The sequence below is a fragment of the Streptomyces sp. NPDC021622 genome (assembly GCF_040640795.1).
In the GTDB taxonomy this organism is placed as follows: Bacteria; Actinomycetota; Actinomycetes; order Streptomycetales; family Streptomycetaceae; genus Streptomyces.
This window is the reverse complement of sequence record NZ_JBFACK010000001.1, coordinates 285,941-340,146: the sequence shown is the minus strand read 5'-3', so window position 1 is coordinate 340,146 and position 54,206 is coordinate 285,941. Positions and strand designations below refer to the sequence as shown.

The following is a 54,206-nucleotide window of genomic DNA, read 5'->3' as shown; positions in this document are numbered from 1 at the left end:
CCCCGGTGTCACCACCGACGAGCTGGACCGTGTCGCGCACGAGTACATGTGCGACCACGGCGCCTACCCCTCCACGCTCGGCTACCGCGGCTTCCAGAAGTCGCTGTGCACCTCGGTCAACGAGGTCATCTGTCACGGCATCCCGGACTCCACCGTCCTCAAGGACGGCGACATCATCAACCTCGACGTGACGGCCTACATCGGCGGCGTGCACGGCGACAACAACGCCACGTACCTGGTCGGCGACGTCGACGAGGAGTCCACGCTGCTCGTGGAGCGGACCCGCGAGTCCCTCAACCGCGCCATCAAGGCGGTCAAGCCCGGCCGCCAGATCAACATCATCGGCCGTGTCATCGAGTCGTACGCCAAGCGCTTCGGCTACGGCGTCGTCCGCGACTTCACCGGCCACGGCATCAACACGTCCTTCCACTCCGGCCTGATCGTCCCGCACTACGACAGCCCGCACGCCACGACCGTGATCCAGCCCGGCATGACGTTCACCATCGAGCCGATGCTGACCCTTGGCACGCACGACTACGACATGTGGGACGACGGCTGGACCGTCGTGACGAAGGACCGCAAGCGGACCGCGCAGTTCGAGCACACGCTCGTGGTGACGGACAGCGGGACGGAGATCCTTACGCTTCCCTGAACACGCATCCCCGGGCTCTGAGCGGGTAGCGTTTTTACCGACAGGACGTCGGGAACCAGTTGACTTAGGTAAGCCTAACCTGAATCATCGGTAGCGGTCGCACTGGTTCCCGTCATTCTTCGGCTTCGGAGGTCCCTCATGGATACGCCGTCCACGCCCTTCTCCACGGTGATCCGCACCGCCTCGCACGAGCAGCACACGGAGGCGGAGACCTCGACGTTCATGAGCGACCTGCTCGGCGGCAAACTGGGCGTCGACGCGTACGCGCGCTACACCGAGCAGCTGTGGTTCGTGTACCGCGCCCTGGAGGACGCCGCGCAGGCCCTGCGGGACGACCCGGTCGCGGGCCCGTTCATACAGCCCGAGCTGCTGCGCGTGACCGAGCTGGAGCGGGACCTCGCGCATCTGCGGGGCGCGGACTGGCGGGAGGGCCTCACGCCGCTGCCCGCCACGGCGGCGTACGCGGCGCGGGTGGCCGAATGCGCGCGGACCTGGCCCGGCGGTTACGTGGCCCACCACTACACCCGCTATCTCGGCGATCTCTCCGGGGGCCAGATCATCCGCGGCAAGGCGGAGCAGGCGTGGGGCTTCGACCGCAAGGGTGACGGCGTCCGGTTCTACGTCTTCGAGGACATCTCCAACCCGGCGGCGTTCAAGCGGGGTTACCGGGAGCTGCTTGATGCGCTCGGGGAAGTCGTGCCTGATGAGTTGGAGCGGCAGCGGATCGTTGACGAATGCAAGCGCGCTTTCGCCTTGAATACGGCGGTCTTCCGCGAACTGGGCCAGGAGTTCCCGCTCTCGGCGTAGGCGGCACCGCCCTGGGGCACCGCGCAAGCCCACCGCTCCGCGGCGGATCTTTCCCGCCCACCCACCCGATTACCCGGCAGCGCTTCCAGCCTGCCGACGCGCCGTTGTCGTCCGTACCGCCGCTTCGCGGCGATCTCTCCCACCCACCCGCCCGATTACCCCGCAGCGGCCCCAGCCCACCGACGCGCCGTCGTCGACCGCGCCGCCCTACCGCCGCGGCCTTCCCACCCACCCGCCCGATTGCCCGGCAGCCGGCTGGCTTCAGGCCGTCCGGCGCGCTCGCCGTCGTCGGCCGCGCGCCCGCTTCGCGGCGCATCTTTCCCGCCCACCCGCCCGAAACTCCGCAGCTGCCCACCCACCCCCATCAGCGTGGTTCTTCAGCCCGTCCGGCGTTTGAGGACGAACTCGGCGGAGCCGGTGATTGGCGGTCACCCCGGCCGGCGGAGCCGGAAAGTTCGGGAAGGGGCGGGGTTGGGGAAAGAACCGCCGGAGGCAGGCCTCAGCCCGAGACGAGCCGCACCCGACCTCCCACCTCGATCAGACCCCCCGGCCCCGGTGCAGTCAGAAGTTGCGAGCCACGCCCCTGCGTGATGTTCAGCGCCCGGCCCAGTTGATGGGTCAGCAGCAACGCCGCCGCGCCTGTGGCCTCGTCCTCGTCGATTCCGTCGTCCCTGCCGGGAAAGGCGCGGGCGCGGACCCGCCCCGCCGCCTCGTCCTCCCACGCCCACGCATAGATCCACTCCCCCGGCGGCGGCACCCGCAGCGCCGCCACCTCCGCCACGCTCCCGTAAGAACGCAGCGTCCGCCCCGGCGCCCATTCCGCCCGCGCAGCGATCCAGCTGAACTCCCCGTCCTGGCGGGCCTCCACCACCCCCGCGGGCGTGACCAGTTCGGGGATGTCCAACAGCCAGGACGTACCGACGCAGGGATGGCCGGCGAACGGCAGCCGCAGCGTGGGCGTGTAGATGTCGATGACCCCGCGCTCGGGGTCATCGACGAACACCGTCTCGCTGAAGCCCAGCTTCGCGGCCACCGCCTGCCGGTCACCGCGAGCGGCCACGCGGGCCCCGTCGCGCACGACACCCAGTTCATTGCCGTGCCGACCGTCGGGCCCGCAGAAGACCCTCAGCACATCAAGCCCGTCAGGAAGTTGCGTCATCCGGGCATTCAAGCACCCTCAGTCGAAGCATTCTCAGGAGACGCGGCGCCGCGCCACGTACACCGCGCCCGCGCCCGCCACGACGACCGCCCCGGCCACGCCGATCAGCGCACCGGTCGGCGTCGACGAACCGGTGGACGCCAGCGAGCCCCCCGTACCCCCGCCGACCGAACCGCCGCCGCCCAGCGAAGCCGAACCCCCGCCGGTGGAACCGGAGTCGGCCGAGCCGCCACCACCCGTGGAGCCGCTGCCGCCGCTGCCGCCCGGCAGCTCGGCACCGTCGGCGACCGAGAGCGCCACCGTGACCGGGTCGATCGCGTCGCCCTCCTTGTACATGGAGCCCGTCGTCTCGTTGGCGAACTGCTCCGCGCCCGCCGCCGTGAACGCCGCCGGGATCTTGTCGAGCAGCACGACGTCGTCCTTCGCCTCGTACGAGGCCTTGGAGAGGTCCAGCGTCGCGAACTTCACGTTGTCGTTGGTGCCCTTGGGCGTGGTGACGTCCACGGTCAGCGTGCCCTTGGCGCCGTCCGCCGCGACCTTGATGTCGCTGAACTTCATGTCGATGCCGTGTGCCTTGTACGCGAAGCGGACGGCGCCGCCGAAGGACGCGGTCAGCTTCTTGGCGTCGGCGTCCAAGTCGGCCTTGGCGTAAGGGAAGTCGTAGCCGTTGTCGTTCTTCTCGGCGCCGCCGGAGAGCGTGGCGCCGCCGCCGGACTCGATGTAGCGGCGGAAGGACTCCTTGACGCCCCAGGCGAGCGAGCCGTCGTAGACCTTGCCCGCGGGCGCCTCGGCGTCGGACGTGGTGGTCGGCTTCGGGGTCGCGGTCGGCTTGTCCGTCGGCTTCGGGGTCTCGGAAGGCTTCTCCGTCGGCTTCGGCGTCTCCGTGGGCTTGTCAGTCGGCTTCGGGGTTTCCGTCGGCTTCTGCGTCGGGGCGCCGGCCGCCTTCACCGTCAGGGTGGCCGGGTCGAGCTTGTCGCCCTCCTTGTACATGCCGTTGAACGCCTTGGCTCCGTCCGCCGTCAGCGTCGCCGGGATGTCCTTGAACGTCATCGCGCCGCCCTCGCCCTGGCCGGGCTTGATGCCGGTCAGGTCGAGCTTGGCGAGGTCGATGTCGTTCTGGGCGGTGCCGTTGAGGCTGACGTCGGCCTGGATGGCGCCGCCCGTGCCCTCGGTGCGGACCTTCACGTCGGACATCTTGATGTCGAAGCCGTGCGCCGTGGAGGAGAAGCGGACCGCGCCCTTGAAGGCGGTGTCGGTGGCGTGCGTCCCCGTGTCGTACGTCCCCGTGCCGTCGGTGAAGGTGAACACCCCGTTGTCCGCCGCCTGCTTGGCGCCGTCCGTGGCCTCGATCTTGCCCAGGGCCATGCCCGTGACGTACTTGCGGAAGGACTCCTTGAAGCCCCAGTCCAGCGTGCCGTCCTTGAGCTCGACCTGCGGCGCCGCGGCGGCGCCGTCGGCGGCGAGCGCGGGAAGGGTGAGGGCGGTCGCGCCGAGCGTGACGGCGGTCGCGACGGCTGCGGCGAGGGTTATGGGACGACGAATGGCGGCCATGGTCGGTCTTCTCCTTGAGAGACGGGTGAGGAAGTGAGCTGGCGTGGGTGACCCGGAAGGGTCAGGAATCGGAGCCTGTGGTCTGCTCGGTCGTCGCGGTCGCCTCGGGCGTCGCGCGCTTCTTGCGTACGACGCCGAACGCGACCGCCGCGGCGAGCAGCAGTGCCACGCCCGCGCCCACGGCGATCGGCACGGCGGGCGACGAGGAGTCGGCCGAGTCGGCGGCGTTCTGCGTCTTCGGCCCGGTCGCCTTCTTCGGCTGCGGTGTCGGGCTCGCGGACGAGCCGATGTCCGGCAGCGCGGGCAGCTTCGCGTCGGCGTCGAGGGCGACGGCGAGCGAGAGCGGGTCCATCGCGGAGCCCGCCTTGTACATGGACCCGAAGGCCTTCGCGCCGTCGCCGGTGAGCTTCGTCGGCACCTCGGTGAGGGAGACGAGGCCGTCCTTCGGCTTCAGCTCCCCGGCCGCGAAGGTGACCAGCGGGGCCTTCTTCAGCGTGACGCCCTTGTCGCCCTTGCTTTCGACGTCCGCGAGGAGCGTGCCCTTGCCGTCCTTCACCTCGACGGCGACCTTGCTCAGCGCGAGGTCGAGGCCGTGTTCCCCGGTGAAGCGCACCGTCCCCGCGAAGTCCGCGTCGAGGGTCTGCTTCTTCTTGTCGTACGTTCCCTGGCCCTCGGGGAAGCGGAAGTACGCGCCGCCGTCCTGCGCCCCGGCGGACAGTTTCCACTCGCCCTTGGCGATGGATCCGGTGACGTACTCCCGGAAGGTGCGGCGCACGCCCCAGTCGACGGCGGCGTCCTCGACGCGGCCCGCCTTCGTCTTCTTCCCGGGCTCCGCCGGCTTCGGCGACGGCTTCTTCGACGGCTTGTCGGAGCCGGACTTCGCCGCGAGGTCCGTCGACAGGCTCACCCGGTCGAGCTCGGTGCCTGCCGTGTAGTACCCGGCGAAGGCCTTCGCCCCCTGTGAAGTGAGCGTCGCGGGAAGGTTGTTGAGGGCGATCGGGCCCGAGCCGCCCAACATGTCGATGCCGGACATGCCGAGGGTCGCGAGCGGCACCTGGGCGTTGGTCGTGACCTTGCCCGTGCCCTTCTCCTTGCTGACCATGTCGGCGTGGAGCGTGCCGGAGCCGCCGGAGATCTTGACGGTGGGGTTGCTGATGGTGAGGTCGAGCTCGTACGAGCCGCCCTTCTTGTGCCCCAGGAAGTGCACTCCGCCGGAGAACCCGGCGGTGAAGGCCCCGCTGTCCGGGTCGTACGACCCCTTGGCCGAATGGAAGCGGAACTGGCTGCCGCCGACCGTGGCCGCGCCGCCCTGCAGCGTCGAACTCCCCTGGGCGATGGGCCCGGTCACGTAACTCTGGAAGGAGGATTTGATGCCCCAGTCGAGCCGTCCGCCCTGGACCGTGCGGCTCTCCGCGTGCGCGATGGCCGCGGGAAGCAGCGCCGCGACGAGCGCGGTGAGCATCGCCACCGCTCCGGCGCGGGCGATGGCTCGCGTCTGTCTTGACGACGACATGGGAACCCTCCGAGTGTGGCTAATGAGGTAAGGCTAACCTAAACTACGATCACTCCGGCTGGAACCCCCAACCCCGGCCACCCGGATCTCGGCCGGCTCAACAACACGACAGGACGGTGGAATTCGGTGCTTCGCATGCCGCGCCCACTCCGTATCGCCGGTGCGTGGACCGCCGTTCTCGCCCTGGCCCTCACGGGCTGTGGATCATCGTCGGACGACGGTGGCGCCACGTCCCCGAAGGCGAAGACGGCGGCCTCCGCACCCGACCGGGTCGAGCCCTTGAAGTCCCGCCCCGACCCTGTGCTCCCCGCCACCGTCACTTCGGCCGACGACAAGTTGGTCACCGTCAAGGACACGAGCCGGATCGTGCCGCTCACCGGCAGCCTGAGCGAGATCGTGTTCACGCTCGGCCTCGGCGAGAACGTCGTGGCCCGCGACATCACCGCGACCTTCGAGCAGGCCAAGAAGCTGCCGGTGGTGACACGTGCGCACGACGTCTCGGCGGAGAGCGTGCTCTCCCTGAAGCCGACGGTCGTCCTCGCGGACACCTCCACGGGGCCGGCCGAGGCGATCGACCAGATCCGTGACGCGGGCGTCCCGCTGGTCGTCCTCGACCCGGCGAAGAGCCTCGACGACGTGGGGCCGCGGATCGACGCGGTGGCCAAGGCCCTGGGCGTGAAGAAGGCGGGCGACGAGCTGAAGTCCCGTACAGAGAAGCGGATCTCGGCGGTACGGGACTCTATCCCCGCGTCCGCCCGCACCGAGAAGCCGCGCGTGGCCTTCCTCTATCTGCGCGGGTCCGCCTCCGTCTATCTGCTCGGCGGGCGCGATTCGGGGGCGAGTTCGCTTCTGGAGGCGGCGGGCGCGGTCGATGCGGGCAAGGCGTCAGGGCTGAAGAAGGACTTCACCGCGATCACCAGCGAGGCGTTGGCCGATGCGGCGCCGGACGCGATTCTCGTGATGTCCAAGGGGCTTGAATCGGTGGACGGCGTGGACGGGCTGCTCAAGATCCCCGGCGTCGCCGAGACCCCCGCGGGGCTCGACCGCCGTGTCGTCTCGATCGACGACGGGGTGCTGTTGAACTACGGGCCGCGGACGGATGAGGTGCTGAAGTCTTTGGTGGGGCAGTTGTACGGGGGCGGGAAGTGACGGTCCTGACCAAGCCCGCGGACGCCGAGCCGGCCGCCGAAGAGCCGACGGCTCCCGAAGGCCGCCGCCGGGGCATGGCCGTCCCCCTGGCCTTCGGTCTCGTCGGCGTACTCGTTCCCCTCTGTCTCCTCTCCGCCGGAATCGGCGCGTACGACATCCCGCTCGGGGACGTCCTCGGTTCCGTCCGGCATCGGATGGGGCTCGGCGGGAGTGCGCTCGACCGGGTCGGGGAGAGCGTGCTGTGGAACGTGCGGCTGCCACGGGTGACGCTCGCCCTGCTGGTCGGGGGGTCGCTGGGGTGCGCCGGGGCGCTGATGCAGGGCGTCTTCGGGAATCCGCTCGCCGAGCCCGGGGTCATCGGGATCTCGGCGGGCGCGGCCGTCGGCGCGGTCGCGTCGATCGCGCTGGGACTGAGCTTCTTCGGGAACTGGACGGTGACGGTGTGCGCGTTCGTCGCCGGGCTCGCGACCGTCCTTCTCGTGTACGTGCTCTCGCGCGACGGCGGGCGTACGGAGGTCGTCACGCTCATCCTCACCGGGATCGCCGTGAACGCCTTCGCGGGGGCGCTGATCGGGCTCTGCATCTTCTTCGCGGACAACGCGCAGATCACCCAGATCACGTTCTGGCAGCTCGGCTCGCTCGCCGGTGCGACCTGGCCGAAGGTGCTCGCCGTGCTGCCGTGCGCGGTGGCCGGACTTGCCGTCGCGCCGCTGTACGCACGGAAGTTGGACCTCCTCGCGCTCGGCGAGCGGCCCGCGCGGCATCTGGGGGTCGACGTCGAGCGGCTGCGGCTCGTGCTGGTTCTCGTGGTGGCGCTGCTGACCGCGGCCGCGGTGGCCGTCGCCGGGATCATCACGTTCGTGGGGCTGCTCGTGCCGCATCTGCTGCGGATGGCGGCGGGCCCCGGGCATCGCTTCCTGGTGCCGGGCAGTGCGCTTGGCGGGGCGGTGGTCCTTGTCGGCGCGGACCTGGCGGCGCGTACGGTCGCGGCGCCGGCCGAGCTGCCGCTGGGGGTACTCACGGCGCTCTTCGGCAGCCCGTTCTTCTTCTGGCTGTTGCGCAGGACCCGTCGCAGGCAAGGGGGTTGGGCATGATCGGGCGGATCGCCCACCGGCTGTTCTCCTCCGGCGGCGGACGCGTCCTGCCGGGGCCGGTCTCCCCCGGTGATGCGCTCGCGGAGGTTTCCGACCTGCGGGTGCGGCTCGGGGGGCGGGAGGTGCTGGCCGGGGTGTCCCTCACCGCGCGGGCGGGTGAGGTGCTGGCCCTCGTCGGGCCCAACGGGGCGGGTAAATCAACCCTGTTGGCGGCGCTGGCCGCGGACATCGCGGCGGACGAGGGGAGCGTGCGCGTCTGCGGGCGCCCGGTCACCCAGTGGCCGGCCCGTGAACTCGCCCTGCGGCGTGCGGTGTTGCCGCAGGCGGCCGCGCTGTCCTTTCCGTTCGCGGTGGAGGACGTCGTCCGCATGGGGCGCGCACCCTGGGCGGGGACGGCCCTGGAGGACGACGACGACCGTGTCGTACATGAGGCGATGGCCGCGACGGAGGTCGGCGAGTTCGCCGCCCGTTCCTTCTCCGCGCTGAGCGGCGGCGAGCGGGCGCGGGTCGCGCTGGCCCGGGTCCTGGCCCAGCAGGCACCACTCCTTCTGCTCGACGAGCCGACGGCGGCGCTGGACCTTCGCCACCAGGAGCTGGTCCTGCGGATCTGCCGGGAGCGGGCCGCCGCGGGGGACGCGGTGGTGGTGGTCCTGCATGACCTGGGGCTTGCGGCGGCGTACGCGGACCGGGCGGTGGTGCTGCGCGGCGGGGCGGTGGCCGCGGAGGGCCCTCCGGGCGAGGCGTTCACCGGAGAGCTCCTGAGCAAGGTCTACCGCCAGCCGGTGGAGGTGTTCCCGCATCCCCGTACGGGGGCTCCGCTGGTGACGCCGGTGCGGGGCTGAGGGGCGCCCCCTCAATTCCGCCGCTTCGCGGCGGAATTTTTCCCGCCCACCCACCCGATCGCCCCGAAGCCGCCCACCCAACCCCCATCGGCCGACTCCTTGACCCGCACTTTGCCACCCCATGAAGCCCCCATCACCCCACCGTGACACCCCCGTAAGCACCGCCGAACACTGAGAGGTGAATCACGGAACGGCTGGGTATCGACCAGGTAAGGCTCAGTTAAGTTAGGTCCGCCTCACCGGCATGCCATGCCGGAATCGTCCGTGAACCCCGCCTTGGAGCCCCTATGCGCCCCGTCCGCCTCTCCGCCGCCACTGCCATCGCCGCAGTGGCAGCACTCACCGCCGTCACGGGCTGCACCGAGAAGAGCGACGGCAAGGGCGGCGGCGGGAACACCGTCGAGGTGACCGCCACCGACGACAAGTGCGAGGTCTCCAAGACCAAGCTCTCCGCCGGGCACGTCGAGCTCGCCATCGAGAACAAGGGCTCCAAGGTCACCGAGGTCTACCTCCTCTTCCCCGACGACCGCATCGTCAGCGAGCGCGAGAACATCGGCCCCGGCACCAAGCAGAAGCTGACCGCCGAGGTGAAGTCCGGTTCGTACCAGATCGCCTGCAAGCCCGGCATGAAGGGCGACGGCATCCGCCAGAAGGTCACCGTCAGCGGCGGCAAGGCCGTCAAGCGCGACCCGCGCCTGGACAAGGCCGTCGCCGACTACCGCGCCTACGCGCAGGAGCAGGCCGACGCGACGCTGCCCAAGGTGAAGCTCTTCACCGACGCCGTCCGCAAGGGCGACATCGAGGCCGCGAAGAAGGCGTACGCCAACTCCCGCATCGGCTGGGAGCGCACCGAGCCGGTCGCCGAGTCCTTCGGTGACATCGACCCGAAGGTCGACCTCCGCGAGGACGGCCTGGCGGAGGACCAGGACCTGGAGAAGGACTGGACGGGCTGGCACCGTCTGGAGCGGTCCCTGTGGCAGGACAAGAAGATCGGCGAGCGGGACAAGGAGCTCGCCACTCGTCTTGACAAGGACCTCAAGGACTGGCAGAACCGGGTCGGCAAGGCCGTGATCACCCCGACCTCCATGGCCAACGGCGCCAAGGAGCTCCTCGACGAGGTCGCCACCGGCAAGGTCACCGGCGAGGAGGAGCGCTACTCGCACACCGACCTCGTCGACTTCAAGGCGAACGTCGAGGGAGCGGAGAAGGCGTACGGACTGCTGAAGGCCGTCGCGTCCGAGAACGACCCGGCGCTCACCAAGGAGCTCGACAAGCAGTTCGCGGCCCTGGACAAGCTGCTCGGCAAGTACCGCACGGGCGGCGGCGAGGACTCGTACACCTTCAAGTCGTACGACAAGCTCGGCAAGGCGGACGTCAAGGAGCTGCAGAACGGCGTCAACGCCCTCGCGGAGCCGCTGTCGAAGCTGGCCGCCGCAGTTGTCGGCAAGTCCAAGTAGGAGCAAGGGCAGAGGCAAGGGGGAACCGAGCGATGACTGAGATCACGAGCGGCACCGACGGTGCGTCCATACCGGACGAGGACACCAACTCCGCCTCCCCTTCCCGGCGTTCACTCCTCGGCTGGGGCGGCGCCGGGCTCGCGCTCGGTGCCGCTGTCACGGGCGGCGCGGTGGCGGTGGGGCGGTCCGGTGACGAGACCGTGCCCGCGGCGTCGGCGGGCGGCGCGGTCGCCTTCCACGGCAGGCACCAGGCAGGCATCGCGACCGCCGTACAGGACCGGCTTCACTTCGCCGCGTTCGACGTGAAGACGGACGACCGCGAGCAGTTCGTGCAGCTCCTCAAGGACTGGACGAAGGCCGCCGCGCGGATGACGGCGGGGCACGAGGTCGGCGATGGCGCCTACGGCGGTCTCGCCGAGGCGCCGCCGGACGACACCGGTGAGGCGCTCGGCCTCAAGCCGTCCCGGCTCACGCTCACGATCGGCTTCGGTCCGAGCCTCTTCGAGAAGTTCGGGCTCAAGGACCGGCGGCCCGAGGCCCTGGTCGATCTGCCCAAGTTCCCCGGCGACAACCTCGACAAGTCCCGTGGCGGCGGCGACATCTGCGTACAGGCCTGCGCGGACGACCCGCAGGTCGCCGTGCACGCGATCCGCAATCTCGCCCGCATCGGCTTCGGCAAGGTCGCGGTGCGCTGGTCGCAGCTCGGCTTCGGCAAGACCTCGTCGACGACGCCGAACGCGCAGACGCCGCGCAACCTCTTCGGCTTCAAGGACGGCACCCGCAACGTCTCGGGCGAGGACAACTCCGCGCTCGCCAAGCATGTCTGGGTGGGCGAGAAGGACGGACCGGAGTGGATGGCCGGCGGTTCCTACCTCGTCGCGCGCCGCATCCGGATGAACGTCGAGACCTGGGACCGTACTCCGCTCGGTGAGCAGGAGGACATCTTCGGGCGCGACAAGCGCGAGGGCGCCCCGGTCGGCAAGGCCAAGGAGCACGACGAGCCGTTCCTGAAGGCGATGAAGCCCGAGGCGCACGTCCGGCTCGCGCACCCGGACAGCAACGACGGTGCGACGATCCTGCGCCGCGGCTACTCCTTCACGGACGGCACCGACGGCCTGGGCCGCCTGGACGCGGGGCTCTTCTTCCTCGCGTATCAGAAGGACGTCCGCACGGGCTTCATTCCGGTGCAGCGCAGCCTGGCGCGCGCCGACGTTCTCAACGAGTACATCCAGCACGTGGGTTCAGCGGTCTTCGCGATCCCGCCGGGCGTCCGCGACAAGGACGACTGGTGGGGCCGGGCACTGTTCAGCTGAGGGGAACTGACTGAATCATGTTCGGCAACTATCTGATCGGCCTGCGCGAAGGCCTCGAGGCCAGCCTGGTCGTCTGCATCCTCATCGCCTATCTGGTGAAGACGGAGCGCCGCGACGCGCTGCGGCCCATCTGGATCGGCATCGGTGCCGCGTGCGCCATCGCGTTCGGCTTCGGCTGCGCGCTGACCTTCGGTTCGCAGGAGCTGACGTTCAAGGCGCAGGAGGCGCTCGGTGGTTCGCTGTCGATCCTCGCCGTGGCCCTTGTGACGTGGATGGTCTTCTGGATGCGGCGTACGGCCCGTCATCTCAAGGCCGAGCTGCACGGCAAGCTGGACGCGGCCCTGCAGATGGGCACGGGTGCGCTGGTCGCCACGGCGTTCCTCGCCGTGGGCCGCGAGGGCCTGGAGACGGCGCTGTTCGTGTGGGCCTCGGTGCGGGCATCGGGCGACGGCACGCCCGGTCCGCTGATCGGCGTGCTCCTGGGCCTTGCCACCGCGATCGCGCTGGGCTGGCTGTTCTACAAGGGCACGGTCCGCATCAACCTGGCGAGGTTCTTCACGTGGACCGGCGCCATGCTGGTGGTCGTGGCGGCGGGCGTCCTCGCGTACGGCGTGCACGACCTGCAGGAGGCGGAGTTCGTCGGCGGCCTGCAGGACAAGGCGTTCGACATCAGCGCGACGATCCCGCCGGACAGCTGGTACGGCACGCTCCTGAAGGGCATCTTCAACTTCCAGCCCGACCCGACGGTCGCCCAGGTCACGGTGTGGCTGCTGTACCTGATCCCGACGCTCGCGTTCTTCTTCGCCCCGGTAGGGTTCGGGCCCGGGAAGGGGAAGGTGAACGCAACGCATGAGCAGGCTTCCAAGGCAGCGCACCCCGATGTCGCGCACTCCGATGCGGAGTCGGGCACGGCGGCCGGTCCGGTACGCGATGGTGGCGTCGACGGTGACCGTACTGACCGTGACGGCGAGCGGCTGCGTGACGGTGCACGGGGAGCGGGAAGTCGTCCCGTCGGCGACGAAGGCTGAGGCCGAGCGGGCGCTCGAGGACTTCCTCACGGCGTACAACAAGGCGGAGAAGGCGTACGACCCCGCCCTGGACGCGGCCCGTGTCACGGGCCCGCTGAGCGCCATCAACCAGGCGGGCCTGAAGTCGAAGGGCGCGCAGAACCCGGGCGGCAACCCCAACCAGGTACCGCTCAAGCTGACGGACGCGAATTTCTCGATCCCCAAGAAGGCCGGCTGGCCGCGGTGGTTCGTCGCGGACACGAAGTCCAACCGGCGGGGCGATCTGCGCTGGGTGCTCGTCTTCACCAAGGGCGGCAAGGACCAGCTGTGGGAGGCGTCCTACCTGAACCTGGTGGCGCCGGGGAAGGTCCCTGAGCTGAAGAAGGACAAGGACGGCTGGGCCGAGCCGGTCGAGGTGGGTGCTTCGGGTCTCGCGGTGGCGCCGAGGAATCTCGGCGAGGAGTACGTGACGTATCTGAAGTCGGGCGGCGACACGTTCGCGCCGGGCGATCACACGTCGACGTGGAAGGCGTTCCGCGACAAGAACACCAAGCGCCGGGGCATCGCCGTCCAGTACATCGACGAGCCGCAGAACGACGGCACGTTCGCGCCGGTGGGTCTGCGGACCAAGGGCGGCGGGGCGATGGTCTTCTTCGCGACGCACCACTACGAGAAGCAGACCGCGGCGAAGGGCGTCAACCTCACCGTCGACGCCGATGTGAAGCCCTTGATGAAGGGCGAGGTCAAGCAGTCGGTGACGCTGGAGCGCGTCTCCAACCAGCTCGTCGTCGACCCGGCGGGTTCGGAGCCGGTGACCTTCCTGAGCCGCATCCAGGGCCTGACGGGCGCCAAGGGCGAGTAGCGGGCGGGCGCCTGCCCGCCCGGGGTGTCAGCCCCTCAACGGCCAGGCGGCCACGTCGTGTTGGGGCTCGCCCGCGACCCGGGCGCATTCGTCCGTGAGGGCCTCGAGCAGCGTCAGCGGATCCGGCAGCGCGTGCTCGGGGCCGCGGATCCAGTGGACCGCGAGATCACCCGGCAGCCGCGCGGGCGGCACCAGGACGTACGACCCACGGCAGTGCCACCGGAAGCCCGGGTGTTCGTTCGTCGTCTCCGGGTGGCAGTCCAGCTCGCAGGGCCACCACTCGTCCTCGTCCTCGGGGGTGCCGCGGGTGAGCGTGAAGAAGAGCATCCGCCCCTCGTCCATGACGCCGTCGGACTCGGCGACGGGCCCCACGTCGATGCCCTCGGCGAGCAGCCGCTCCAGGGCCGCGCGTCCGGCGGCCAGCGGGACGTCCAGGACGTCGTGCACCATCCCCGTGGCGGTGATGAAGTTGGCCTGCGGCTGGTGCCTGGCCCATCGCTCGATCTGCGCACGATCGGTGGTGGCCTGCGTCTGCCAGGCGAAGGAGAGCGGATGCCGCGCGGGGGTGGGACACCCGATGCGGTCGCAGGAACATCGGTACGCGGAAGGGTGCGCGGCCGGCGAGAGCGGCAGCCCTGCCCCCGCGGCGGCGACGAGCAGCGCTTCGCGCTCCGCCGCGTCGCCCGTCGCGTCCGCGTCCTGCGGACGGGGGCGGCGGCGAAGCCACTGGGAAATCCTGCTCTGCCCGCCGGAACGGCGGCCGAACTCCGCGCCCATCTATCCCCTCACCTCACACTTGTGCCGAGAAGCATCTCCCATGGTCGCACCATCCTGCTCCTCGGGGGGCCAGAGCCCACATCCGGGGTAGCAGGGGTGATGCAAGGCGCAGGGTGACATCGCGCGTCATTGCGCATGAAGACGGGATATACGCCCCTACCGTGTTCGCCATGGTCACCAGGACTGTGCTCACGGGACTCACGGGGCTCACGAGCCTCACCACGCTGGCCCTCACGGCACCCACAGGACCGCTGACCCCGCTGGAATGGGGCGGTGGCCCGCTGACGGTGAAGGCACTCCCCCGCGTCGTCCACACCGCACACCGGGGCGGCGCCCTTGAGGTTCCGGAGAACAGCATGTCGGGCCTGGTGGCGGCGTACGAGCGCGGCACGGCCGAGGTCATCGACGTCGATATTCGGATGCTGCGCGACGGCACGCTGGTCGCCATGCACGACGCGACCCTGGACCGTACGACGACGTCCACCGGACCGGTGCGTGCACTCACCCGGCGGGAGTGGCGGGACGTCCGGCTGCGGCCGGACAGGGCGCTGCCCGGCCACTGGCGTGCCGAGCGGCCGCCGACGGTCGCGGAGGTCCTTGACCGCTTCGGCGGACAGATCGTGCTGATGCTGGAGGCGAAGGACCCGCGCAGCCTGCGCCCGCTCGGCGCGCTGATCCGGGCGCGGGGCCTGACCCGCTCGGTGTTCGTGAACTCCAACGAGCCGGCCGTCGCGATGCGCGCGCACCGCATGGGCCTGCTTGCGCAGCTGTGGCGCACCAAGAAACAGATGCTCAGCGACCGGCCCGAGCGCTGGGCGGGCTTCGTGGACGTACTGGACGTGGACTACAAGGCGCGCGACCGCGACCTGGTCCGCGCGGTCAACTCCGGCGTCCCGCGGGTGTGGGCGCACACGGTGACCACCCCGAAGCAGCGTGACCGGGTGCTGCGGCTCGGCTGCAACGGCGTGATCACGGACGCGCCGGGGCTGCTCGCGCGGACGCCGACGAAGGGCGTGAAGGAGGTGAGCGCGTGGTGGCCGGTCAACTGACCGCGGCGGACGATCAGCGCGGAGCGATGCCGTAGAGGGCGTACTCGACGAGCTTGTCGCCGTACTCGTGGGTGAGGGGTCCGGTGCGCTGCAGCCAGCGCTGGGCGAGCGGTCCGCTCCACAGCTCCAGGGCGATGCGCGGGTCCACATGGGGGGCGACCTGGCCGGCTTCCTTGGCGATCTCCAGGCGCTTCACGAAGAGCTGGAGCGAGGGTTCGAGAAGCTTCTCCACGTACTCGGCGCTGAGCTCCGGGTTGATCATGCCTTCGGCGGCGAGGGCGCGCCAAGGGGCGTCGTACTTGGGGTTCTTGAACTCGTCGATGGTGGCCCGCACGACGTTCTTGAGGTCGGTCTCCAGGTCGCCGGTGTCCGGGATCTCGTACTGGGTCGTCTCGTGGCCCGCCGCGTCGCTCGCCTCCTGGGTGGCCTGTGCGCCGAGGTCGAGGAAGGCGTCGAGCAGGACGGCGCCCTTGGACGGCCACCAGCGGTAGATCGTCTGCTTGCCGACGCCCGCGCGGGCGGCGATCGCCTCGATGGTGAGCTTGCCGTAGCCGACCTCGGTGACGAGGTCCATGGCGGCGTCATAGATGGCGCGGCGCGAGCGCTCGCTGCGGCGCGTGGAGTCAGGGGCGGATTTCGTGGCCATGTCTCCGAATGTAGCAGCGAACGAGGCGAGACGGTCCGTCTCGAAAGCCCTTGACAAGACGCACCGTCTCGTTCAAAGTATCCAGGGAAGCGAGACGAGACGTCTCGCCAAGGGAACTCTCGATCCGGAGGTACGCACATGTCACGAGGTGGAGCAGGAAACATGCTGGGCGTCGGCGGCACGCGCTCGAAGCTGTCCCGCAAGGCACTGCGGGGCTCGGGCCGCGAGGGCCAGATCGGCGGCGGACTCAGCCCGCAGGCGCAGAAGCGCGAGTTGCTGCGCAAGCTCCAGGAAGGCCGCTCGGCGCACGACGGGTCATGAGACCGGGACGTGGATGGCGTGTTAACCATCCCACGCCCCGGATGACCACTTGTCGAACCACCCGTTCAGATCACAGCGCGAGGGCTCCGCACACCGCACCATGGTCAGCACCTGCCCCCACAGAAGGCAGCGACAACTGACCACCGCGGTACGTGAGGAGCCCTCGTTGAGTCGTTTTCCTCGTCGCGCCACACCCCGGCGCTATCTGATGTGCTCACCGGCACACTTCAAGGTCACGTACTCCATCAATCCGTGGATGGACCCCTCCAAACCCGTCGACGTGCCACTGGCCGTCGCGCAGTGGGAAGACCTGCGCGACCGCTACCGCTCGCTCGGCCACACCGTCGAAGAACTCACCCCGCGTCCCGGCCTGCCGGACATGGTCTTCGCCGCGAACGGCGCGACCGTCGTCGAGGGACGCGTGCTCGGCGCCCGGTTCGCCCACCCGGAGCGCGGACCCGAGGCCGAGGCCCACCTGGAGTGGTTCCGGGAGCACGGCTTCACGGACCTCCACGAACCCGCGCACATCAACGAGGGCGAGGGCGACTTCGCCGTCACGTCCTCCTGCGTCCTGGCGGGCCGCGGCTTCCGGGCCAGCCCGCTGTCGCACGGGGAGGCCCAGGAGTTCTTCGGCCGCCCGGTGCTCGGACTCGACCTCGTCGACCCCCGCTACTACCACCTGGACACCGCGCTCGCCGTCCTGGACGACGCGGCGAACGACGTCATGTACTACCCGCCGGCGTTCTCACCGGGCAGCCAGGCCGTGCTGCGGCGGCTCTTCCCGCACGCGCTGATCGCGGAGGAACCGGACGCGGTGGCCCTCGGGCTCAACGCGGTGTCGGACGGCCTGCACGTCCTGCTCCCGCAGGCCGCGGTCGGCCTCTTCGAGCCGCTGCGGGCCCGCGGCTACGAACCGATCGGCATGGATCTGACCGAGCTGCTCAAGGGCGGCGGCAGCGTGAAGTGCTGCACGCAGGAGCTGCGCGGCTAGCTGGTCCGGCTAGCTCTCCTGGTGGGGCGGCCACGGGTCGCCCCACTCCGCGTCGCGGGCCGCCTTGTACAGCGGGCCGTGCCGCTTGGTCACCGTCTCGCGGCCCAGCGTCTCGTCCGCCGCGCACAGGTCGAGCAGGACCTGGCCCTTGCGGATCTGCGGCTTGCGCACGACGCGGTTGGCCGCGGGCTCCGCGTCGAAGCGGACGGCCGCCACATAGCTGAACTTCTCGTCCTCGTACGCCAATGAGCCGCCCTTGACCTGCCGGTGCAGGGAGGAGCGGCTGACGCGCGCCGAAAAGTGGCACCAGTCATCGCCGGGCACGATCGGGCAGGCGGCGCTGTGCGGGCAGGGCGCGGCGATCCGGAATCCTGCGGCGATCAGCCGGTCGCGGGCCTCGATGACGCGTGCGTAGCCGTCGGGGGTGCCGGGCTCGATGATGACGACGGCCTGCGCCGCGGCTGCCGCGGCCGCGTCCACGAGGGAGCGCCGGTCGGCCTCGGTCAGCTCATTCAGTACGTACGACACCGTGACGAGATCAGTGCTCTCGATGCTGAGCGCCGCTCCGATACGGGAGCGCTGCCACCGCACCGCCTTCAACTCCGGGACCCCGGCCGCCAGTTCACGCCCCAGGGCAAGGGCGGGCTCGGCCCAGTCAAGGACGGTCACCGGCCGCTCACCACCCCACGTCGCGTTAGCCGCCCAGACCGCCGCGCCGGTGCCACCGCCGACATCCACATGACTCCCGGGCACCCACCCCTCGGGCGCCGCGTCCGCGAGGGCCCCGAGCGCGGAACGCACCGCCTCGAAGGTGGCGGGCATGCGGTAAGCGGCGTACGCGGCGACGTCGGCACGGTCACGCAGAATCGGGGCGTCGGTCGGGGTACGCCCCCGGTAATTGGCGATCAGCCGGTCGACGGCCTGCGCCGCCTGCTTCGGCGGCAGCCCATCAAGCAGCCCGGCGAGGGCGGCGCGCAGGGCTTCGGCCGGGGAAACCGGGGAGATCGGGACGTTCACCCCGTGATTCTACGGGGGCAGGAAAGCGCCCGAAGGGGCGCGGGGAACTGCGCGACCAGCCCCCACCGGGCCCGCAGACGAATCACCGCACCCCCAGCGGAGCGTCACCGCGCCGCGCGGGCAAGGCGAGTAGCCGCCCGCGCCCGTGGCCCGCTGTCGCTGCGCCCGCGGCGCGGATGCACCGTGTTCGCCAGCAGGATCAGAAACGTGTCCGTCGCGGGGTCCATGACCAGGGACGTCCCCGTAAACCCCGTGTGCCCCGCCGCCCCGCGCCCCGCGAGAGACCCCATGAACCACTCCTGGTCGAGGCCGAAGCCGAGGCCCGGCGGCGTCAGCATCAGCTCCACGAAGTCCGGGCCGAGGATGCGCGCGGTGCCGTAGGAACCGCCGCACAGCAGCGCGCGGCAGAACACCGCGAGGTCGCGCACGGTGGAGAAGAGCCCGGCGTGGCCCGCGACGCCGCCCAGGGCCCAGGCGTTCTCATCGTGCACATCGCCCCGCAGCATCCCCCGGTCGGCCTTGGCCCAGGGGGTGCGCTGGTCCTCGGTGGCGGCCGCGTCGGGGCGCGGCCCGAAGCCGGTGGCCGCCATGCCGAGCGGCCGGGTGATGCCATCGCGTACGAGGACGTCGAGCGGGCGGCGGGTGATGCGCTCAAGGACGTGCTGGAGGAGCAGCATGTTCAGGTCGGAGTAGACGTGCGTGCCCGGCTCGGCGGAGGGGGCCTCGGAGCGCAGGGCGTCGAGCCGCGCCCGGTCGTCCGGGCAGGCGTACAGCGGGAGTTCGGGTCGCAGGCCCGAGGTGTGGGTGAGCAGCTGGCGCACGCTGATCCGGTGCTCGGCGGCGGCCGTGAACTCGGGGAGGTACGCCGACACCAGCGCGTCGATGCCGAGCGTGCCGCGCTCCAGCTGCTGCATGGCGGCGACGGTGGTGAACAGCTTGGTCAGCGAGGCCAGGTCGAAGGGCGTGTCGGTGCGGGCGGGCACCCGCTGCTCCGGCGGCAGTTCGACACCCGCGTCGGCCACCGGGTCGTACGCGCTGTAGCGCACCGCGTATCCCGCGGCCTCCTCGACGGCGATCACCGGGCCGCGTCCCGCGAGCACCACGGCGCCCGCGCACCAGGGCCGCTCGCCGCGCGTCAGGGCGCGCACCTCTCGTACGAGATGGGTCATCTCATCCGTGTCGAGTCCCGCGCGGTCCGGTGTTCCGGGGCGCAGAAGACGGGGCGCGGTCAGTGGTCCGCCTCCCCTCGCGTAGTCCGCTGCCAGGGTCGGCACAGTCCCACGAAGCAGCCGATCGCCGCCAGGGCGCAGACGAGCTGCACCAGGGCCATCGGGACGGCGGTGGCCTCGCCGGCGATGCCCACCAGCGGTGAGGCGATCGCGCCGATGAGGAAGGAGGACGTGCCGAGCAGCGCGGATGCCGAGCCCGCGGCGTGCGGGGTGCGCATCAGGGCGAGCGCGTTGGTGTTGGGCATCGCGAGGCCCATCGCCGACATCAGGACGAAGAGCCCGGCGGCGACGGGGAACAGGCCGACGTCGCCGAAGACGCCGGAGGTCATCAGGAGGAGCGCGGCCGCCGCGAGGGTGATGACGGTGAGGCCGAAGGTGAGCGCCTTGTCGAGGCTGACCCGGCCGACGAGGATCTTGCCGTTGATCTGGCCGACGACGATCAGGCCGACGGAGTTGACGCCGAAGAGCAGGCTGAAGGTCTGCGGGGACGCGCCGTAGATCTCCTGGATGACGAACGGCGACGCGGAGACGTAGGCGAAGAGCGCTGCGAAGGCGAAGCCGCCCGCGATCATGTAGCCGGTGAAGACGCGGTCGGCGAGCAGTCCGCGCATGGTGCGCAGGGCTTCGGCGGTCCCGCCGCTGTGCCGCTTCTCGGGGGCGAGCGTCTCGGGGAGCCGGCGCCAGACGAGGACCGTCAGGGCGATGCCGACGCCGGTGAGCACGGCGAAGACGCCGCGCCAGTCGGTGAGGCGCAGGACCTGGCCGCCGATGAGGGGCGCGACGATCGGGGCGACCCCGGAGATCAGCATGAGGGTGGAGAAGAACCGGGCCATCTCCACGCCGTCGTAGAGATCACGGACGATGGCGCGGGCGATGACGATGCCCGCGGCGCCCGCGAGGCCCTGCAACAGCCGGAATCCGACGAGGAGTTCGACGGTGGGCGCGAAGGCGCAGATCGCGGTGGCGAAGATATAGACGAACAGGCCGATGAGCAGGGGTCTGCGCCGCCCCCACTTGTCGCTCATCGGCCCGACGGCCAGCTGCCCGAGCGCCATGCCGGCGAGGCAGGCGGTGAGCGTGAGCTGGGCGGTCGCGGCGGACGTGTGCAGCGAGCGGGTGACCTCCGGGAGGGCCGGGAGGTACATGTCCATGGAGAGCGGCGGCACCGCGGTGAGCCCGCCGAGGGCGAGGGTGACGAGGAGGCCGGTGCGGCGCCGTGCGGCGAGGCCGGGTGCGCGGGGCGCCGGGTCTGGGGCGTCGACGACGAGTGACGAGCCGCTCGGCTCTCCGGCGACGGCTCCCGCTGCGGCCTGCTCGCCGGAGGCGCTCGGCTCTGCCGTTCCGGACTGCCGTATGCGCGGACCCTCGGCCCCTCCCGTCGTGCGGCTGCCGTGTTCCGGCATGCGGATTCCCTCCCGATTAGGCGTGCGATTACCTATGCTCTCAGCTCAGCTGTGCTGGTTGAGACCATTTCCGCGGTACCGCGCGGTACGGACAGGGGCGGCCCCAATGGTGGAAGACAACCGTGAGCCCGTGCGCTGGGGCATCCTCGCGACGGGCGGGATCGCCGCGTCGTTCACGGCGAATCTGCTCGACATGCCGGACGCGGAGGTCGTGGCGGTGGCCTCACGCACCGACACGTCGGCGAAGGCGTTCGCCGAGCGGTTCGGGATACCCCGCGCGTACGGCGAGTGGGGCGCGCTCGCCGAGGACGCGGACGTCGATGTCGTGTACGTGGCGACACCGCACTCGGCGCATCGGGCGGCGGCCGGGCTCTGTCTGGAGGCCGGTCGTGCGGTGCTCTGCGAGAAGGCGTTCGCGCTGAACGCACGGGAGGCGCGGGAGCTGGTGACGCTGGCCAGGCGGCGCGGCCTGTTCCTGATGGAGGCCATGTGGATGTACTGCCATCCGCTGGTCAGGCGGCTGAAGGCGCTCGTCGACGACGGGGCGATCGGTGAAGTGCGCACCGTGCAGGCGGACTTCGGGCTCGCCGGTCCCTTCCCGCCCGCGCACCGCCTTCGTGATCCGGCGCAGGGCGGTGGCGCGCTGCTCGATCTCGGGGTGTACCCGGTGTCGTTCGCACAGCTGCTGCTCGGGGAGCCGTCGGGGGTGACTGCGAGAGCAGCGCTCTCGAATGAGGGCGTTGATCTCCAGACGGGAATGCTGCTCTCGTGGGAGAGCGGTGCTCACGCCGTGTTGCACTGCTCCATCAACGCGGGCACCCCCGTCACCGCCTCCGTCACCGGCTCGCGGGGCCGCATCGACATCCCGTACGGCTTCTTCTTCCCGGACCGCTTCGTGCTGCACCGCGACGGCCGCGACCCCGAGGAGTTCACGGCCGCCCCCGCCGACGGCACCCGCGACAGCCTCAAGCACGAGGCCGCCGAGGTCATGCACCGCATCCGCGCGGGCGACACCGAGTCCCCGCTCGTCCCCCTCGAAGGCACCCTCGCGGTGATGCGGACCCTTGACGCGGTGCGGGAGCGGATCGGGGTGCGCTACCCGGGCGAGTGAGCGCACCCTCAACTGCCGCCCGACTACGCGGGCTTGAGCCCCGGGTTGCCCGACTCCGTCACGAAGGACGCAGCCGTGGTGATCGGCGCCCCCGGCGTCGTCACCGCCGACACTGTCTTGAAGTCGGCGCGCGCGGACTCGGTGCCGAGGGCGACCGTCACGTATCCCCGCCGCCCGTTGTAGAACTTCATGTGCGGGTTGGCCTTGGTGTAGGTCTCCCAGTTCGCGGGCTTCTCGGCGCCGTCCTTGCCGCTCGCGATGGACGTCGCGACGATCTCCGTACCGACGTTCCTCGACGACTGGTCGTCGAAGTCCTCCTTGATGTCGAAGGCGTACCCGACGTGTACGTCACCGGTGAGCACCATCAGGTTCTCGATGCCGGAGGACTTCGCGCCGTCGAGGACCCGCTGCCGGGATGCGCGGTAGCCGTCCCAGGCGTCCATCGACAGCTTCGCCTCGGCGTTGAGGTCGAGCCGCCGCTCGGAGAAGGTGACCTGCTGCGGCACTACGTTCCACAGCGCCCGCGAGTTGCGCCAGCCGTCGATCAGCCAGCGCTCCTGCGTGGCGCCGGTGATGGTGCGCGCCGGGTCGTCCGTCTCCGGCCCCGGGACGTGGGCCTTGTCGCCGTACGCCTGGTCGGAGCGGTACTGCCGGGTGTCCAGGATGTCGAACTGGGCGAGCCGCCCCCACTTGACGCGGCGGTAGAGCTGGAGGTCCGGGCCGCTCGGCTTCTGGGGGCTGCGCAGCGGCAGGTTCTCCCAGTACGCGCGGTAGGCGGCGGCGCGGCGGACGAGGAACTCGGCGGGCGGGTTGCCGTTCTCGTCGAGGTCGTCCGCGTAGTTGTTCTCGGTCTCGTGGTCGTCCCAGGTGACGACGAAGGGGTGCGCGGCGTGCGCGGCGCGCAGATCGGGGTCCGACTTGTAGAGGGCGTACCGCAGTCGGTAGTCCTCAAGGGTCTGCGTCTCGCGGTTGTAGAGCGCGGGCAGCGTGCGGTCGGTGTAGTTGCGGGCGCCGCCGACCGCGTTCACCGCGTACTCGTAGAGGTAGTCGCCCAGGTGGAAGACGACGTCGACGTCGTCCTCCGCCAGGTGTTTGTACGGGGTGTAGTAGCCGTCGTGGTACGCCTGGCAGGACACCGCGGCGAGCGTCAGGGAGCTCACCTTGCTGCCGGTGGCGGGCGCGGTGCGGGTGCGGCCGGTTTCGCTGATCCACTGGCCGGCCTTGAAGCGGAAGTAGTAGGTCCGCCCGGCGTCGAGGTGGTCCGCCTCGACGTGCACGGAGTGGTTGAACTCGGGGTGCGCGGTGGCCGATCCGCGTCTGGCGATCCGGCGGAAGCGGGCGTCGTGGGCGAGCTCCCACTGGACGGTGACGCGCTCGTTCGGCAGGCCGCTGCCCGGTTCGTACGGGGACGGGGCGAGGCGGGTCCAGAGCAGGACGGAGCCGGGCAGCGGGTCACCGGATGCGACGCCGAGGGTGAACGGGTCCTTGTTGATCTTTCGCGCGTCAAGCTCGGCGGCGCTAGCGGTGCCCGCCGTCGGCAGGTTGGTGACGAAGGCGAGCGCGGCCGCCGCGCCGGTGACGGTGAGGAAGCGACGGCGGCCCAAGTGGCGGGCGGCGGCTCGGAGTTCGGGTGCGTGGTGCCGGCCTGCGGGTGTCATGTGACCCTCCCCTGACGATTGGTGTCAGGGGCATGCAAGTGGCGGGGGACGACGCCCGACTGTCGCGTACACAACAGCCACATGGCGGGCGGATGAGGTCCGCGTGGACACCCCTCCCGTACGCTGCGGGGCCATGAACGCAGAGCTAACTGGGGAAACAAGGACGGCCGTGGTGACCGGCGCGGGGTCCGGTATCGGCAGGTCCGTGGCGGTCGAACTGCTGCGCGCGGGATGGTCCGTGGCGCTCGCGGGGCGCCGCGTCGAGACGCTGGAGGAGACGGCGGCGCTCGCCCCCGACGGCACGTCCACGCCCTTGGGAACGTCCTTGGGCACGCCCTTGGGAACGTCCTTGGGCACGCCCTTGGGCACGTCCTTGTGCGTACGTACCGACGTGTCCGAGCCGCAGGACGTGGCCGCGCTCTTCTCGTCCGTACGCGAGAACTTCGGCCGCCTCGACCTCCTCTTCAACAACGCCGGCACGTTCGGCCCCGGCGGCGTCCCGGTCGAGGAGCTGCCCTACGACGCCTGGCGGCACGTCGTCGACACGAACCTCAACGGCGCGTTCCTGTGCGCGCAGGCGGCGTTCCGGCAGATGAAGGAGCAGGACCCGCAGGGCGGCCGGATCATCAACAACGGGTCCATTTCGGCGCAGGTCCCGCGCCCGCACTCGATCGCGTACACGACGACGAAGCACGCGCTGACCGGCCTGACGAAGTCCCTCTCCCTGGACGGCCGTCCCTACCGGATCGCCTGCGGCCAGATCGACATCGGCAACGCGGCGACCGACATGACCGAGCGGATGCGGTCCGGAATCCTGCAGGCCAACGGGGAGTTGATGCCCGAGCCCGTGATGGACGTGTCCGACGTGGCACGGACGGTGCGGCACATGGCGGAGCTGCCGCTTGAGGCGAATGTGCAGTTCGCGACGGTGCTCGCGACGAACATGCCGTTCATCGGGCGGGGTTAGCGCATCGCGCGCACCGTGCGCACCGCACACACCAGCACGCACCGCCCGCCCAAGTGGCCGACCGTGACCCGCCGCTCACGGTCGGCCAACATCTGCACAAAAGGAATAGGACGCTCCGCGTCAATTACGCGCATCACGCCCAGTATGCTCAGCGAGCCCTCCACGAGAACTCCACATTCAGAGCACACTCGGAGCACATCTTGCGCATACGTTCCGCGGTCCCGGCCGTCCTCGCCGCCGCCGCGCTGTCGGCCTCGCTGCTCGCCGTGTCCCCGGCGAACGCGGCCGCGCGCCACCAGAGCGGGCTTCACCTCGGTTACATCCAGTACGACAGTCCGGGCCGGGACAGCCGTACCAACTCCTCGCTCAACGCGGAGTGGGTGAACATCCACAACAACTCCGGCTCGGCGATCCAGCTCAAGGGCTACAAGCTGAAGGACAACACCGGCTACACGTACACCTTCGGCAGCTACAAGATCGGCGCGGGCAAGACCGTCAAGGTCCGCACGGGCAAGGGCACCAACGCCTCGGGGGTCCGCTACTGGGGCCGCGGCTCGTACGTCTGGAACAACACCAGCGACAAGGCCCGCCTCATCAAGCCGAGCGGCTCGCTCAAGGACTCCTGCTCGTGGACGACGGCCGACAGCGGCTCCAAGAACTGCCACTGAGGCACCACAGGCCACTGTGAAGGGGGAGGGGGCAGGGCAGCCGCTCCGTGCCGATCCGTGCCGCCCGTCGGGGAGCGGCGGGCGGCACCGGGTCGCGGAACGGTTGCCCTGCCCGATACGTCGGGCCCGGCAGCCTGCCTCCGGGCGAGGCTCAGGCCTGGCCCGTCTCGAAGCGGGACACCTTCCCGCCGTCGACGTCGAACCGCCACTTCGTGCGCATCTCGCCCCACGTGTCATTGCGATACGAGACGACCAGCGTGCGCCCGCCGTCGGACTCGTTCTCCACCTCCATATGGCCGTTGGAGGAGAAGATCTCGCGCTCGGTCCAGTCGGCGATGTTCCGGTCGGAACCGTCGTCGGACATGGTCGCGTCGGGCGTGAGGACGGCCTGGAAGGCGGCCTGGTCATTGGCGTTCACCGCGGTGACGAAGGCTCGGACCGTGGGGTCGCTGAGCCGGTTTACCTGAATGCTCATGGGCCCACCGTCACACCGGCCGTGCCCGCGCGCCACCGGACGCGGCGGGGTCACTCGTACGGCCGATCGAGCCGGGTGCGCGGGGCGGGTCTGGCGGACGGTGGAGGAGGAGCCGTACCCGGTCTCCCTCCCCCCGCTTCAGGAGACGCCGCCATGACCAGTTCCTGCTTCGACCGCCGCGACCTGGGCCTGCTCCTGCTCCGGGTGGGTACGGGCGGCGTGCTCGCCGCGCACGGCGCCCAGAAGCTCTTCGGCTGGTTCGGCGGCCACGGCATCGAAGGCACCGGCGCGTTCATGGAGTCCATCGGCTACAAGCCGGGCAAGGCGAACGCCATGGTCGCGGGCCTTTCCGAGGCGGGCGGCGGCGTGCTCCTCGCGCTCGGCCTCGCGACCCCGGCCGCCGGTTCCGCGGCGGCGGGCGCCATGGCGGGAGCGACCGCCGTGCACGCCCCCAACGGCTTCTTCAGCATGGGCGGCGGCTATGAGTACCCGGCGTTCCTGGGCCTGGTCTCCGCCACCCTCGCGATCACGGGCCCCGGCGCGTACTCGGTCGACGAAGCGCTCGGCCACTCCTTCAACCGGGCGTGGATGGTGCCGGCGGCTCTCGCGGGCACGGCGGTGGGGGTGCTCGTGTCGGTGGGCTCGCGGCAGCGGAACGTACGGGAGGAGCGGGCGGGCGAGGAGAACGAGGAAGGACCGGTGGCGGACTGACGCCCTTAGGGGGCGCCTTGGGAGGGCACCTTCGGGGAAGGGCACCTTTGGGGAGGGGCGCCTTCAGGGAATGGGCACCTTGGGCAGGGCGCCCCGGACCGCACGGCGCGCGCGACCCCACGGCGTACACCGCACCGAAAGTCGGTGTCCCCCGGCCGAGTTGACCGATTACCGTCCCCTCCCATGACCGACACCACCACGAACGTCCCGCCCCGCCTCACCCGCCTCACCTTCCACGGCCCGCTCTCCGAGGCGCGGGCCGCACGCCTCGTCGAGCGCGTCTCGCCGGGAGCCGGCTCCGTGCTCGACATCGGCTGCGGCTGGGGCGAGTTGCTGCTGCGCGTCCTGGAGGCGGCCCCCGGAGCCACCGGCACCGGCGTGGACCTGAACGGGGACGACCTGGCCAGGGCCCGCGCCGACGCCGAGAAGCGCGGACTCACCGACCGGGTCACCTTCGCCGAGGAGTCGGCGCGGAACACCACCCGCGACCCCGCCGACCTGGTTCTGTGCCTAGGCGCGAGCCATGCGCTCAGCGCCGCCGAACCGCCCCACTACACCGCCGAGGCCCTGCGCGAGCTGCGCCGCCTGGTCCGCCCCGGCGGCCGCGTCGTCCTCGGCGAAGGCTTCTGGCAGCGCACGCCGACCTCCGAGGAACTCGCCGCGATGTGGCCGGACGCCCACGTCGGCGAACACCTCTGCCTGGGCGACCTGGTGGACGCGGCGATCGCGGCCGGCTTCCGCCCCCTGTGGGTGGAGACCGCGAGCCCTCAGGAGTGGGAGGAGTTCGAGTCCGGCTACCGCTCGGACGTGGAGGAGTGGCTGGCCACGTTCCCCGACCACCCCCTTGCCGCCGAGACCCGCGAGAAGGTGGACCGCCAGCGCAACAGCTGGCTGCGGGGCTACCGCAGCGCCCTGGGCCTGGCATATCTGACGCTGATGCCGGTGGCCTGAGCAAGGCGGCCCGCAAGGCGGACTCAGCCCGTGACTCAGCCCGTCCCGCTGCCCATGCCTACGTCGAACCACGTCTCCGCGAGCGATTCGAGCGTCGGCTCCGGCGGGGCGGGCAGCTCGCGCAGGTACCAGGGCAGATTGCTGTAAACGTGCAGCAAGGTGTGGGCGAGGAGTTCACGGGGGTCGAAGGTGCGGCCGTAGGCCCGCATGAAGCGGCCGAGCAGCCCCGGCTCGGCGCGCGTGACGAAGAGGCCGACGCCCACGAAGTCGTACGCCCGGTCCCCGATCATGGCGGGCTCGAAGTCGAAGAGCCCGCTGAGGCGCGGGCGTTCGGGCAGGCCACCGGGGTCGGCATCGACCAGCAGATGCTGACGCATGAACTCGGTGTGCAGCAGGGCGGGCGGCGGATCGCCGGGCAGGGCAACGGAGTTGAGGAAGTCCGGGATCTGCTCGACCCAGCTCTCCGGCAGCCCGCGCTCCCGCTGCCGCCGCTCGGCCCCGGACCGCTGCCTGCCGAGGAAGGCGCCCCAGTCGCCGGGGCCGAGCACGTCGGACTCGCCGGGCCCGAGCACGTCGGCGAGCGGCGCGGGATCCAGGGCGTGCAGCGCGGCGAGCGCAGCGCCGGCTTCCTCGACGAGGTGTTCGCGTCCCCCTCGCGGGATGCGCGGCCAGGCGGCGACGAGCTCCTCGCCGGGCAGCCGGGACATCAGGACGTACCGCCATCCGTTCTCGTACGCGCCTGCCGCGTGCACCCGTGGCGTACGGACCGGAAGGCGCCCGTCGAGATGGCTCAACACCCGCTCCTCGACGAGGCCGTCGGCCGCCGCCGCACCGGGAAAGAGCTTGAGCACGAGCTCGCCCCCGACCGCGTACACGGGCTGCGACCCCGCAGGGAACCGCACCAGCGGCGCACCCGCGAGCCCGAGCCTGCGGCAGAGGTCCTCGACGCCGGGCCGCATGACGGCTTCGTCGGGGACGACGGCGTCCCATTGCTCGTCGGTGTCCACGGTGGGCAGCATGATCGGGACGGTAAGGGCAGGCCGATGGCACGGGCAACGCAATATGGAACAGGGAACAGGGAACACGGAGTATGGAATACCGACCGAAGTCTCCCGCCCATCGACTTTAGACCGCTGCTCCGGCGGCCCTCGCGCGCCTAGCGTCGTGAACATGACCCGCAAAGAGCCAGAGCACGGAACGCCGGGCGAGAAGGCCATCGGCCACCCCCTCCCCGTCGTCAAGGACCGGACGACGGTGCTGGGTTACCCGCGGGGCGACCTGCTCGTCGTACTGATCGGCATGCCCGCCCTCGGCCTGCTGCTCGGCGCCGCCCTGCCGCCGCTCGCCCGCCGGCTGGCCAAGGCGCCGGTGCTGCCCTGGCGGGACGGCATCACGTTCGTCGGCTCGCTGGACACGCCGTGGCAGACGGGCATCGCGATGGCGGCGGGCCTGGCGGTGGGTCTGGTGGCGGGCCTCCTCATCGCCGTCACGGAACTCACCGAAGCACTGAAGCTGAAGCTGACCGACGACCACCTGGAGACCGACCGGAACGACCTGACCCGGACGATCGCACGCGCCGAGGTCTCGGCGGTCTTCCTGGACGGCAAGGACCTGGTGATCCTCGACGGCACGTCACGCCAGTTCGCACGCGGCCCCCGCACGGCATCGCCATCGACCCTGGCCAAGGCCTTCCGCAAGCACGGCTACCCCTGGCGGGATTCCGACCCGCACGCACCCCTGTTCCACCGCTGGATCCCCGGGGTCCCCGCCCTCCCCGCGGAGGCCCACGCGCTCCTTGCGGCACGCAAGGCGGCACTGAAGCGCAAGTCGGCCGAGGACGCACGGGACATCGTCGAGACGCTGCAGGGTCTCGGCTACGTCGTACGGGACAACGAAAAGAACCAGTACTGGCGCCCACTGGCGACAGCCGAAGGGGACGGCACGGCCCGGCCCTGATCCGCACCGCGATCCGCACCGCCCCGTTGCGCACCCGCTCAGGCTCAGAAGACGAACGGCCCGGGTGCCTGCGCCGATGTGGCATTGCAGGTCACGCTGATCCCGAGGACCACGACCTGCAGCGACTTGCCCTCAAGACTGTCGCCGATGGCGACGGTCCCGTTGAGCGGCCCGGTGGAGACTTCGCCGCCGGCCGGTATGGCCGGGTTGGACTTACCGGTGAAGGTAGCCGTGTCCGACCCGTTCTTGGTGAGCGAGAGCGTCGACTCGACGGAGTTGGCCGCGATGTCGATGGGCGCGGTGATCGCGGACGTGGACACGCTGATGGTCGCGGCCGTGCCGTCCTGGGTGGCCTTGAGCGTCGCCGTGCCGGAGCCGTAGGAACCACAGTCGAACGAGATGGTCGCGGTATCCGGCGTCACGGCGGTGGCGGCCGGAGCCATCACCATCGCACCGACGGCAACAAGCCCAACCCCTAACGCCGACCCGGCGCCGAGCCTGCCGACACCGAATCTGCCGTGCTGCCTGCGGAACATGGTGCTGCCATGCCTCATGGGGCCCTGCCTTCAAGTGGGGGGAATGCGGGGGGTGATGAGTACGAGATGTGACACACCGTCAGCATCTCGACCGCTGCCCATTGAGGCACGGGCCCCTAGAGGTGGCAAGGCACACCTTCATGATTTTTGACATGCTACGGCCAATTCCAGCCGCGACAAGAACGCGAAGATCGGCTGCTCCGGCGCGAGGCTGCCCGCCCGGAGGCTGCTCCGGCGCGAGGCTGCACCAACCAGACCGGCCCCCTTCCTGACCAGGTCAGGAAGGGGAGCAGCAGACGAGCCGTCCGACGCCGTTGCCGTGATCCCTCGGCAGCCTCGCCTACTTCAGCTCGCCCCGCGCCTCCTCGTGGGCGAGCAGCTGCGGCATCGGCAGGCCGCTCCTCGTGTCCAGCTTCACCAGGTGGGCCCGCACGGTGGCCTCACCTCGCGCGTAGCGGGATCCGGTGGTGGTGCCCTTGCTGGTGTTGGTCCATTCGTGGACCTGGCCGTCGCATACGGCGTGGGTGCCGCCGATGCCGGTGGACTCGCCGCCCTGGACGAGGGTGCTGCCGACGAACACCGGGCCGGGGCTGTCGTCGGGCAGGCAGCGGTACGTGCCGGAGAGCGTGATGGTGCCGTCGGTGGCGATCTTGCCGGTGCCGTTGACGGTCAGGTCGTCGAACTGGCCCGCGTGGGCGGGCGCGGCGGCGGCGAAGCCCGCGATGAGCAGGGGAATCGCGGCGGCGCTGAGGGCGAGGCGGACACGCATGACTGGCCTTTCGGGAGGTGGGGGTATTGCTGCGGCCAGGCATATCGGAACGTACCGATTGTCGCTCGCAAACTCACTCGTTCGGGGACGAGTTGTGGGCCCGGGGGATGGATCCGCGAGGCGGCCTTGCGCATTTTCCGTCCGAATCCGCAGAGGGAACCGACGGAGGCGGGCAATGGCCGCCAGGCATACGAAAGAGCCCCCGCCTCGGGGCGAAGAGGCAGGGCATTTTCCCTGGTCAGGAAGGTAAAGGCAGACGAGTCGGGCTGTACGCCGGGTTCTGTCGCCCGGGCGCCTCGCGGCGGCCGGGGAGACGGCCATCCATCTAGGGCCCGCATTGCTGCGGGCCTCGTGCGGTCTACCCGCGGACTCGGGCGGGCAGCCCTCGAACGTCCGCGCAGAACCGCCCCTTTTCACAAAGCGGCGTTTCCTTTTGACCTTGCTCCAGGTGGGGTTTACCTAGCCGCCTGAGTCACCTCAGGCGCTGGTGGTCTCTTACACCACCGTTTCACCCTTACCGGGGGCCGAAGCCTCCGGCGGTCTGTTTTCTGTGGCACTGTCCCGCGGGTCACCCCGGGTGGCCGTTAGCCACCACCTTGCCCTGTGGAGCCCGGACGTTCCTCGGGAAGAGCCCCTGGTGAGGGGAGCTTCACGCGGCCGTCCGCCCGGCTCGTCTGCCGTAGCGACCATGCTACCCGGCGTGTGCCGGAGCTCCGCCCCGCGGACCCCGCCGTAGCCAGGAACGAGCCCGCCAGGATCAGTGCGAACGACGCCGCGATGCCCGCCGTGAGGGGTTCGGAGAGGAAGGCCACGCCCGCGGCGACCGCCACCGCCGGGTTCACGTAGGTGAAGACCACCGCCCGCGTCGGGCCCGCCTCGCGGATGAGTTCGAGGAAGACGACGAAGGCCAGAGCCGTGCAGATGATGCCCAGGCCGGCGAGGGAGGCCAGGGTCTGCGGGCTGGGGGTGGCGGCCGGCCAGGTGGCCATGGCGGGGACGGCGTAGACCAGCGCCGCCAGCGTCAGGCAGGGGGCTATCAGCTGGAGGGTGGGGACCGCCTTGAGGTGGCGGGCCACGATCAGCGGGGCGATGGCGTAGCCCAGTGCCGTGAGCAGGACCTCCGTCAGGGACCAGGCGTCACCGCCGGTGAGGTGGGGGACGGTCAGGACGGCGACTCCGCCCAGGCCCAGGCCCAGGCCCGTGAGCCGGCGGGCGCCCAGGCGTTCCGTGTCGCCGAAGAAGCGGGCCAGGACCGCGCCGATGATCGGGACCGCCGCGATCAGCAGGCCCGCCGTGGAGCTGGAGAGGCGGCGCTCGGCGTCGGTGAGGGTCCACCAGGGGCCCAGGATCTCGATGCAGGCGAAGGCCAGCATGGGCTTCCAGTGGGCGCGTACGACACGGGTCAAGCCGCCTTGTCGTAGCGCGAACGGCAGGAGCAGCGCGGCGCCGAGCGCACAGCGGGCGAAGACCACCATCGACGGCGAGAGCTCTTCGACGGCCACTTTGATCATCAGGTACGGGATGCCCCACAGGACACCCATCAGGGAGAAGAGGAACCAGCCGCGTGCAGTCATGCGGGTAGTTTCGGGTTGTTCAACGTACGACGTCTTGAACGTTGTTGCGGTGTGCGGATGGTTGGACGCTGTTGCGGTACGCCGCCGGGGTCACCCCCAGGATCCGGCGGAACCAGCGGGTCAGGTGCGCCTGGTCGGCGAAGCCGACGAGGGCGGCCGCATCGGCCGGCCGCAGACCCGCGTCGAGCAGGGCGCGGGCCCGGGTCACACGGTGCTGGGCGAGCCAGGCGTAGGGCGGCATCCCCGTCGACGTACGGAAGGCGCGCAGGAGTTGGTAGCGGGAGAGGCCGAGCGGGGCGGCGAGTTCGGCGAGGGAGGGCGGGGCGAGGAGCTCGTCGGCGAGGCGGTCGCGCACGGCGCGGGCTATGTGGTCGGCGCCGGGGATCGTGTCGCACAGCGGCCGTGCGGTGCTGTGCCTGCGGGCGAGGGCGGCGAGCAGCCAGGGCAGCCGCGACTCCGCCTCCAGCGGGTCGGGGTGGTCGCTGAGCCGGGTGTGGGCGGCGCGCAAGGCGGCGGCGAGTTCGGGGTCGTCCAGGACCGGGTCGCGGAAGTGGGGGAACAGGGATGTGGCTTCGGAGAGGGCGGTGCCTTCGGCGAGCAGCGTCCGGGCCGGGTACATCGCCCGGTACGCGTATCCCCCGCCGGGTCCCGGGCCGCCCGTGTGCACTTCTCCGGGCGCGAGTACGACGATGGATCCCGGCCCCAGGTGCAGCCGCCCGCCCCGGTAGTCGATGATCTCGGAGCCGCCGATGCAGACGCCGACGGTGAACTCCTCGTGGTAGTGCGGCGCGTAGCGGTGCTGGTCGAAGCGGGCGGTGAGGAGGTCGAGGGTGCCGCCGCCGGGACCGAACGGGGCGCGGGTCCAGACGGCGTGCTCGCGGCGGCTGCCGTTTCCGTGCAGTGCCTTGCCGCCCATGCCGTGCTCCCCTGCTCGCGTCGCCCCCACCTCAGGGATGCAACGCCGCCGCGCCCCTCTTCCATGCCGCTTCCGGGAACTTTCCGTGGACGGTCAGACGAACTCGGAGGTCTCCAGCTCGAAGCCGAACGGTTCGGGGAGGGCGACCGCCTTGCCGAAGGGGAGCGTGCAGTGCTGCCGGTAGTCGTCCCCTTCGGCCTCGCTGAACAGCGTCACCGAGGATTCGTCACGGTCGATGAGCAGGTAGAGCGGGATGCCGCCGCGGGCGTAACAGCGCCGCTTGGCTTCCCGGTCCGCCTGCGGCTTGGTGGAGGTGACCTCGACGACCAGGGCCACACCCTCGCAGGGCATCCAGGGCTCTGCGCCCTTGAAGAGCCGCAGCTCCATGGGGGCGAAGGTACCGTCCGGGATCGCGTGGCTCTTCGGACAAGCCTCCCCGCTCTTGAGCTTCAGGCCCTTGTTCCCGGAGAACTGCATACGGGTCCTGGAGCGCCTGATCACCTGGTCCACGACCAGGCCGATGTAGTCCTCGTGGTCCCCGTCCGGCGGCGGCGTCACGACAATCTCCCCCTCGATCAGTTCCGCCCGGAAACCCTCCGGGGTGTCCAGGGCCAGGAAGCCCTCCAGCAGGACCTCCGCCCGCGTGAGCGGCTCGTGTGCCATGGCAGTCATGTCACGCCCCTTCCTCGGTCGCTCGCCAGACTGGGACATCGCTTGATCCGCCGTCCATGAGATCAGGAGTTGTTCCTCCGATCGTGGCACAGGATCACGGGTCGCTGTCAGACATCGCCCGTCGTACGTGCCGTGTGCTTGACCTTGCCGCAGCGTCAACGTTTCTACTGGCCCCATGAGCGGAATGCGGATCGGCGAGCTCGCCGGCGTCGTGGGTGTCACCACGCGGGCCATCAGGCACTATCACCATCTCGGGCTGCTTCCCGAGCCCGAGCGGCGACCCAACGGGTACCGGGAGTACACCCTGCGGCATGCCGTCGTGCTCGCCCGGATCCGGCGGCTGACCGAGCTGGGGCTCGGGCTCGCCGAGGTGCGGGACGTGCTCGCGGACGACGCGGGGCGCGAGCTCGCCGAGGTGCTCGCCGAGCTGGACGAGGACCTCGCCCGGCAGGAGGCCGCGATCAGAGGGCGCAGGGAGCGGCTGCGGGAGCTGCTCGCCGACACGAACGGCGGACGGCTGCCCGCCGATGGGCCCGTCTCGCCCGAACTGGCCGAATTCTTCGGCGAGATGAGCCTCGCGGCCGGCCATCGCGAGGGCCACCCCGGCTCCGCGATGGCCGCGAAGGACCGGGAGCTGCTCGCCCTGATCGAGACCGCCGCGCCCGCGCAGGACCGGGACCGGTTGCTGGCGGCGCTGCGTCCGGTGCTCCAGGGGCCAAAAGCGGTGGAGGCCGCCTTCGACGTGTACGCCCGCCTCGAAGACCTCGCTGACGTCGATCCCGGCGATCCGCGGGTGGACGAGACGGCGCGGGCGCTCGCCGACTGTCTGCCGGACACGCTCGCCGAGGAGCTGGGGCGGGAGCAGCTTGCGGCGTTCGCAGCGGAAGCAGAAGGAGGGGCGCGCGAGTCCGATGCCGTCAACTCCGCCTTCCTCAAAGCCTTCTTCGCCGACTTCGCCCCCGCGCAGGCGGCGGCCGTGCGCCGCGCCATGCGGCTGCTCGCCGAGCGGGGTGCGCGATGACGCGGCTCCTGCGGGGTCTGTTCTGGATCTCCGTGCCCCTTGAACTCGCCTTTGTCACCCTCCTGTTGGCGGGTGCGGCGCTGCCCGCCGCCGTGCTCGTCGGTGCCGAGGCCGTCGCGCTGACACTGCTCGTGGTCGCGGGCGCGGGGCTCGCGGTCCTGTACCGGCGGGGCGGGGCGGAGGCTGTCCGGGACGTCGTGCCCGAGCCCGTGCGGCGGATCGTCGGGCATGAACTGAAGGCCCTGGCCAGCCTCTTCCTGTGGGTGGCGCGGCGGCGGCACGGGGTGCGGCGGGGCGATACGGCGTTCGGGCACGCGCGCGATCAGTCGGCGCTCATGTACGGCTTCATCTTCGTGTGTGCCGTGGAGACCGTCGGGCTTGCCGTGCTGCTGCGGAATGTGCCGGTGCTCCACGAGGTCACGCTCTTCGTCGACGTCTACACCGTCGTCCTGATGCTCGGCGTGCAGGCGGCGTCCGTGACCCGGCCGCACGTGCTGTCCGCCGACGCCTTCCGCGTACGCAAGGGCGCCCACTGCGACCTGCTGATACCGCTGGATCGGATCGCCGCCGTACGTGGTGAGCGGCGCTACGCGCACGAGCCCGCCGACGGCGTGCTGGACCTGGCGGTCGCCTCCCAGACCTCCCTCACCCTGGAGCTGACGGAGCCCGTCACGGCCGTCGGGTTCCTCGGCAAGCGCCGCCCGGTGACGACGGTGCGGCTGCACGCCGACGATCCGGCGGGGCTGCTGGCCGCGCTCAAGGCGGCGACTCGCGATTGCGGGAAGATCGAGCCGCTCAGTCGCCCTTGGGCCAGGTCGGGCCCTGGTCGGTCCAGATGACGCCCTTGTTGCGGCACAGGCAGAAGGGGTGGCCGATCGGGTCGGTGTAGACCTGCCAGCCGTAGCCGTCGGGGCCGATGAAGTCCTGCCGCAGCGTCGCGCCGAGGTCGAGGACGCGGCGCCGCTCGGGCTCGATCTCGTCCACTTCGAAGTCGAGGTGGAACTGCTTGGGGTGCTCGCTGTCGGGCCACTGCGGAGCGCGGTAGTCGTCCACCTGGATGAATGCCAGCTCGATCTCGCCGAACTGGATGCCGGCCCAGTGCTCGGAGCTGCCTTCCTTGACCGGACGGCCCGTCACCTCGGAGTAGAAAGCCGCCAGCTTCATCGTGTCCGGGCAGTCGATGATGAAATCGGTGAGTCGCAGCATCCCGCGATCTTGCCACAGGCTCACACCCGACTTCGAGACAGGCCCTGAGCAGCCGCTCAGCCCTCACGCGGGCGCGAACCGCACCTCCGCCACCCCGGGGTCCGCCTGCGTGAGGCGGACCCGCAGGCGTTCCCCCAGCGGCAACTCCCCCGTGCCGCCCTCGATCGGGGCGACGATCGCCGGCTCCGTCAACTGGACGGTGCCGACGGCCGGTTCGTCCTCCTTCACGTCCACCACCACCGCGTCGAAGATCTCGCCGACCCGCTCCTTGAGCAGCGCCGCCTCGACGATGTCCACGCAGGCGCGCTCCACGGTGTTGCCGCGCCGCGTGCCGTCCGCCATCTCCTTGGCCAGCTCGGGCAGCGCGGCGAGCACCCACTCCGGAACGCCGGCGCCCGCGCAGGCGGCGAGGCAGAGCTCGGCGGCGTATCGGTCGACGAGGCGGCGCAGCGGTGCCGTGCAGTGGGCGTAGGGGGCGGCGACGGCGGCGTGCGTGGTGAGTTCGGGGACGTCGCCGCCGCTGAACGCGGTGTAGCCCGCGCCCCTCAGCAGCGTCGTGCACTCCTGCAGGAACGCGGCGTGGTGGGACCGGGCCGGATCCAGCGAGCGCACCAGTTCGGCGTACGGGACGTGGTGCGGCCAGTCGATGCGCAGGGCCTTCGCGGTGCGACGGAGGCGGCCGACCGCGCCGTCGGGTGCGATGGGCAGGGTGCGCAGGATGCCCGTCCCCGACGCGATCATCAGGTCTGCCGCCGCCATCCCGGTGAGCAGGGAGATCTGGGCGTTCCAGCCGTCGGCGGGCAGCGGCGCCCGGTAGGCGAGTTCGTAGGCGCCGTCCCGCTCGACGATCTCCTGCTCGGGGACGTTGAGGGAGATGCCGCCGCGCTCGACCTCCAGGCGCTCGCGCAGCCGCCCGATGTCGGCGAGCAGCGCGAGCGGCTCCTCGGCGGTGCCGTCGTCGATCGCCCGCTGCGCCCCGTCGTAGTCGAGCTTGGCGCGGCTGCGTACGAGGGCGCGGCGCACGTCGGTCGAGAGGGTCCGCCCCTCGTCGTCGAGGTCGATCGTCCAGAGCGCGGCCGGGCAGTCCTGCCCCGGCAGCAGGCTGGCCGCGCCCTCGCTCAGCGCGGTGGGGTGCAGCGGCACCTTCTCGTCGGGGAAGTAGAGGGTCGTGACGCGCCGGTGGGCCTCGGCGTCGAGCGCCTGCCCCGGCGTGACGTACGCGGCGACGTCGGCGATGGCGTACCGCACCCGGTATCCGCCGCTCTCCCGCCGGGACAGGTGCATCGCCTGGTCGAGGTCGACGGAGGTCGGCGGGTCGATGGTGAAGAAGGGGATGTCGGTCGCGTCGTGGTCGGGGAGCCGTGGCGCGGCGGCGGCGCGCTCCGCCTCCGCGAGGACGTCGGCCGGGAACTCCTCCGGCACGTCCAGCTTCGTCCGCAGTTCACGCAGCACGCCCCGCAACGGAGCCTCGGCTGCGCCGGTCACGTGGAGATGGCGGCGGGGCATGGACCGAGCGTAGGCCGGGCGGGCCGCGGGCGCTCGTCCCGCCGGGCCGCCCGGAGCAGCAGGACCGCCCCGCCACGGCCTCAGTGGATCTCTCGTACCACCACGTCGAGCGCCCATGCCCTGCCCGGCTTCGCGGGGGCCTCGGCCTCCACGACGTGGCCCAGGTCCCGGAGCGCATCGACCAGTTCGGCCGGGTTCTTGGGCTGCGCGCCGGTCTCCAGGAGGGAGCGGACGATGCGGCCCTTCGTCGCCTTGTTGAAGTGCGAGACGACGGAGCGCTTCTCGGCCCCGGTCGCCGGGTCGATCTGCGCGTGAAGCACCCGGACCGTCGCCGTCCGCCCGGCGACCTCGCCCTTCGGCTTCCACGCTGCCGTGTACGCCGACGACCGCAGATCGAGTACGAGCCCGTCGCCCGCCGCATCGGGGAGCGCCGAGGCCATCGGCGTACGCCAGTGGGCGCCGAGCGCGCCGATGCCGGGCAGCTTCACGCCCATCGAGCAGCGGTAGGAGGGGATGCGGTCGGTGATGCCGACGGCGCCCCACAGTCCGGAGAACACGAGCAGGGAGCGGGCCGCGCGGCGCTTGGCGGCCGCGTCGAGCGATGCGAGGCCCAGGGCGTCGTACAGCACGCCGGTGTAGATCTCCCCCGCGGGACGCGCGCCGGCCGTGCGGAGCTCGGTGTTCTTGGCGACCTCGGCGCGCAGGCCTTCGCTCAGGCCGAGTACGTCGCGGGCCTTCTCCTCGTCGGAGAGGCAGAGGTCGACCAGCTCGTCGAGGACGGCCTGGCGTGCGTCCGCGAGGGCCGGGAGGGAGAGCGACTCCGGCTTGAGGGGGGCGCCGCGGCCGGAGGGGGCCTTGCCTTCGGAGGGCGGCAGCAGCACGAGCACGGGGTCTCCTTCGGAGGGATGCGGGTGGGGGGTGCGGCCCCCGGGCCAGGGTAGTCGGCCCGGGGGAGCCCGGTTGCCCCGTGGTGCGGGGGTGCATGCACGAGCTTTTCCCACCCACCCGCCCGATTGCCCTGCGGTGCAGGGGGAACGAACAAGCGGTTCCCGCCCGCCCGCCCGTTTGCCCGGCATGGGTGTGTTGCAGCATGTGCAACGCACTTTGCGTATGCTGCTCGCCGGGGGCAGGATGCTGGCATGACCTCCCCCTCCGTCTCCGTGCTCGATCTCGCCCCCGTCGTCCCCGTGGTCGTCGTCGAGGACGTCGCCGACGCCGTGCCGCTGGCGCGTGCGCTCGTCGCGGGTGGGCTGCCCGCCATCGAGGTGACGCTGCGGACGCCCGCCGCGCTCGGCGCGATCCGGGCCGTCGCCGCCGAGGTCCCGGACGCCGTGGTCGGCGCCGGCACCGTCATCTCGGCCCAGGGCGTCGCGGACTCCGTTGCCGCCGGGGCCCGCTTCCTGGTCAGTCCGGGCTGGACGGACACGCTGCTCGGCGCGATGCGGGAGTCGGGGGTGCCGTTCCTGCCGGGGGTCTCGACGACCTCGGAGGTTGTCGCGCTGCTTGAGCGCGGGGTGCGTGAGATGAAGTTCTTCCCGGCGGAGGCCGCCGGCGGGACCGCCTACCTCAAGTCCCTCGGGGGCCCGCTTCCCCAGGCCCGTTTCTGCCCGACCGGAGGCGTCTCGCTCGCCTCCGCACCCTCCTACCTCGCCCTGGCCAACGTCGGCTGCGTGGGCGGCAGTTGGATGCTTCCCGCCGACGCGGTGGCGGCGAAGGACTGGGCCCGGGTCGAGTCCCTGGCCCGCGAGGCGGCAGCCCTGCGCTGACACTGCCGCGGTGCCGCGCCCCGTAAGGGGCGCGGGGAACTGCGCGACCAGCCACGACGGACCCGCGGATTAGTACCGCACTTCCCGCGGAGCGCTCAGCGCAGGTGCGCCGTCTCGTTCAGCAAGCGCAGCGACGCATTGCCGTCCGCGTAGTACGCCACCGCCGACAGCGAGGCCGCCGAGAGTTCCATGCGGAACAGTGCCTCCGGCGGGGCGCCGAGCGCCAGGCGGACCAGGGTCTTGATCGGCGTGACGTGCGTGACGAGCAGCACCGTGCGGCCCGCGTACTCGGCGGTCAGCCGGTCCCGCGCCGCCGAGACCCGGCGGGACACCGCCGCGAAGGACTCGCCGCCGGGCGGCGCCGCCTTCGCCGATGACAGCCAGGCGTTCAGTTCCTCCGGCTGACGCTCCCGCACCTCGCCGAAGGTCAGGCCCTCCCAGGCCCCGAAGTCCGTCTCGCGCAGCCCGTCCTCGATGCGTACGTCGAGTCCGATGCGGGCGGCCACGGCCTGCGCGGTCTCCTGGCAGCGCTTCAGCGGCGAGGAGACGATCGCCTGGATCGTGCCACGGGCGGCGAGCGCCGCCGCGGCGCGGTCGGCCTGCTCGCGGCCGATGTCCGAGAGCGAGGGATCGGAGCCGCCGCTGCCCGAGAACCGCTTCTGCGGGGTCAGCGCGGTCTCGCCGTGCCGCAGCAGGACGAAGGTCGCGGGGGCGCCGAGATCCGGGCCCCAACCTGCCGACGGCGCCTGCGCGGCCACGTTGCCCGCGGCACGGACATCCGCCGCACTACCGGAAGGCACTTCCGGAGCCCGTCGCTCCGCCAGCGCCGCCCGCGCCTTGGCCGCACCCGCGGCGGCGTCACCGGGCGGCCCCGAAGGCACCGGGACCGACGCCTTCGCGTCCAGCTCGGCGGTGGAAGCCGAAGCCTCCCACTGCCGCCCCCGCTTGCCCGCGTCCATCGCCTCGTTGGCCAGCCGGTCCGCGTGCTTGTTCTTCTCGCGCGGGATCCACTCGTACGTCACCTGGGGCGCGGGGAAGACCCGCGCCGCCTCGGCGGCCAGCGGCTTCATGTCCGGGTGCTTGATCTTCCAGCGCCCCGACATCTGCTCGACGACCAGTTTCGAGTCCATGCGGACGTGGACCGAGGCCGTCGGGTCGAGGGCGTACGCGGCCTTCAGACCGGCCACAAGACCCTTGTACTCGGCGACGTTGTTCGTCGCGACGCCGATGTACTCCGCGGCCTCCGCCAGGGTCTCCCCCGTCGCCGCGTCGATGACCACGGAGCCGTAGCCCGCGGGCCCCGGGTTTCCCCGGGAACCGCCGTCGGCCTCGACGATGAACTCCCGCACGGGCAAGGCTCCTAGAGTCCCGACTCGGACGTACGGACCAGGATGCGGCGGCAGTTCTCGCACCGCAGGACCGTGTCGGGGGACGCCGCCTTCACCTCGTTGACCTCGGTGATGTTCAGCTCAAGGCGGCAGCCCTCGCAGCGGCGCTGGTAGAGCTTGGCCGCGCCGACGCCGCCCTGCTGGACGCGCAGCTTGTCGTAGAGCTTGAGCAGGTCGGCCGGGACCGAACCCGCCACGACCTCGCGCTCCTTGGTGACCGTGGCGGCCTCGCCGTCGATCTCCTCGAAGGCCGCGTCACGGCGGGCCGTCGCGTCGTCGATCTTCGCCTGCACGGAGGAGACCCGCTTGCCCAGCTCGGAGACCCGCTCCTGGGCGGACTCGCGGCGCTCCATGACCTCCAGGACCACGTCCTCCAGGTCGCCCTGGCGCTTGGCGAGCGAGGCGATCTCGCGCTGGAGGTTCTCCAGGTCCTTGGGCGAGGTGACCGCGCCCGAGTCCAGGCGCTGCTGGTCGCGGGCCGCGCGCTGACGCACCTGGTCGACGTCCTGCTCCGCCTTGGTCTGCTCGCGGGCGCAGTCGCTCTCCTCGGTCGTCGAGGCGACGTGCAGGTCGCGCAGTTGCGCGAGGTCCTTGTTCAGCGACTCGATCTCGGCGTGCTCGGGCAGCGACTTCTTCTTGTGCGCGAGCTGCTGCAGACGTACGTCCAGGGCCTGGACGTCGAGCAGTCGGATCTGGTCGGCGGGCGCGGCGTTCAGTTGGGGGCTCCAGATGAGTCGGTAAGCGGTGCGGCCGCGTGGGCGGTCCAGGGGTCGGTGACCGTCTTCGAGACGTGGACGCGCAGTCCCCATCCGTTCCGGTCGGAAATCTCGTCGAGCTGGGCTGCGGCCAGCTCGCACCAGGGCCACTCGGTGGCCCAGTGCGCTGCGTCTAGCAGCGCGAGAGGCGTGCGTTCGCGGGCCTCGGACGCCGGGTGGTGGCGCAGGTCCGCGGTGAGGAAGGCGTCGACGCCGGCGGCCCGTACGTCGTCGAAGAGGCTGTCGCCGGAGCCGCCGCTGACCGCGACGGTGCGGATCAGCTGCTCCGGATCGCCCGCGACCCGGATGCCCTGCGCGGTGGCGGGCAGCCGCTTCGCCGCGCGCTCGGCGAGCTCGCTCAGCGTCAGCGGGTGCTCCAGCTCGCAGATCCTGCCGAGTCCGCGGCGGCCGTGCCCATCCGCCGGGTCCGGCACCAAGGGCCGTACGACGCGCAGGTCGAGCGCGCCCGCGAGGGCGTCGGAGACGCCGGGGTCGGCCTGGTCGGCGTTGGTGTGCGCGACGTGCAGCGCGACGTCGTGCTTGATCAGGTCGTGCACGACGCGGCCCTTGAAGGTGCCGGCCGAGACCGTCGTCGTACCGCGCAGATAGAGCGGATGGTGCGTGACCAGGAGCTGGGCGCCCAGCCTGACCGCCTCGTCGGCGATCTCCTTGACGGGGTCGACGGCGAAGAGGACTCGGGAGACCTCCGCGTCGGGATCGCCGCAGACGGTGCCGACCGCGTCCCACTGCTCGGCCCGCTCGGGGGGCCACAGGGCGTCGAGGGCGGCGATGACTTCAGACAGACGGGGCACGAAGAAAGGCTACCTTCCCGCTGCGCTCGGCATGTCGTGAGTTACGCGCCGCTACGGGGCCGCTACTGAGGGCCCCGTAAGGGGCGCGGGGAACTGCGCGAGCAACCAAAGAAGAGCCGCAGACGCGTCTGCACAGCACCGAGCAGACGCGTCTGCGGCTCTTTCTGGGCTGAGCGCGCCCGCGCGGCGGAGCCGCATATCGATACAGCCCCGCGCCCCTGACGGGGCGCCCCTCCTACGGGGCGAGGTTGCCCCTGAGGTCGTCGAGGACCGAGTTCGCCGCCGTCACGCCGAGGCCCAGGTACCAGGTCTCGTCCGGGACATCCTTCGCCTGCCCCTTCTTCACCGCACCGAGCTTCTTCCACAGGGGGTTCTTCTCGGCCTCGGAGCGGCCGGTCTTCTTCGCGTCACCGTAGACGCCGGTGAAGATCCAGTCCGCGTCTGCCTCGTCGATCTTCTCCGGGCTGATCTCGGTGGCGAGGTCGTTGATCTGCTGGTTCTTCGGGCGGGGCAGACCGGCGTCGTCGAGGATCGTGCCGATGAAGGACGCCTTCGCGTAGAGGCGGATGCGGTCCGGCATGTAGCGGAGCATCGTGATCGTCGGCTTGTCGTCGCCGAGGTCGCGGCCCAGGGACCGCGCCTTCTCCTCGTACGCGGCGAGCTCCGTCTTCGCCTTCGCGGTCTTGTCGAGCGCGGCCGCGTTCAGGAGGTAGTTCTCCTTCCACGTGAAGCCGGGGCGGATGGAGAACACGGTCGGGGCGATCTTGGAGAGCTGCGGGTAGAGCTTGGCGGCGCGCAGTTCACTGCCGAGGATCAGGTCCGGCTTGAGGCCCGCGATCGCTTCCAGGTTGAGGGAGTTGATCGTGCCGACGTCCTTGGGGTTGCCGGCGTCCTTCTTGAGGTAGCCAGGTACGCCGTCGTCGCCCTCGGTGGGGGCATAGCCGACGGGCTTCACGCCGAGGGACACGACGTTGTCGAGCTCACCGACATCCAGGACCACGACCCGCTTGGGCTGCGCCTTCAGCTCGGTCTTGCCGCGGGCGTGCGTGATGGTGCGGGGGAACTCGCCCGCCTTGGCCTTGGTGCCCATCTTCGCCGTCTGCTCGGCGGCCTTGGCGAAGTCGTCGCCGCCCTGGGCGACGGACTTGCTGCCGCTGCCGTTGTCGGACTTGCCGGAGTCCGCGCCGCTGTCGCCGGATCCGCAGGCCGCGAGGGAGAGCGCGCCGGCCACGGCAAGGGCGAGGGCGGCGGTGGCGCGGTGCCGGCGGGGGCGTATGGACCGTGCGGACGGGGACATCGGCGCTCCAGGGTGTGTGCTGATCGCGGTGGAGCCGGGGCGACATACCGCCCGGAACCGCTCCACGACCACTTAGGTTCGCCTTACTTTAAGCGCGGCCACCCCACCCAGCACAACCACCCCCGCCCCCTCAGGCGAATCGGGACATCGCCACCCTTCTGTGTGAAGCGGGCGGCCACAGATGCCACGGCAGTGCGTGCGAAAACTAGCTTCGGGGGCCGGAGGTACCCCCCATGACAGCGCCCACGATCGAGCCGGCCCAGGCCCCTGCCCCGGCACCTGTCCAGACCCCCGCCCAGACCCCTTCCCCGGTAACTGCCCCGGCTCCCGCCCCCGCCCCCGTGACGATCACCGCCGACGGTGCGTACGCCGCGCGCCTCACCCACGACGGCGGATCCTGGTTCCCCGAGCGCTGGACCCTCGACTCCCCCGAGCCGTACGCGGTGCCGCTGCCCGGCAACCAGCCGGAAGAGCCGGGCACGGAGGTCCTGCCGATGGCCGACGGACGTGTCCTCATCCACCGTGTGGTGGACGGCAGGCACGCGTTCGCGCTGCTGTACCCGACCGGCCCCGGGACGGGCGAGGTCCCGCTCGGCGCCGTCGACTGCGGCGCGTCCCGGCTGAGCCTGCTGCCACCGGCGCCGGGCGGCATGTGCGCGTACGCGATCGCGGTGGGCGAGAGCTCGACGGACCTGTGGCTGGTGGCGGGCGGCACCTTCGGCCCCGAGCACCTCGCGGAGATCCCCGGGCGCTGCGCGGGCGGGGTCTGGCTGGACGCGGAGGGCCGGATCCTGTCCCTGGACCGGGAGTTGGAGGGCCGGGTCAAGGCGGTGGCGGTGGACCTGCGGCGGGACGGCGAGGTGTCGCCCCTCCTCCAGATCGCCGAGGAGAGCGACGACCGGGTGCTGCTCGCGGACGCCGACAGCGGGCTGCTCCTGGTCCGTTCGGACGCGCCGGGCCACGACCGGCTCGGCTGGGGGGTGTTGGGCGGTACGCGCCCGGTGCGTTTCCCCGAGTGTCTGCGCCTGCCGGACTGCGCCGCTCCCGCGATGACTCCGTTCGCGATCCAGCCGGGGCAGACGCTGATGCCGGAGAGCTGTGCGGTGGCGTTGCGGATCGACGGGGCGGCGGGGAGATGGCTCGGCGTGTGGCGTCCCGCCGAGCGGCGGCTGCATCAACTGGCGGCGCCTGAGGGGTGGTTGGCCGGGGCGGGGCGGTGGACGCGGGAGGGTGTGCTGCGTCTTCCGTACGCGACGGGGGCGGTGCCGTGTGGGGTCGCGGAGGTGGAACCTCCCGCTCCGGAGGGGCCGCCCGTGGCGGTGGCCGCGCGGCCCGTTCCGTTGCAGCAGGCGCCTCTCACCGGGCGTGCGGGCGTTGGTTAGACTCGCCCGGCTGTACCGAACGATCTTCTTTACCGTTTTACGGGGTGAGTGTGTTGATGACGACAGAGATCAGTACGGAGACAGAGCAGGTCCCCGACCCGCGGGTGGCGGCGGCGCCTCCGCAGGGCGCGGCTGCGACTGCCGGTCCCGGCAGGCATCGGGGGCCGGTGGCGTCGCAGGACGCGGAGACGGCTCCGCGGGGGCGGCATCGCCGCCAGGGCGAAGAGAGCTGATCCTTTCCCCAACCCCACCCCTACCCGAATCACTTCCGGCTCCGCCGGACGGGCTAGAGGGTGGGCGGGCAGCTGCGGAGATTCGGGTGGGTGGGCGGGAAAGAATCCGCCGCGAAGCGGCGGCCTTGAGCGGCGCCGCACGCGGGGGATCCGCCCCCAGACCCCCGAAAAGCAACAGCCATCCCCGGGGGCGTGGGCGGGCAACTGCCGGGCAATCGGGAAGGGGGTCCCCCCTGCTCATTAAGAGCTTGGGGGAGGGTGGGAGAGATCGCCGCGAAGCGGCGGTACGGCGGCGCGCCTGACGACGGCGCGTCGCCGTACGGGCTACCCCCGCTTCAGCCCCAGCACCTCCGCCGCCGCAAACGTCTCCCCCTCCGGCCTCCCCGCGTAATAAGGAGACAGCGCCTCGTCCAGCTCCTCGTACGTGAACACGCCCTTCGCCGTGTCGAACTTCGCGGCCACCTTCGGGCGTTCGACCACGGCCACCATCCCGCCGTGCACCACCAGCAGCTGCCCGTTCACCGCGGCAGCGGCCGGCGAGGCCAAGTAGCCGACCAGCGGAGCCACATGCTCCGGGGCCAGCGCGTCCAGTTCACCCGCGCCCGGCTCCTGGAACCCCGCGAACACATCCTCCGTCATCCGCGTCCGCGCCCGCGGACAGATGACGTTCGCCGTCACCCCGTACTTGCCGAGCGCCAGCGCGCTCGACGTGGTGAGACCGACGACGCCGCCCTTCGCCGCCGCGTAGTTCGGCTGTCCCGCCGACCCGGCGAGGAAAGCCTCCGACGACGTGTTGACGATCCGGCCGTACACCGGCTCCCCCGCCGCCTTGGACCGCTCACGCCAGTGGACCGACGCGAAGTGGGTCGTGTTGAAGTGGCCCTTGAGGTGGACGCGGATGACGGAGTCCCATTCGCCCTCGCTCATCGAGAAGATCATCCGGTCCCGCAGAATGCCCGCGTTGTTGACCAGGATGTCCAGCTTGCCGTACGTGTCGATCGCCAACTGGACGAGCCCGCGCGCCTGTTCGTGGTCCGCGACATCGCCCAGGTGCGCGACCGCCTGCCCGCCCCCGGCACGGATCTCCGCGGCCACGTCCTCGGCCGGCGTCGCCGAGGCCTCGCCCGAGCCGTCACGGCCGGGCTGCCCGAAGTCGTTGACGACGACGCTCGCGCCGAGCCGGGCGAGTTCGAGGGCTTCGGCGCGACCGAGGCCCCGGCCCGCCCCCGTGACGATCGCGGACAGACCCTCGAGCGGCAGTGACGGTGACAGTGACATCAGCGATCAAAGTCCTTTCAGAAGCGGGGAGTTCAGAGCTGGGGAGTTCAGAGCCGGGAAGTTCAGATCTCGATGCAGGTCCGCAGCGCGACCCCCGTACGCATCTGATCCAGCGCCTCGTTGATCTCGGGCAGCTGCACCCGGTGCGTGATGAGGCTCTCCAGGTCGATGCGGCCCGCGCGCCACAGGGTGATGGCCCGCTCGTAAGAGGTGAGGACGTCGCCGCCGCCGTACATGGACGGCAGGATCTTCTTCTCGTCGAAGAACAGCTCGAACATGTTGAACTGGAGGAAGTCGTCGAGGGCGCCCGCGCCCACGACGCACAGCGTGCCGCCGCGCCGCGTCGTCTCGTACGCCGTGCGGGCCGTGGCGGACTTGCCGACCACCTCGAAGACGTAGTCGAAGCCCTCGCCCGCGGTCACCCGCTGCTTGGCGTCGGCGAGTTCGTCGGGGGCGACCGCCTCCGTCGCGCCGAACTTCAGCGCGGCCTCACGGCGCGATGCCACCGGGTCCACGGCGATGATCTGCGCCGCGCCCTTGAGCCGTGCGCCCTGGATCGCCGAGATCCCGACGCCGCCGCAGCCGATCACGGCGACCGATGAGCCGGCGGCCACATCGGCGGTGTTGATGGCCGCGCCGAGCCCCGTCGTCACGCCGCAGCCGATCAGCGCCGCGATGTCGAAGGGCACGTCGTCCGGGATCGGCACGGCGCAGCCCGCGTCGACCACGACCTCCTCGGTGAAGGTCCCCGTACCCGCGAAGCCGAAGACGTCCCCGCCGGGCCGCTTGAAGTTGGGCGTGCCCGCGTTCATGAATCCGGCAAGGCACAGCTGGGTCTGGCCGCGCTTGCAGGCGGGACAGGTGCCGCAGGCGGGCAGCCAGCACAGCAGCACCCGGTCGCCCTGGGAGAGCCCGGTCACGCCGTCGCCCACGTCGATGATCTCGCCCGCGCCCTCGTGGCCGGGGATGAACGGCGCGGGCTGCGGCAGTACGCCGTTCATCGCCGATATGTCGGAGTGGCACAGGCCGGTGGCCCGCACCCGGATCTTCACCTTGCCGGGGCCGAAGCCCGTCGCCTCGACGTCGTCGAGGACCTCCAGCTTCTCCTGGCCTATCTCGTGCAGTACGGCTGCGCGCATGGTGCGGCTCCTCTCGTACGAAGATTCAGCGAAGATTCAGGCGTCTTCGAAGATTCAGGCGTGCTCGACGACCGTGTCGGCGAGTACCGGAGCGTCGTCCCGCTCGGCCGCCGTCACGGTCGCCTGGACGCGCCCCTCGGTGCGCCACATCCGGATCCGCAGCCTCTCCCCGGGGAAGACGACACCGGTGAAGCGCGTGCTGTAGCCGCGCACCCGCGACACATCGCCGTCGAGCATCGTGTCCACGACGGCCTTGAGCGTCATCCCGTAGGTGCACAGGCCGTGCAGGATCGGCCGCTCGAAGCCCGCGAGCTTGGCGAACTCGGGGTCGGCGTGCAGCGGGTTCCAGTCGCCGGAGAGGCGGTAGAGCAGCGCCTGGTCCTCGCGTACGGGTCGTTCGACGGTACGGTCCGGCTCGCCGTCGGGGGCCGGGACGCGGGCGGAGGGGCCGCGGTCGCCGCCGAATCCGCCTTCGCCGCGTACGAAGATCTGGGCGTCGCTGGTCCACAACGGGCCCTCGGCGTCGGCCACTTCGGAGCGCAGGACGAGGACGGCCGCCTTGCCCTTGTCGTACACGGCGGCGACCTTGGAGGTGGCCGTGGCGCTGCCCTTGACCGGGATCGGGCGGTGCAGGGTGATGGTCTGGCCGCCGTGCAGGACGGCGGCGAGGTTCACCTCGATGCCGGGGGCGGAGAGGCCGCCCATCATGCCCATGCCCGCCCCCGCGACGGTGGCGAAGCTGGGCAGGACGTGCAGCCTGGACTCCAGGGTGTAGCGCAGCTCGTCGGGGTCGGTGGCGGGGACGCCGGCTCCCAGACCCAGGTGGTAGAGCTGGATGTCCTTGTGGTCCCAGGCGATCTCGGCCGACCTGGGCTCCGCGGCTACGGCCTTCGCGGCGTCGATGGGCATGTGTGGCAGCTCCTTGGGAGGAGGGCAGAGACCTCGGCGCGGCCGTCCGCACCGTCGGCCGCACCGAGGTCGTAACGGGGCCGGGGAGCCGGTCGTCGAACCGGCCCGTTCTAGAACGCGTTCCAGTCCGGCGACCCCATGTATAGCCCAGCGCCCAGGACTTGTGAAGACTCCTGACGTCACGTCAGATTCAGTGGCGGGACGGGGCGGGCGGCGAGCCGTGACATTTGTACCGGCCTGGTCCGTACAACCGCATCTGCCGCCGCACCGCCCCGGATTCGTAGCGTCAGAGACATGACGAAGACCTCAGAGAGCGGCCCCGCGGACGGACCCGCCGTGGCCTTCACCGGCGTGGTCAAGGCCTTCGGCCCGCTGCGTGCCGTCGACGGCGTCGGCCTGCGGATCGAGCCCGGCGAGAGTGTGGCCCGGCGGAGCTCGGCACGTCCGTGACGGACGGCTCCGGGATCGGCCTCGGCACGGTCGCGGTGCTCATCGGCTGGCTGCTGGTGTTCGGTTCGTACGCTGTGGTCTCGTACCGCAGGGCTGCGCGGACGGTATGACGACGCCGGCGAGGCGCCACGGCGCGACAGGAGAAGCGATGTCAGCGACCCCCGGGAAGAGCGCCCGGCGGCAGGAGTTCGGGCGCCGCACCGGTGAGTGGAAGGCCGGTGCCAAGGCGCAGCTCTCCGAGATGCGGGCGAAGGAGAAGTCGGGGCGGAGCGATCCCAGCGACCTGGGTCCGCCCAACGGCTTCGCGATGCTGCCCTGGCTCCTGATGGGCATGGGCTCCTTCTCCAACGTCATCCAGGGCAAGACCGGCAACCCTTGGATCGGCGGCCTCGGCCTGCTGGCCTTCAACTCCCTCTACATCAACGTGGTGTTCCGGGCCTTCCACAAGCAGGCCAGGGAGGCGCGTGTGACGAGGCACAGCCTCCTCGCGCTGACCGCGGTGACCTTCGCCCTCGCCATCGGCTACGGCGGCAGCTGGCTGATGTTCTTCCCGCTCCTTGGCCTGGCGACCGGGGCGGTCCTGCGCGGCAGGCAGCTCGCTCCCGCCGGTATCGCCCTGAGCATCGCCGCGGCCGTGGTCGGCGGGCTTCGGGACGGCTGGGACGCCGCGGGCATCGCCTACGGCACGTTCATCTCCGTCATGGTGACCGGGGCGATCCTCGCCCTCTCCGAGACGGTCAAGGAACTGCGTTCCACCCGCGAGGAGTTGGCCCGCAGCGCCGTCGAGAAGGAACGCCTTCGCTTCTCCCGCGATCTGCACGACCTGCTCGGCCACACCCTCTCGGTGATCGTCGTGAAGGCAGAGGCCACCCGCCGCCTGGCCCCCCGCGACCTGGACGCGGCCCTCGGCCAGGTCACCGACATCGAGTCCGTCGGCCGCCAGGCCCTGACCGAGATCCGCGAGGCGGTCACCGGCTACCGCGAGGGCAGCCTCGCCACGGAGCTCGACCGGGCCCGCGATCTCCTGGAGGCTGCGGGCATCGACGCGGTCGTACGCCAGTCGGGGCCGCCGCTCGCCCCGCAGACGGCGGCGCTGCTGGGCTGGGTCGTCCGTGAGTGCGCCACCAATGTCGTACGCCACTCCCGCGCGACCCGCTGCGAGATCGAGGTCGCGGGCACCGCCGAACGGACCCGGCTGCTGATCGCCGACGACGGCCGCGGCGTAGGCTCGACCGCGCCCGGCAGCGGGCTGAAGGGCCTGGCCGAACGGCTGGCGGCGGCGGGCGGCTCCCTGGAGTCGGCGCCCGCACCGCACGGCGGCTTCCGGGTCACCGCGACGCTGCCGGTCACCGAGTTGAGCACCGTCCCGGAGGAGCGCACCCCATGATCAGAGTCCTGCTCGCCGAGGACCAGGGCATGATGCGGGGCGCGCTCGCCCTGCTGCTCGGCATGGAGGAGGACATCGAGGTCGTGGCGCAGGTCGGGGCGGGCGACGAGATCGTGGACGCCGCGCTGACCGCGCGCCCCGACGTGGCGCTGCTGGACATCGAACTGCCGGGCCGCAGCGGTCTGGAGGCCGCGGCCGACCTGCGCGAGGAGTGCCCCGAGTGCCGGGTCCTCATCCTCACCACCTTCGGCAGGCCCGGCTATCTGCGCCGTGCCATGGAGGCGGGGGCGGCCGGTTTCCTGGTCAAGGACGGGCCGGTCGAGGACCTGGCCGAGGCGATCCGCCAGGCGCTGCGGGGCGAGACGGTCATCGATCCGGCACTCGCCGCGGCAGCGCTGAGCGCGGGGCCGAACCCGCTGACCGCCCGCGAGGCGGACGTGCTGAAGGCCTCGGTGGACGGTGCCACGGTCGCCGACATCGCGGGCAAGCTGCATCTGTCGGAGTCGACCGTGCGGAACTATCTCTCCGCGGCGATCGGGAAGACGGGGACGCGGAACCGGATGGAGGCGGTGCGGGAGGCCCGGCAGCAGGGGTGGCTGTGACCGCGCACCCACGGTGACGCCGGTCCCTGCGGCACCGTGGGAGACGCCGTTCCCCGGCCGCGCTCAGTCCTGCACCACCGTCTCCACCTTCCCCGCCCCGTCGTAGAGACGAATGGCCACCAGCTTTCTGCCCGGGCCCGCTCCAAGGACAACTGCACCAGGTCCTCAGCCCGCGTGCTGCCGGCCCGTCAGAAGAAAGGCAGTGCGCATCAGCTGCGACCAGCGGCTGGTGACGAAGCCCTGCCTCAGCTTTCGGAGACCCGCTGCCTCGGCATCCACAGAAGCACCACCACCACGCCCGCGAGCAGGATGAACCCGCTGGTGCGGAACGCCATCGCGTATCCGTCGGTCAGCGCCTGCCGGGACGTCGAGCCGTCCATCTGCGCGGCCGCCACCGTGGAGAGCACCGCGAGGCCGAGCGCGCCGCCCATCGTGCGGGAGGTGTTGATCAGGCCGGAGACCAGGCCCGCGTCGCCCGGCTGCGCGCCGGACGTGGCGAGCGAGGCGAGCGGTGTCGCGGCCAGGCCCGCGCCGAACATCATCACGATGCCGGGCAGCATGATCGAGGTGACGTACGCGCCGTCGACGGTCATCGTCGACTGCCAGCCGAAGCCCGCGGCGGCCACCACGATGCCAAGCACGGACACGTTCTTCGCGCCGAGCACCGGCATCAGGCGCGGCGCCAGCATCGAGCCGATGACGATGGTGAGGGAGGACGGGATGAGGGCGAGGCCCGCCTTGAGCGGCGAGTAGCCGAGGACGTTCTGGGCGTACAGCGTCATGAACATCCACATGGCGAACATGCCGCCGCCGCACACGAACATCGCGGCGTTCGCGGCCGACACCGACCGCACCCTGAACAGCTTGAGCGGCATCAGCGGCACCTGTGTGCGCGACTCCACCACGAGGAAGGCCGCGAGCAGCGCGAGCCCCGCCGCCAGCGGGACCAGGGTCGCCGCCGCCGTCCAGCCCTTCTCCTCGGTCTGCACGATGCCGTACGCGAGGGTGGCGAGCCCGGCCGTCACGAGCACCGCGCCCGGCACGTCGAGGCGGCGCGCCTGCCCTGCCCTGGACTCGGTGAGCCAGGCGATGCCCGCGACGATCACGAGGGCGCCGATCGGCACGTTGATCAGGAGCACCCAGCGCCAGGAGAGCAGGTCGGTGAGGACCCCGCCGACCAGGCCGCCCGCCGCGCCGCCGCCCGCGCCCACCGCCGACCAGATGCCGATCGCCCGTATCCGCGCCGGGCCTTCGGGCACCGCCGACGTCAGGATCGTCAGGGTGGACGGGGCGAGGATCGCGGCGCCAAGGCCCTGCACGGCCCGCGCCGCCAGGAGCTGCCACTCTTCCTGTGCGAGGCCGCCGCCGAGCGAGGCGGCGGTGAACAGGCCGAGCCCGACGAGGAACATCCGCTTGCGCCCGAAGAGGTCACCGGCCCGGCCGCCGAGCAGCATGAACCCCGCGAAGGCTATGGAGTAGGCGTTGACGACCCATTGGAGTCCGATCGCGCTCATGCCGAGGTCGGCCCGCATCGACGGCAGCGCGGTGTTCACCACCGACACGTCGAGGACGACGAGGAACTGGCCCGCGCAGGCGGCGAGAAGGACCGCCCACACCGGTGCGGACTTCTTCGGCGGGGCGGTGTCGGCTTCGGTCGCGTAAGTGGTGCCGGGCGTCTTGACCATGACAGGCATCCTCTCAAGCGCCGGGCGCCGCGTGCATCGGAAATTCGCTGCACGGGCCCTCGGACAAGAGGACTAGGTCTTTCTACGCCGCCTTCCTACTCCGTCTCCCTACGACCACCGTTTCCTACGGCCACTACCGCCGCAGCAGCGTCACCACCGCCGCGCCGCCGAGCCCGATGTTGTGCGCCAGGCCCACCCGCGCGCCCGTCACCTGACGCTCATCGGCCTGCCCCCTCAACTGCCAGGTGAGCTCCGCGACTTGGGCGATCCCCGTCGCGCCGAGCGGATGCCCCTTGGAGATCAGTCCGCCCGACGGGTTCACGACCCAGCGGCCGCCGTACGTGGTCGCGCCGCTCTCGACGAGCTTGCCGGACTCCCCCGCCGCGCACATGCCCAGCGCCTCGTACGTAAGAAGCTCATTGATCGAGAAGCAGTCGTGCAGCTCGATCACGTCGACGTCCTCGATGCCGAGGCCCGCCTTGTCGTACGCGTCCCGAGCGGCCGCCCGCGACATCGGCTGCCCCACGACGTCGATGCACGACCCCGAGTCGAAGGACTCCCCCGTGTCGGTCGTCATCGCCTGCCCGGCGATCTCCACGGCCCGGTCCTGGAGCCCGTGCCGCTCCACGAACCGCTCGGATGCGACCACGGCCGCCGCCGAGCCGTCCGACGTCGGCGAGCACTGCAGCTTGGTGAGCGGGTGGTGGATCGTCTTGGCGGCGAGGATCTCGTCGACGGTGTACGCGTCCTGGAACTGGGCGTACGGATTGTTCACCGAGTGCCGGTGGTTCTTCGCGCCGACCGCCGCGAGCTGCGCGGCCGTCGTGCCGTACTTCTCCATGTGCTCGCGGGCCGCGTTGCCGAAGATCTGAGCGGTGGGCGGGGTCATCTCGAAGCCGTGCCGGGCCGCCATCACGCCGTAATGACGGGCGACGGGTGACGTCTTGAAGTCACCGCCATCGCTCCCTCCCCCCAGCGAACCGCGCGCCATCTTCTCGAAGCCGAGCGCAAGGACGCAGTCGTTGATGCCGCCCTCGACGAACTGCCGCGCCATCATCAGCGCCGTCGACGCCGTCGCGCAGTTGTTGTTGACGTTGTAGACGGGGACGCCGGTCAGGCCCAGTTCGTAGGCGGCCCGCTGGCCGGCCGTCGAGGCCTGGAAGCAGTACCCGACGGGGACCTGCTCCACTTCCTCGTACGAGATCCCGGCGTCGTCGAGGGCCTTGGTGCCGGCCTCCTTCGCCATGTCCCAGTACTGCCAGTCCCGCGTCTCGGGCTTCTCGAACCTGGTCATGCCGACGCCGACGATGTACGCCTTCATGTCTTCCTCTCCGTCACGATGTCTCTCTCAGTCACGCGGTAGGCCGAGCAGCCGCTCGGCGACGACGTTGAGCTGCACCTGTGTGGTCCCGCCCGCGATGGTCAGGCAGCGCGACATCAGGAAGCCGTGCAGCGCCCGCTCCCCGGCCCCCTCCCGCAACGCGCCCGCCGGGCCCAGGAGTTCGAGCGCGAGCTCGGCCACCTTCTGCTGGTGCGGGGTCTGCACCAGCTTGCGGATGGAGGCACCGGCCCCTGGTTCCGCGCCCG

At 71.2% G+C, this 54,206-nt stretch carries 53 protein-coding genes, 1 other RNA gene and 1 pseudogene (2 of these 55 running past the window's edge); 25 read left to right on the top strand and 30 right to left on the bottom strand.

Annotated elements, in window-relative coordinates:
* Both map and AB0G47_RS01560 read left to right on the top strand, forming a co-directional pair.
* Positions 1-652, top strand: partial view of a type I methionyl aminopeptidase gene (gene map, locus AB0G47_RS01565; RefSeq protein WP_360762886.1) — the 3' portion only. Its footprint begins 206 nt before the window's first position; the window shows 652 of its 858 coding nt (coding positions 207-858); its start codon lies beyond the left edge, outside the window; the stop codon is at positions 650-652.
* Between the two features lie 138 nt (positions 653-790).
* On the top strand, positions 791-1,459 hold the full coding sequence (locus AB0G47_RS01560; protein WP_360762884.1) for a biliverdin-producing heme oxygenase: 669 nt from the start codon (positions 791-793) through the stop codon (positions 1,457-1,459).
* A gap of 499 nt (positions 1,460-1,958) precedes the next feature.
* Here AB0G47_RS01560 and AB0G47_RS01555 read toward each other — a convergent pair whose 3' ends face one another.
* From AB0G47_RS01555 to AB0G47_RS01545, 3 genes are all read right to left on the bottom strand, one after another.
* The gene (locus AB0G47_RS01555) at positions 1,959-2,618 is read right to left on the bottom strand and encodes a PhzF family phenazine biosynthesis protein (RefSeq protein WP_360762881.1); all 660 of its coding nucleotides are present in this window, start codon (positions 2,616-2,618) and stop codon (positions 1,959-1,961) included.
* 33 nt (positions 2,619-2,651) lie between these two features.
* A complete protein-coding gene (locus tag AB0G47_RS01550; RefSeq protein ID WP_360762878.1) occupies positions 2,652-4,169 on the bottom strand; it encodes an HtaA domain-containing protein in 1,518 nt (505 codons plus the stop codon).
* A 61-nt stretch (positions 4,170-4,230) separates the two neighbouring features.
* Positions 4,231-5,682 (bottom strand): HtaA domain-containing protein, encoded by a 1,452-nt coding sequence (locus AB0G47_RS01545; RefSeq protein WP_360762875.1) that lies wholly within the window; start codon positions 5,680-5,682, stop codon positions 4,231-4,233.
* Positions 5,683-5,817: 135 nt separating this feature from the next.
* On the opposite strand from AB0G47_RS01545, the gene AB0G47_RS01540 reads away from it, so the two are divergent.
* The 7 genes from AB0G47_RS01540 (at position 5,818) to AB0G47_RS01510 (ending at position 13,406) form a co-directional block, all read left to right on the top strand.
* Positions 5,818-6,831 (top strand): ABC transporter substrate-binding protein, encoded by a 1,014-nt coding sequence (locus AB0G47_RS01540; RefSeq protein WP_360762872.1) that lies wholly within the window; start codon positions 5,818-5,820, stop codon positions 6,829-6,831.
* 74 nt (positions 6,832-6,905) lie between these two features.
* Positions 6,906-7,925 (top strand): iron ABC transporter permease, encoded by a 1,020-nt coding sequence (locus AB0G47_RS01535; RefSeq protein ID WP_360763911.1) that lies wholly within the window; start codon positions 6,906-6,908, stop codon positions 7,923-7,925.
* Positions 7,922-8,767, top strand: coding sequence for a heme ABC transporter ATP-binding protein (locus AB0G47_RS01530; RefSeq protein WP_360762869.1), 846 nt, complete (start codon positions 7,922-7,924; stop codon positions 8,765-8,767). Before AB0G47_RS01535 ends, AB0G47_RS01530 begins: the two co-directional genes overlap by 4 nt.
* 287 nt (positions 8,768-9,054) lie before the next feature.
* Positions 9,055-10,224, top strand: a complete 1,170-nt coding sequence (efeO, locus tag AB0G47_RS01525; RefSeq protein WP_360762866.1) for an iron uptake system protein EfeO — start codon at positions 9,055-9,057, stop codon at positions 10,222-10,224.
* Between the two features lie 32 nt (positions 10,225-10,256).
* Complete coding sequence (gene efeB / locus AB0G47_RS01520) at positions 10,257-11,537, top strand: iron uptake transporter deferrochelatase/peroxidase subunit (protein WP_360762863.1); 1,281 nt, start codon at positions 10,257-10,259, stop codon at positions 11,535-11,537.
* Positions 11,538-11,554: 17 nt separating this feature from the next.
* Positions 11,555-12,565, top strand: coding sequence for an iron uptake transporter permease EfeU (gene efeU, locus AB0G47_RS01515; RefSeq protein WP_360762860.1), 1,011 nt, complete (start codon positions 11,555-11,557; stop codon positions 12,563-12,565).
* Positions 12,468-13,406 (top strand): hypothetical protein, encoded by a 939-nt coding sequence (locus AB0G47_RS01510; RefSeq protein WP_360763909.1) that lies wholly within the window; start codon positions 12,468-12,470, stop codon positions 13,404-13,406. The genes efeU and AB0G47_RS01510 overlap by 98 nt, the downstream gene beginning before the upstream one ends.
* Before the next feature lie 27 nt (positions 13,407-13,433).
* Here AB0G47_RS01510 and AB0G47_RS01505 read toward each other — a convergent pair whose 3' ends face one another.
* Positions 13,434-14,183: a bifunctional DNA primase/polymerase gene (locus tag AB0G47_RS01505; protein WP_360762857.1), complete on the bottom strand. Its 750-nt coding sequence runs from the start codon at positions 14,181-14,183 to the stop codon at positions 13,434-13,436.
* Positions 14,184-14,353: 170 nt separating this feature from the next.
* Between AB0G47_RS01505 and AB0G47_RS01500 the strand changes: the two genes are divergently transcribed.
* A complete protein-coding gene (locus AB0G47_RS01500; RefSeq protein WP_360762854.1) occupies positions 14,354-15,232 on the top strand; it encodes a glycerophosphodiester phosphodiesterase in 879 nt (292 codons plus the stop codon).
* A 13-nt stretch (positions 15,233-15,245) separates the two neighbouring features.
* Here AB0G47_RS01500 and AB0G47_RS01495 read toward each other — a convergent pair whose 3' ends face one another.
* Positions 15,246-15,878, bottom strand: a complete 633-nt coding sequence (locus AB0G47_RS01495) for a TetR/AcrR family transcriptional regulator (protein ID WP_360762852.1) — start codon at positions 15,876-15,878, stop codon at positions 15,246-15,248.
* A gap of 138 nt (positions 15,879-16,016) precedes the next feature.
* Here AB0G47_RS01495 and AB0G47_RS01490 point away from each other — a divergent pair, with 138 nt between their 5' ends.
* Positions 16,017-16,199 carry a DUF6243 family protein gene (locus AB0G47_RS01490; protein WP_360762849.1) on the top strand — a complete coding sequence of 61 codons (183 nt, stop codon included), beginning with the start codon at positions 16,017-16,019 and terminating at the stop codon, positions 16,197-16,199.
* Between the two features lie 166 nt (positions 16,200-16,365).
* Entirely contained in the window at positions 16,366-17,190 is an 825-nt protein-coding gene (ddaH, locus tag AB0G47_RS01485; protein ID WP_360762846.1) for a dimethylargininase, read from the top strand.
* Positions 17,191-17,199: 9 nt separating this feature from the next.
* On the opposite strand, the gene AB0G47_RS01480 is transcribed toward ddaH, so the two are convergent.
* The 3 genes from AB0G47_RS01480 to AB0G47_RS01470 all read right to left on the bottom strand — a co-directional run bounded on the left by AB0G47_RS01480 (position 17,200) and on the right by AB0G47_RS01470 (position 20,839).
* Positions 17,200-18,207 (bottom strand): small ribosomal subunit Rsm22 family protein, encoded by a 1,008-nt coding sequence (locus AB0G47_RS01480; protein WP_360762843.1) that lies wholly within the window; start codon positions 18,205-18,207, stop codon positions 17,200-17,202.
* A 104-nt stretch (positions 18,208-18,311) separates the two neighbouring features.
* Complete coding sequence (locus tag AB0G47_RS01475) at positions 18,312-19,376, bottom strand: serine hydrolase domain-containing protein (protein WP_360762840.1); 1,065 nt, start codon at positions 19,374-19,376, stop codon at positions 18,312-18,314.
* 59 nt (positions 19,377-19,435) lie between these two features.
* A complete protein-coding gene (locus tag AB0G47_RS01470) occupies positions 19,436-20,839 on the bottom strand; it encodes a multidrug effflux MFS transporter (protein WP_360762837.1) in 1,404 nt (467 codons plus the stop codon).
* A gap of 106 nt (positions 20,840-20,945) precedes the next feature.
* Here AB0G47_RS01470 and AB0G47_RS01465 point away from each other — a divergent pair, with 106 nt between their 5' ends.
* The gene (locus AB0G47_RS01465; protein ID WP_360762834.1) at positions 20,946-21,950 is read left to right on the top strand and encodes a Gfo/Idh/MocA family oxidoreductase; all 1,005 of its coding nucleotides are present in this window, start codon (positions 20,946-20,948) and stop codon (positions 21,948-21,950) included.
* Positions 21,951-21,973: 23 nt separating this feature from the next.
* Here AB0G47_RS01465 and AB0G47_RS01460 read toward each other — a convergent pair whose 3' ends face one another.
* Positions 21,974-23,608, bottom strand: coding sequence for an alkaline phosphatase D family protein (locus AB0G47_RS01460; RefSeq protein WP_360762831.1), 1,635 nt, complete (start codon positions 23,606-23,608; stop codon positions 21,974-21,976).
* Between the two features lie 133 nt (positions 23,609-23,741).
* Here AB0G47_RS01460 and AB0G47_RS01455 point away from each other — a divergent pair, with 133 nt between their 5' ends.
* Both AB0G47_RS01455 and AB0G47_RS01450 read left to right on the top strand, forming a co-directional pair.
* Positions 23,742-24,575 (top strand): SDR family oxidoreductase, encoded by an 834-nt coding sequence (locus AB0G47_RS01455; protein ID WP_360762828.1) that lies wholly within the window; start codon positions 23,742-23,744, stop codon positions 24,573-24,575.
* Positions 24,576-24,775: 200 nt separating this feature from the next.
* Complete coding sequence (locus AB0G47_RS01450) at positions 24,776-25,243, top strand: lamin tail domain-containing protein (protein WP_360762825.1); 468 nt, start codon at positions 24,776-24,778, stop codon at positions 25,241-25,243.
* Positions 25,244-25,394: 151 nt separating this feature from the next.
* Here AB0G47_RS01450 and AB0G47_RS01445 read toward each other — a convergent pair whose 3' ends face one another.
* Positions 25,395-25,718: a nuclear transport factor 2 family protein gene (locus AB0G47_RS01445; RefSeq protein WP_360762822.1), complete on the bottom strand. Its 324-nt coding sequence runs from the start codon at positions 25,716-25,718 to the stop codon at positions 25,395-25,397.
* A gap of 153 nt (positions 25,719-25,871) precedes the next feature.
* On the opposite strand from AB0G47_RS01445, the gene AB0G47_RS01440 reads away from it, so the two are divergent.
* Entirely contained in the window at positions 25,872-26,429 is a 558-nt protein-coding gene (locus AB0G47_RS01440; RefSeq protein ID WP_360762819.1) for a DoxX family protein, read from the top strand.
* Between the two features lie 183 nt (positions 26,430-26,612).
* Positions 26,613-27,380, top strand: coding sequence for a methyltransferase (locus AB0G47_RS01435; protein WP_360762816.1), 768 nt, complete (start codon positions 26,613-26,615; stop codon positions 27,378-27,380).
* Positions 27,381-27,415: 35 nt separating this feature from the next.
* Here the strand turns inward: AB0G47_RS01435 and AB0G47_RS01430 are convergent, their stop codons facing one another.
* Positions 27,416-28,399 (bottom strand): aminoglycoside phosphotransferase family protein, encoded by a 984-nt coding sequence (locus tag AB0G47_RS01430; protein WP_360762813.1) that lies wholly within the window; start codon positions 28,397-28,399, stop codon positions 27,416-27,418.
* 151 nt (positions 28,400-28,550) lie between these two features.
* Between AB0G47_RS01430 and AB0G47_RS01425 the strand changes: the two genes are divergently transcribed.
* Entirely contained in the window at positions 28,551-29,336 is a 786-nt protein-coding gene (locus AB0G47_RS01425; protein ID WP_360762810.1) for a hypothetical protein, read from the top strand.
* A 44-nt stretch (positions 29,337-29,380) separates the two neighbouring features.
* Here the strand turns inward: AB0G47_RS01425 and AB0G47_RS01420 are convergent, their stop codons facing one another.
* The 6 genes and pseudogenes from AB0G47_RS01420 to AB0G47_RS01395 form a co-directional block, all read right to left on the bottom strand.
* A complete protein-coding gene (locus tag AB0G47_RS01420) occupies positions 29,381-29,785 on the bottom strand; it encodes a hypothetical protein (protein ID WP_360762807.1) in 405 nt (134 codons plus the stop codon).
* Positions 29,786-30,212: 427 nt separating this feature from the next.
* Positions 30,213-30,641: a DUF6299 family protein gene (locus AB0G47_RS01415; RefSeq protein WP_360762805.1), complete on the bottom strand. Its 429-nt coding sequence runs from the start codon at positions 30,639-30,641 to the stop codon at positions 30,213-30,215.
* Positions 30,642-30,894: 253 nt separating this feature from the next.
* Positions 30,895-31,314: RNase P RNA component class A (gene rnpB, locus AB0G47_RS01410), an RNA gene on the bottom strand.
* A gap of 73 nt (positions 31,315-31,387) precedes the next feature.
* Positions 31,388-32,215 (bottom strand): annotated as a pseudogene (locus tag AB0G47_RS01405) (DMT family transporter); the annotation flags it as partial.
* 19 nt (positions 32,216-32,234) lie between these two features.
* On the bottom strand, positions 32,235-33,131 hold the full coding sequence (locus AB0G47_RS01400; RefSeq protein ID WP_360762802.1) for an AraC family transcriptional regulator: 897 nt from the start codon (positions 33,129-33,131) through the stop codon (positions 32,235-32,237).
* Positions 33,132-33,224: 93 nt separating this feature from the next.
* Positions 33,225-33,794, bottom strand: coding sequence for a Uma2 family endonuclease (locus AB0G47_RS01395; RefSeq protein WP_360763907.1), 570 nt, complete (start codon positions 33,792-33,794; stop codon positions 33,225-33,227).
* Between the two features lie 193 nt (positions 33,795-33,987).
* Here AB0G47_RS01395 and AB0G47_RS01390 point away from each other — a divergent pair, with 193 nt between their 5' ends.
* Positions 33,988-34,824 (top strand): MerR family transcriptional regulator, encoded by an 837-nt coding sequence (locus AB0G47_RS01390; protein WP_360763905.1) that lies wholly within the window; start codon positions 33,988-33,990, stop codon positions 34,822-34,824.
* Entirely contained in the window at positions 34,821-35,663 is an 843-nt protein-coding gene (locus AB0G47_RS01385; protein WP_360762799.1) for a hypothetical protein, read from the top strand. Before AB0G47_RS01390 ends, AB0G47_RS01385 begins: the two co-directional genes overlap by 4 nt.
* Here AB0G47_RS01385 and AB0G47_RS01380 read toward each other — a convergent pair.
* The 3 genes from AB0G47_RS01380 to yaaA all read right to left on the bottom strand — a co-directional run bounded on the left by AB0G47_RS01380 (position 35,620) and on the right by yaaA (position 38,423).
* Positions 35,620-36,030: a VOC family protein gene (locus AB0G47_RS01380; protein WP_360762796.1), complete on the bottom strand. Its 411-nt coding sequence runs from the start codon at positions 36,028-36,030 to the stop codon at positions 35,620-35,622. The two genes, AB0G47_RS01385 and AB0G47_RS01380, sit on opposite strands and share 44 nt — an antisense overlap.
* Before the next feature lie 63 nt (positions 36,031-36,093).
* Positions 36,094-37,536: an RNB domain-containing ribonuclease gene (locus AB0G47_RS01375; RefSeq protein ID WP_360762794.1), complete on the bottom strand. Its 1,443-nt coding sequence runs from the start codon at positions 37,534-37,536 to the stop codon at positions 36,094-36,096.
* A gap of 80 nt (positions 37,537-37,616) precedes the next feature.
* Positions 37,617-38,423, bottom strand: a complete 807-nt coding sequence (gene yaaA, locus AB0G47_RS01370; RefSeq protein ID WP_360762791.1) for a peroxide stress protein YaaA — start codon at positions 38,421-38,423, stop codon at positions 37,617-37,619.
* Positions 38,424-38,675: 252 nt separating this feature from the next.
* On the opposite strand from yaaA, the gene eda reads away from it, so the two are divergent.
* Positions 38,676-39,302, top strand: coding sequence for a bifunctional 4-hydroxy-2-oxoglutarate aldolase/2-dehydro-3-deoxy-phosphogluconate aldolase (gene eda / locus AB0G47_RS01365; protein WP_360762788.1), 627 nt, complete (start codon positions 38,676-38,678; stop codon positions 39,300-39,302).
* Between the two features lie 95 nt (positions 39,303-39,397).
* Here eda and AB0G47_RS01360 read toward each other — a convergent pair whose 3' ends face one another.
* From AB0G47_RS01360 to AB0G47_RS01345, 4 genes are all read right to left on the bottom strand, one after another.
* Positions 39,398-40,651 carry a bifunctional RNase H/acid phosphatase gene (locus AB0G47_RS01360; protein ID WP_360762785.1) on the bottom strand — a complete coding sequence of 418 codons (1,254 nt, stop codon included), beginning with the start codon at positions 40,649-40,651 and terminating at the stop codon, positions 39,398-39,400.
* Positions 40,652-40,662: 11 nt separating this feature from the next.
* Entirely contained in the window at positions 40,663-41,406 is a 744-nt protein-coding gene (locus tag AB0G47_RS01355; RefSeq protein WP_360763903.1) for a C4-type zinc ribbon domain-containing protein, read from the bottom strand.
* Positions 41,403-42,257, bottom strand: a complete 855-nt coding sequence (locus AB0G47_RS01350; RefSeq protein WP_266867581.1) for a Nif3-like dinuclear metal center hexameric protein — start codon at positions 42,255-42,257, stop codon at positions 41,403-41,405. The genes AB0G47_RS01355 and AB0G47_RS01350 overlap by 4 nt, the downstream gene beginning before the upstream one ends.
* A 235-nt stretch (positions 42,258-42,492) precedes the next feature.
* Complete coding sequence (locus AB0G47_RS01345; RefSeq protein WP_360762782.1) at positions 42,493-43,554, bottom strand: iron-siderophore ABC transporter substrate-binding protein; 1,062 nt, start codon at positions 43,552-43,554, stop codon at positions 42,493-42,495.
* Between the two features lie 233 nt (positions 43,555-43,787).
* Here AB0G47_RS01345 and AB0G47_RS01340 point away from each other — a divergent pair, with 233 nt between their 5' ends.
* A complete protein-coding gene (locus tag AB0G47_RS01340) occupies positions 43,788-44,936 on the top strand; it encodes a hypothetical protein (RefSeq protein ID WP_360762779.1) in 1,149 nt (382 codons plus the stop codon).
* Between the two features lie 557 nt (positions 44,937-45,493).
* Here AB0G47_RS01340 and AB0G47_RS01335 read toward each other — a convergent pair.
* From AB0G47_RS01335 to AB0G47_RS01325, 3 genes are all read right to left on the bottom strand, one after another.
* Positions 45,494-46,441, bottom strand: a complete 948-nt coding sequence (locus AB0G47_RS01335) for a 3-oxoacyl-ACP reductase (RefSeq protein WP_360763901.1) — start codon at positions 46,439-46,441, stop codon at positions 45,494-45,496.
* A 68-nt stretch (positions 46,442-46,509) separates the two neighbouring features.
* On the bottom strand, positions 46,510-47,586 hold the full coding sequence (locus AB0G47_RS01330) for a Zn-dependent alcohol dehydrogenase (RefSeq protein ID WP_360762776.1): 1,077 nt from the start codon (positions 47,584-47,586) through the stop codon (positions 46,510-46,512).
* Positions 47,587-47,640: 54 nt separating this feature from the next.
* Complete coding sequence (locus AB0G47_RS01325; protein WP_360762773.1) at positions 47,641-48,495, bottom strand: MaoC/PaaZ C-terminal domain-containing protein; 855 nt, start codon at positions 48,493-48,495, stop codon at positions 47,641-47,643.
* A gap of 294 nt (positions 48,496-48,789) precedes the next feature.
* Between AB0G47_RS01325 and AB0G47_RS01320 the strand changes: the two genes are divergently transcribed.
* The 3 genes from AB0G47_RS01320 (at position 48,790) to AB0G47_RS01310 (ending at position 50,934) form a co-directional block, all read left to right on the top strand.
* Positions 48,790-48,945, top strand: coding sequence for a hypothetical protein (locus AB0G47_RS01320; RefSeq protein ID WP_360762770.1), 156 nt, complete (start codon positions 48,790-48,792; stop codon positions 48,943-48,945).
* A 241-nt stretch (positions 48,946-49,186) separates the two neighbouring features.
* Complete coding sequence (locus AB0G47_RS01315) at positions 49,187-50,332, top strand: sensor histidine kinase (RefSeq protein ID WP_360763900.1); 1,146 nt, start codon at positions 49,187-49,189, stop codon at positions 50,330-50,332.
* Entirely contained in the window at positions 50,329-50,934 is a 606-nt protein-coding gene (locus AB0G47_RS01310) for a response regulator transcription factor (RefSeq protein ID WP_360762767.1), read from the top strand. The genes AB0G47_RS01315 and AB0G47_RS01310 overlap by 4 nt, the downstream gene beginning before the upstream one ends.
* A 245-nt stretch (positions 50,935-51,179) precedes the next feature.
* Here AB0G47_RS01310 and AB0G47_RS01305 read toward each other — a convergent pair whose 3' ends face one another.
* The 3 genes from AB0G47_RS01305 to AB0G47_RS01295 all read right to left on the bottom strand — a co-directional run.
* Complete coding sequence (locus AB0G47_RS01305) at positions 51,180-52,619, bottom strand: MFS transporter (protein WP_360762764.1); 1,440 nt, start codon at positions 52,617-52,619, stop codon at positions 51,180-51,182.
* 133 nt (positions 52,620-52,752) lie between these two features.
* Positions 52,753-53,940, bottom strand: a complete 1,188-nt coding sequence (locus AB0G47_RS01300; RefSeq protein WP_360762761.1) for a lipid-transfer protein — start codon at positions 53,938-53,940, stop codon at positions 52,753-52,755.
* Between the two features lie 27 nt (positions 53,941-53,967).
* Positions 53,968-54,206, bottom strand: partial view of an acyl-CoA dehydrogenase gene (locus tag AB0G47_RS01295; RefSeq protein ID WP_360762758.1) — the 3' portion only. 1,927 nt of this gene lie beyond the right edge of the window; 239 of the gene's 2,166 nt are visible here — the last part of the coding sequence; its start codon lies off the right edge, out of view; it ends in the stop codon at positions 53,968-53,970.

Excerpts from the sequence above, each read along its gene's own strand:
- AB0G47_RS01385 (WP_360762799.1), top strand. The coding sequence starts at position 34,821 with ATGACGCGGCTCCTGCGGGGTCTGTTCTGGATCTCCGTGCCCCTTGAA.
- AB0G47_RS01490 (WP_360762849.1), top strand. The coding sequence starts at position 16,017 with ATGTCACGAGGTGGAGCAGGAAACATGCTGGGCGTCGGCGGCACGCGC.
- AB0G47_RS01340 (WP_360762779.1), top strand. The coding sequence starts at position 43,788 with ATGACAGCGCCCACGATCGAGCCGGCCCAGGCCCCTGCCCCGGCACCT.
- AB0G47_RS01550 (WP_360762878.1), bottom strand. The coding sequence starts at position 4,169 with ATGGCCGCCATTCGTCGTCCCATAACCCTCGCCGCAGCCGTCGCGACC.
- efeB (WP_360762863.1), top strand. The coding sequence starts at position 10,257 with ATGACTGAGATCACGAGCGGCACCGACGGTGCGTCCATACCGGACGAG.
- AB0G47_RS01395 (WP_360763907.1), bottom strand. The coding sequence starts at position 33,794 with ATGGCACACGAGCCGCTCACGCGGGCGGAGGTCCTGCTGGAGGGCTTC.
- AB0G47_RS01445 (WP_360762822.1), bottom strand. The coding sequence starts at position 25,718 with ATGAGCATTCAGGTAAACCGGCTCAGCGACCCCACGGTCCGAGCCTTC.
- AB0G47_RS01430 (WP_360762813.1), bottom strand. The coding sequence starts at position 28,399 with ATGCTGCCCACCGTGGACACCGACGAGCAATGGGACGCCGTCGTCCCC.
- AB0G47_RS01310 (WP_360762767.1), top strand. The coding sequence starts at position 50,329 with ATGATCAGAGTCCTGCTCGCCGAGGACCAGGGCATGATGCGGGGCGCG.
- eda (WP_360762788.1), top strand. The coding sequence starts at position 38,676 with ATGACCTCCCCCTCCGTCTCCGTGCTCGATCTCGCCCCCGTCGTCCCC.
- AB0G47_RS01535 (WP_360763911.1), top strand. The coding sequence starts at position 6,906 with ATGGCCGTCCCCCTGGCCTTCGGTCTCGTCGGCGTACTCGTTCCCCTC.
- AB0G47_RS01345 (WP_360762782.1), bottom strand. The coding sequence starts at position 43,554 with ATGTCCCCGTCCGCACGGTCCATACGCCCCCGCCGGCACCGCGCCACC.
- efeO (WP_360762866.1), top strand. The coding sequence starts at position 9,055 with ATGCGCCCCGTCCGCCTCTCCGCCGCCACTGCCATCGCCGCAGTGGCA.
- AB0G47_RS01500 (WP_360762854.1), top strand. The coding sequence starts at position 14,354 with ATGGTCACCAGGACTGTGCTCACGGGACTCACGGGGCTCACGAGCCTC.
- AB0G47_RS01470 (WP_360762837.1), bottom strand. The coding sequence starts at position 20,839 with ATGCCGGAACACGGCAGCCGCACGACGGGAGGGGCCGAGGGTCCGCGC.
- AB0G47_RS01400 (WP_360762802.1), bottom strand. The coding sequence starts at position 33,131 with ATGGGCGGCAAGGCACTGCACGGAAACGGCAGCCGCCGCGAGCACGCC.
- AB0G47_RS01315 (WP_360763900.1), top strand. The coding sequence starts at position 49,187 with ATGCGGGCGAAGGAGAAGTCGGGGCGGAGCGATCCCAGCGACCTGGGT.
- AB0G47_RS01465 (WP_360762834.1), top strand. The coding sequence starts at position 20,946 with ATGGTGGAAGACAACCGTGAGCCCGTGCGCTGGGGCATCCTCGCGACG.
- AB0G47_RS01530 (WP_360762869.1), top strand. The coding sequence starts at position 7,922 with ATGATCGGGCGGATCGCCCACCGGCTGTTCTCCTCCGGCGGCGGACGC.
- AB0G47_RS01455 (WP_360762828.1), top strand. The coding sequence starts at position 23,742 with ATGAACGCAGAGCTAACTGGGGAAACAAGGACGGCCGTGGTGACCGGC.
- AB0G47_RS01375 (WP_360762794.1), bottom strand. The coding sequence starts at position 37,536 with ATGCCCCGCCGCCATCTCCACGTGACCGGCGCAGCCGAGGCTCCGTTG.
- AB0G47_RS01320 (WP_360762770.1), top strand. The coding sequence starts at position 48,790 with ATGACGAAGACCTCAGAGAGCGGCCCCGCGGACGGACCCGCCGTGGCC.
- AB0G47_RS01325 (WP_360762773.1), bottom strand. The coding sequence starts at position 48,495 with ATGCCCATCGACGCCGCGAAGGCCGTAGCCGCGGAGCCCAGGTCGGCC.
- AB0G47_RS01555 (WP_360762881.1), bottom strand. The coding sequence starts at position 2,618 with ATGACGCAACTTCCTGACGGGCTTGATGTGCTGAGGGTCTTCTGCGGG.
- AB0G47_RS01330 (WP_360762776.1), bottom strand. The coding sequence starts at position 47,586 with ATGCGCGCAGCCGTACTGCACGAGATAGGCCAGGAGAAGCTGGAGGTC.
- AB0G47_RS01560 (WP_360762884.1), top strand. The coding sequence starts at position 791 with ATGGATACGCCGTCCACGCCCTTCTCCACGGTGATCCGCACCGCCTCG.
- AB0G47_RS01505 (WP_360762857.1), bottom strand. The coding sequence starts at position 14,183 with ATGGGCGCGGAGTTCGGCCGCCGTTCCGGCGGGCAGAGCAGGATTTCC.
- AB0G47_RS01460 (WP_360762831.1), bottom strand. The coding sequence starts at position 23,608 with ATGACACCCGCAGGCCGGCACCACGCACCCGAACTCCGAGCCGCCGCC.
- AB0G47_RS01415 (WP_360762805.1), bottom strand. The coding sequence starts at position 30,641 with ATGCGTGTCCGCCTCGCCCTCAGCGCCGCCGCGATTCCCCTGCTCATC.
- AB0G47_RS01435 (WP_360762816.1), top strand. The coding sequence starts at position 26,613 with ATGACCGACACCACCACGAACGTCCCGCCCCGCCTCACCCGCCTCACC.
- AB0G47_RS01300 (WP_360762761.1), bottom strand. The coding sequence starts at position 53,940 with ATGAAGGCGTACATCGTCGGCGTCGGCATGACCAGGTTCGAGAAGCCC.
- AB0G47_RS01440 (WP_360762819.1), top strand. The coding sequence starts at position 25,872 with ATGACCAGTTCCTGCTTCGACCGCCGCGACCTGGGCCTGCTCCTGCTC.
- efeU (WP_360762860.1), top strand. The coding sequence starts at position 11,555 with ATGTTCGGCAACTATCTGATCGGCCTGCGCGAAGGCCTCGAGGCCAGC.
- AB0G47_RS01425 (WP_360762810.1), top strand. The coding sequence starts at position 28,551 with ATGACCCGCAAAGAGCCAGAGCACGGAACGCCGGGCGAGAAGGCCATC.
- AB0G47_RS01380 (WP_360762796.1), bottom strand. The coding sequence starts at position 36,030 with ATGCTGCGACTCACCGATTTCATCATCGACTGCCCGGACACGATGAAG.
- AB0G47_RS01510 (WP_360763909.1), top strand. The coding sequence starts at position 12,468 with ATGGTGGCGTCGACGGTGACCGTACTGACCGTGACGGCGAGCGGCTGC.
- AB0G47_RS01305 (WP_360762764.1), bottom strand. The coding sequence starts at position 52,619 with ATGGTCAAGACGCCCGGCACCACTTACGCGACCGAAGCCGACACCGCC.
- AB0G47_RS01390 (WP_360763905.1), top strand. The coding sequence starts at position 33,988 with ATGCGGATCGGCGAGCTCGCCGGCGTCGTGGGTGTCACCACGCGGGCC.
- AB0G47_RS01420 (WP_360762807.1), bottom strand. The coding sequence starts at position 29,785 with ATGGTGATGGCTCCGGCCGCCACCGCCGTGACGCCGGATACCGCGACC.
- AB0G47_RS01495 (WP_360762852.1), bottom strand. The coding sequence starts at position 15,878 with ATGGCCACGAAATCCGCCCCTGACTCCACGCGCCGCAGCGAGCGCTCG.
- AB0G47_RS01475 (WP_360762840.1), bottom strand. The coding sequence starts at position 19,376 with ATGACCCATCTCGTACGAGAGGTGCGCGCCCTGACGCGCGGCGAGCGG.
- AB0G47_RS01545 (WP_360762875.1), bottom strand. The coding sequence starts at position 5,682 with ATGTCGTCGTCAAGACAGACGCGAGCCATCGCCCGCGCCGGAGCGGTG.
- AB0G47_RS01540 (WP_360762872.1), top strand. The coding sequence starts at position 5,818 with ATGCCGCGCCCACTCCGTATCGCCGGTGCGTGGACCGCCGTTCTCGCC.